At 63.4% G+C, this 48,193-nt stretch carries 52 protein-coding genes and 1 riboswitch (1 of these 53 cut by a window edge); of the genes, 23 read left to right on the top strand and 29 right to left on the bottom strand.

Annotation, left to right across the window (positions count from 1 at the left end):
• Window positions 1-463 carry the 3' portion of an amino acid ABC transporter ATP-binding protein gene (locus ABIE35_RS11915; protein WP_207594071.1) on the top strand. The gene continues 275 nt to the left of window position 1, outside the view, so 463 of the gene's 738 nt are visible here — the last part of the coding sequence; its start codon lies beyond the left edge, outside the window; it ends in the stop codon at window positions 461-463.
• Between the two features lie 66 nt (window positions 464-529).
• On the opposite strand, the gene ABIE35_RS11920 is transcribed toward ABIE35_RS11915, so the two are convergent.
• Window positions 530-1,600 (bottom strand): glycoside hydrolase family 3 N-terminal domain-containing protein, encoded by a 1,071-nt coding sequence (locus ABIE35_RS11920; RefSeq protein ID WP_354515125.1) that lies wholly within the window; start codon window positions 1,598-1,600, stop codon window positions 530-532.
• Here ABIE35_RS11920 and ABIE35_RS11925 point away from each other — a divergent pair.
• On the top strand, window positions 1,572-1,805 hold the full coding sequence (locus tag ABIE35_RS11925; protein ID WP_354515127.1) for a hypothetical protein: 234 nt from the start codon (window positions 1,572-1,574) through the stop codon (window positions 1,803-1,805). The two genes, ABIE35_RS11920 and ABIE35_RS11925, sit on opposite strands and share 29 nt — an antisense overlap.
• Window positions 1,806-1,903: 98 nt before the next feature.
• On the opposite strand, the gene hemL is transcribed toward ABIE35_RS11925, so the two are convergent.
• The 9 genes from hemL to hemE all read right to left on the bottom strand — a co-directional run bounded on the left by hemL (window position 1,904) and on the right by hemE (window position 11,794).
• Entirely contained in the window at window positions 1,904-3,223 is a 1,320-nt protein-coding gene (hemL, locus tag ABIE35_RS11930; protein ID WP_354515129.1) for a glutamate-1-semialdehyde 2,1-aminomutase, read from the bottom strand.
• Window positions 3,224-3,296: 73 nt separating this feature from the next.
• Window positions 3,297-4,373 (bottom strand): LLM class flavin-dependent oxidoreductase, encoded by a 1,077-nt coding sequence (locus ABIE35_RS11935; RefSeq protein ID WP_354515131.1) that lies wholly within the window; start codon window positions 4,371-4,373, stop codon window positions 3,297-3,299.
• Window positions 4,373-5,353 carry a porphobilinogen synthase gene (hemB, locus tag ABIE35_RS11940; RefSeq protein ID WP_354515132.1) on the bottom strand — a complete coding sequence of 327 codons (981 nt, stop codon included), beginning with the start codon at window positions 5,351-5,353 and terminating at the stop codon, window positions 4,373-4,375. The genes ABIE35_RS11935 and hemB overlap by 1 nt, the downstream gene beginning before the upstream one ends.
• On the bottom strand, window positions 5,350-6,228 hold the full coding sequence (locus tag ABIE35_RS11945) for a uroporphyrinogen-III synthase (protein WP_354515134.1): 879 nt from the start codon (window positions 6,226-6,228) through the stop codon (window positions 5,350-5,352). Before ABIE35_RS11945 ends, hemB begins: the two co-directional genes overlap by 4 nt.
• A complete protein-coding gene (gene hemC / locus ABIE35_RS11950) occupies window positions 6,215-7,213 on the bottom strand; it encodes a hydroxymethylbilane synthase (protein ID WP_354515136.1) in 999 nt (332 codons plus the stop codon). Before hemC ends, ABIE35_RS11945 begins: the two co-directional genes overlap by 14 nt.
• Window positions 7,210-8,433, bottom strand: coding sequence for a ferrochelatase (locus ABIE35_RS11955; RefSeq protein ID WP_354515138.1), 1,224 nt, complete (start codon window positions 8,431-8,433; stop codon window positions 7,210-7,212). Before ABIE35_RS11955 ends, hemC begins: the two co-directional genes overlap by 4 nt.
• Window positions 8,430-9,131 (bottom strand): hydrogen peroxide-dependent heme synthase, encoded by a 702-nt coding sequence (hemQ, locus tag ABIE35_RS11960; RefSeq protein ID WP_354515140.1) that lies wholly within the window; start codon window positions 9,129-9,131, stop codon window positions 8,430-8,432. The genes ABIE35_RS11955 and hemQ overlap by 4 nt, the downstream gene beginning before the upstream one ends.
• Before the next feature lie 72 nt (window positions 9,132-9,203).
• Window positions 9,204-10,673, bottom strand: coding sequence for a protoporphyrinogen oxidase (gene hemG, locus ABIE35_RS11965; protein WP_354515142.1), 1,470 nt, complete (start codon window positions 10,671-10,673; stop codon window positions 9,204-9,206).
• A 5-nt stretch (window positions 10,674-10,678) separates the two neighbouring features.
• Window positions 10,679-11,794, bottom strand: coding sequence for a uroporphyrinogen decarboxylase (hemE, locus tag ABIE35_RS11970; protein WP_354515144.1), 1,116 nt, complete (start codon window positions 11,792-11,794; stop codon window positions 10,679-10,681).
• A 158-nt stretch (window positions 11,795-11,952) separates the two neighbouring features.
• Between hemE and ABIE35_RS11975 the strand changes: the two genes are divergently transcribed.
• Entirely contained in the window at window positions 11,953-13,275 is a 1,323-nt protein-coding gene (locus tag ABIE35_RS11975; protein ID WP_354515145.1) for a glutamyl-tRNA reductase, read from the top strand.
• Window positions 13,276-13,353: 78 nt separating this feature from the next.
• Here the strand turns inward: ABIE35_RS11975 and moeB are convergent, their stop codons facing one another.
• Window positions 13,354-14,556: a molybdopterin-synthase adenylyltransferase MoeB gene (gene moeB / locus ABIE35_RS11980; RefSeq protein ID WP_354515147.1), complete on the bottom strand. Its 1,203-nt coding sequence runs from the start codon at window positions 14,554-14,556 to the stop codon at window positions 13,354-13,356.
• A gap of 6 nt (window positions 14,557-14,562) precedes the next feature.
• Between moeB and ABIE35_RS11985 the strand changes: the two genes are divergently transcribed.
• The 3 genes from ABIE35_RS11985 to ABIE35_RS11995 are packed head-to-tail and all read left to right on the top strand — an operon-like array spanning window position 14,563 to window position 15,910.
• Window positions 14,563-15,297 (top strand): TetR/AcrR family transcriptional regulator, encoded by a 735-nt coding sequence (locus tag ABIE35_RS11985; protein ID WP_089595665.1) that lies wholly within the window; start codon window positions 14,563-14,565, stop codon window positions 15,295-15,297.
• Between the two features lie 50 nt (window positions 15,298-15,347).
• The gene (locus ABIE35_RS11990; protein ID WP_026539987.1) at window positions 15,348-15,572 is read left to right on the top strand and encodes a DUF3107 domain-containing protein; all 225 of its coding nucleotides are present in this window, start codon (window positions 15,348-15,350) and stop codon (window positions 15,570-15,572) included.
• Window positions 15,573-15,607: 35 nt separating this feature from the next.
• Window positions 15,608-15,910, top strand: coding sequence for a hypothetical protein (locus ABIE35_RS11995; RefSeq protein WP_354515149.1), 303 nt, complete (start codon window positions 15,608-15,610; stop codon window positions 15,908-15,910).
• An 86-nt stretch (window positions 15,911-15,996) separates the two neighbouring features.
• On the opposite strand, the gene ABIE35_RS12000 is transcribed toward ABIE35_RS11995, so the two are convergent.
• The 4 genes from ABIE35_RS12000 to thiO all read right to left on the bottom strand — a co-directional run bounded on the left by ABIE35_RS12000 (window position 15,997) and on the right by thiO (window position 18,666).
• The gene (locus ABIE35_RS12000; protein WP_354515151.1) at window positions 15,997-16,332 is read right to left on the bottom strand and encodes a 4a-hydroxytetrahydrobiopterin dehydratase; all 336 of its coding nucleotides are present in this window, start codon (window positions 16,330-16,332) and stop codon (window positions 15,997-15,999) included.
• A gap of 33 nt (window positions 16,333-16,365) precedes the next feature.
• On the bottom strand, window positions 16,366-17,163 hold the full coding sequence (locus tag ABIE35_RS12005) for a thiazole synthase (RefSeq protein WP_354515152.1): 798 nt from the start codon (window positions 17,161-17,163) through the stop codon (window positions 16,366-16,368).
• A gap of 4 nt (window positions 17,164-17,167) precedes the next feature.
• Window positions 17,168-17,404 carry a sulfur carrier protein ThiS gene (thiS, locus tag ABIE35_RS12010; protein ID WP_089595669.1) on the bottom strand — a complete coding sequence of 79 codons (237 nt, stop codon included), beginning with the start codon at window positions 17,402-17,404 and terminating at the stop codon, window positions 17,168-17,170.
• Window positions 17,401-18,666: a glycine oxidase ThiO gene (thiO, locus tag ABIE35_RS12015; protein WP_354515154.1), complete on the bottom strand. Its 1,266-nt coding sequence runs from the start codon at window positions 18,664-18,666 to the stop codon at window positions 17,401-17,403. Before thiO ends, thiS begins: the two co-directional genes overlap by 4 nt.
• Window positions 18,662-18,780, bottom strand: a riboswitch (TPP riboswitch). (Overlaps the previous gene by 5 nt.)
• 27 nt (window positions 18,781-18,807) lie before the next feature.
• Here thiO and thiE point away from each other — a divergent pair.
• Window positions 18,808-19,491 carry a thiamine phosphate synthase gene (thiE, locus tag ABIE35_RS12020; RefSeq protein ID WP_354515156.1) on the top strand — a complete coding sequence of 228 codons (684 nt, stop codon included), beginning with the start codon at window positions 18,808-18,810 and terminating at the stop codon, window positions 19,489-19,491.
• Between the two features lie 43 nt (window positions 19,492-19,534).
• Here thiE and ABIE35_RS12025 read toward each other — a convergent pair whose 3' ends face one another.
• The gene (locus ABIE35_RS12025) at window positions 19,535-20,203 is read right to left on the bottom strand and encodes a ferritin-like fold-containing protein (protein ID WP_354515157.1); all 669 of its coding nucleotides are present in this window, start codon (window positions 20,201-20,203) and stop codon (window positions 19,535-19,537) included.
• Between the two features lie 156 nt (window positions 20,204-20,359).
• Between ABIE35_RS12025 and ABIE35_RS12030 the strand changes: the two genes are divergently transcribed.
• From ABIE35_RS12030 to ABIE35_RS12045, 4 genes are all read left to right on the top strand, one after another.
• Window positions 20,360-21,301 carry a TM2 domain-containing protein gene (locus tag ABIE35_RS12030; RefSeq protein ID WP_354515159.1) on the top strand — a complete coding sequence of 314 codons (942 nt, stop codon included), beginning with the start codon at window positions 20,360-20,362 and terminating at the stop codon, window positions 21,299-21,301.
• Window positions 21,302-21,412: 111 nt separating this feature from the next.
• The gene (locus ABIE35_RS12035) at window positions 21,413-22,909 is read left to right on the top strand and encodes an RNB domain-containing ribonuclease (protein ID WP_354515161.1); all 1,497 of its coding nucleotides are present in this window, start codon (window positions 21,413-21,415) and stop codon (window positions 22,907-22,909) included.
• A gap of 277 nt (window positions 22,910-23,186) precedes the next feature.
• Window positions 23,187-24,890, top strand: coding sequence for a DEAD/DEAH box helicase (locus tag ABIE35_RS12040; RefSeq protein ID WP_354515163.1), 1,704 nt, complete (start codon window positions 23,187-23,189; stop codon window positions 24,888-24,890).
• Between the two features lie 8 nt (window positions 24,891-24,898).
• Window positions 24,899-25,777 (top strand): DNA-methyltransferase, encoded by an 879-nt coding sequence (locus ABIE35_RS12045; RefSeq protein WP_354515165.1) that lies wholly within the window; start codon window positions 24,899-24,901, stop codon window positions 25,775-25,777.
• Window positions 25,778-25,796: 19 nt separating this feature from the next.
• On the opposite strand, the gene ABIE35_RS12050 is transcribed toward ABIE35_RS12045, so the two are convergent.
• Together ABIE35_RS12050 and ABIE35_RS12055 are read right to left on the bottom strand one after the other, a co-directional pair.
• On the bottom strand, window positions 25,797-26,405 hold the full coding sequence (locus ABIE35_RS12050) for a MarC family protein (protein ID WP_354515167.1): 609 nt from the start codon (window positions 26,403-26,405) through the stop codon (window positions 25,797-25,799).
• Window positions 26,406-26,418: 13 nt separating this feature from the next.
• Window positions 26,419-27,264 carry a PHP domain-containing protein gene (locus ABIE35_RS12055; RefSeq protein ID WP_354515169.1) on the bottom strand — a complete coding sequence of 282 codons (846 nt, stop codon included), beginning with the start codon at window positions 27,262-27,264 and terminating at the stop codon, window positions 26,419-26,421.
• Between the two features lie 80 nt (window positions 27,265-27,344).
• On the opposite strand from ABIE35_RS12055, the gene ABIE35_RS12060 reads away from it, so the two are divergent.
• Entirely contained in the window at window positions 27,345-28,919 is a 1,575-nt protein-coding gene (locus ABIE35_RS12060) for an aminopeptidase P family protein (protein WP_354515171.1), read from the top strand.
• A gap of 100 nt (window positions 28,920-29,019) precedes the next feature.
• On the opposite strand, the gene ABIE35_RS12065 is transcribed toward ABIE35_RS12060, so the two are convergent.
• Window positions 29,020-29,844, bottom strand: coding sequence for a YflT domain-containing protein (locus ABIE35_RS12065; protein WP_354515173.1), 825 nt, complete (start codon window positions 29,842-29,844; stop codon window positions 29,020-29,022).
• A gap of 76 nt (window positions 29,845-29,920) precedes the next feature.
• On the opposite strand from ABIE35_RS12065, the gene ABIE35_RS12070 reads away from it, so the two are divergent.
• From ABIE35_RS12070 to ABIE35_RS12080, 3 genes are read left to right on the top strand one after another with little or no spacing between them, the layout of a single operon-like run.
• Window positions 29,921-31,204: a magnesium transporter MgtE N-terminal domain-containing protein gene (locus ABIE35_RS12070; RefSeq protein ID WP_011775428.1), complete on the top strand. Its 1,284-nt coding sequence runs from the start codon at window positions 29,921-29,923 to the stop codon at window positions 31,202-31,204.
• On the top strand, window positions 31,185-31,916 hold the full coding sequence (locus ABIE35_RS12075) for a DUF1003 domain-containing protein (protein ID WP_354515175.1): 732 nt from the start codon (window positions 31,185-31,187) through the stop codon (window positions 31,914-31,916). The genes ABIE35_RS12070 and ABIE35_RS12075 overlap by 20 nt, the downstream gene beginning before the upstream one ends.
• 4 nt (window positions 31,917-31,920) lie before the next feature.
• The gene (locus tag ABIE35_RS12080; RefSeq protein WP_354515177.1) at window positions 31,921-33,048 is read left to right on the top strand and encodes an Mrp/NBP35 family ATP-binding protein; all 1,128 of its coding nucleotides are present in this window, start codon (window positions 31,921-31,923) and stop codon (window positions 33,046-33,048) included.
• A gap of 36 nt (window positions 33,049-33,084) precedes the next feature.
• On the opposite strand, the gene ABIE35_RS12085 is transcribed toward ABIE35_RS12080, so the two are convergent.
• From ABIE35_RS12085 to sigE, 3 genes are read right to left on the bottom strand one after another with little or no spacing between them, the layout of a single operon-like run.
• Window positions 33,085-33,489 carry a twin-arginine translocase TatA/TatE family subunit gene (locus ABIE35_RS12085; RefSeq protein WP_354515179.1) on the bottom strand — a complete coding sequence of 135 codons (405 nt, stop codon included), beginning with the start codon at window positions 33,487-33,489 and terminating at the stop codon, window positions 33,085-33,087.
• A 31-nt stretch (window positions 33,490-33,520) separates the two neighbouring features.
• The gene (locus ABIE35_RS12090; RefSeq protein ID WP_354515181.1) at window positions 33,521-34,435 is read right to left on the bottom strand and encodes a hypothetical protein; all 915 of its coding nucleotides are present in this window, start codon (window positions 34,433-34,435) and stop codon (window positions 33,521-33,523) included.
• Window positions 34,436-34,442: 7 nt separating this feature from the next.
• Window positions 34,443-35,066 (bottom strand): RNA polymerase sigma factor SigE, encoded by a 624-nt coding sequence (gene sigE, locus ABIE35_RS12095; RefSeq protein ID WP_207594103.1) that lies wholly within the window; start codon window positions 35,064-35,066, stop codon window positions 34,443-34,445.
• 238 nt (window positions 35,067-35,304) lie between these two features.
• On the opposite strand from sigE, the gene ABIE35_RS12100 reads away from it, so the two are divergent.
• Window positions 35,305-35,937 (top strand): O-methyltransferase, encoded by a 633-nt coding sequence (locus ABIE35_RS12100; RefSeq protein ID WP_026539968.1) that lies wholly within the window; start codon window positions 35,305-35,307, stop codon window positions 35,935-35,937.
• Between the two features lie 63 nt (window positions 35,938-36,000).
• On the opposite strand, the gene ABIE35_RS12105 is transcribed toward ABIE35_RS12100, so the two are convergent.
• From ABIE35_RS12105 to ABIE35_RS12120, 4 genes are all read right to left on the bottom strand, one after another.
• The gene (locus ABIE35_RS12105) at window positions 36,001-36,168 is read right to left on the bottom strand and encodes a DUF3117 domain-containing protein (protein WP_089595685.1); all 168 of its coding nucleotides are present in this window, start codon (window positions 36,166-36,168) and stop codon (window positions 36,001-36,003) included.
• A gap of 226 nt (window positions 36,169-36,394) precedes the next feature.
• Window positions 36,395-37,612, bottom strand: a complete 1,218-nt coding sequence (locus ABIE35_RS12110; protein WP_354515226.1) for a hypothetical protein — start codon at window positions 37,610-37,612, stop codon at window positions 36,395-36,397.
• 77 nt (window positions 37,613-37,689) lie between these two features.
• Window positions 37,690-38,022, bottom strand: coding sequence for a DivIVA domain-containing protein (locus ABIE35_RS12115; protein WP_354515184.1), 333 nt, complete (start codon window positions 38,020-38,022; stop codon window positions 37,690-37,692).
• A gap of 26 nt (window positions 38,023-38,048) precedes the next feature.
• Window positions 38,049-38,888 (bottom strand): LOG family protein, encoded by an 840-nt coding sequence (locus ABIE35_RS12120; RefSeq protein ID WP_354515186.1) that lies wholly within the window; start codon window positions 38,886-38,888, stop codon window positions 38,049-38,051.
• A gap of 163 nt (window positions 38,889-39,051) precedes the next feature.
• On the opposite strand from ABIE35_RS12120, the gene ABIE35_RS12125 reads away from it, so the two are divergent.
• From ABIE35_RS12125 to ABIE35_RS12140, 4 genes are all read left to right on the top strand, one after another.
• Window positions 39,052-39,807 carry an amino acid ABC transporter ATP-binding protein gene (locus ABIE35_RS12125; protein ID WP_026539964.1) on the top strand — a complete coding sequence of 252 codons (756 nt, stop codon included), beginning with the start codon at window positions 39,052-39,054 and terminating at the stop codon, window positions 39,805-39,807.
• Window positions 39,808-39,880: 73 nt separating this feature from the next.
• Complete coding sequence (locus ABIE35_RS12130; protein WP_354515188.1) at window positions 39,881-40,756, top strand: glutamate ABC transporter substrate-binding protein; 876 nt, start codon at window positions 39,881-39,883, stop codon at window positions 40,754-40,756.
• 92 nt (window positions 40,757-40,848) lie between these two features.
• Complete coding sequence (locus ABIE35_RS12135) at window positions 40,849-41,499, top strand: amino acid ABC transporter permease (RefSeq protein ID WP_354515190.1); 651 nt, start codon at window positions 40,849-40,851, stop codon at window positions 41,497-41,499.
• Window positions 41,496-42,386: an amino acid ABC transporter permease gene (locus tag ABIE35_RS12140; RefSeq protein ID WP_354515192.1), complete on the top strand. Its 891-nt coding sequence runs from the start codon at window positions 41,496-41,498 to the stop codon at window positions 42,384-42,386. Before ABIE35_RS12135 ends, ABIE35_RS12140 begins: the two co-directional genes overlap by 4 nt.
• 77 nt (window positions 42,387-42,463) lie before the next feature.
• Here ABIE35_RS12140 and dapE read toward each other — a convergent pair whose 3' ends face one another.
• A complete protein-coding gene (gene dapE / locus ABIE35_RS12145; RefSeq protein ID WP_354515194.1) occupies window positions 42,464-43,588 on the bottom strand; it encodes a succinyl-diaminopimelate desuccinylase in 1,125 nt (374 codons plus the stop codon).
• 85 nt (window positions 43,589-43,673) lie between these two features.
• Here dapE and dapD point away from each other — a divergent pair, with 85 nt between their 5' ends.
• Both dapD and ABIE35_RS12155 read left to right on the top strand, forming a co-directional pair.
• Window positions 43,674-44,699 carry a 2,3,4,5-tetrahydropyridine-2,6-dicarboxylate N-succinyltransferase gene (gene dapD, locus ABIE35_RS12150; protein ID WP_354515196.1) on the top strand — a complete coding sequence of 342 codons (1,026 nt, stop codon included), beginning with the start codon at window positions 43,674-43,676 and terminating at the stop codon, window positions 44,697-44,699.
• Between the two features lie 13 nt (window positions 44,700-44,712).
• Window positions 44,713-45,555 carry a transglycosylase SLT domain-containing protein gene (locus ABIE35_RS12155; protein ID WP_354515198.1) on the top strand — a complete coding sequence of 281 codons (843 nt, stop codon included), beginning with the start codon at window positions 44,713-44,715 and terminating at the stop codon, window positions 45,553-45,555.
• Window positions 45,556-45,618: 63 nt separating this feature from the next.
• Here ABIE35_RS12155 and ABIE35_RS12160 read toward each other — a convergent pair whose 3' ends face one another.
• Both ABIE35_RS12160 and ABIE35_RS12165 read right to left on the bottom strand, forming a co-directional pair.
• Window positions 45,619-46,230 (bottom strand): hypothetical protein, encoded by a 612-nt coding sequence (locus tag ABIE35_RS12160; protein WP_354515200.1) that lies wholly within the window; start codon window positions 46,228-46,230, stop codon window positions 45,619-45,621.
• A gap of 87 nt (window positions 46,231-46,317) precedes the next feature.
• Window positions 46,318-46,944 carry a TetR/AcrR family transcriptional regulator gene (locus ABIE35_RS12165; RefSeq protein ID WP_354515202.1) on the bottom strand — a complete coding sequence of 209 codons (627 nt, stop codon included), beginning with the start codon at window positions 46,942-46,944 and terminating at the stop codon, window positions 46,318-46,320.
• 80 nt (window positions 46,945-47,024) lie between these two features.
• On the opposite strand from ABIE35_RS12165, the gene galE reads away from it, so the two are divergent.
• Window positions 47,025-48,065: a UDP-glucose 4-epimerase GalE gene (gene galE / locus ABIE35_RS12170; protein WP_354515204.1), complete on the top strand. Its 1,041-nt coding sequence runs from the start codon at window positions 47,025-47,027 to the stop codon at window positions 48,063-48,065.
• Window positions 48,066-48,193 lie beyond the last annotated feature (128 nt).

Raw genomic sequence — 48,193 nt, forward strand, 5'->3', positions numbered from 1 at the left:
CCTTTTCCCACACAAGACGGTGGCGGAGAACATTTCGCTGGCCCTGCGCAAGCTCCGTGGCATGTCCAAGGAACAGGCCCGCGATGAAGCCCTGGCCCAGTTGGACCTGGTGGGATTGAAGCACAAGGCAGACGCGCGGCCAGCCAACCTCTCAGGTGGACAGCAGCAACGTGTAGCGATTGCCCGCGCGCTGGCCATGAAGCCCGAGGTCATGTTCTTCGATGAAGCCACCTCCGCACTGGACCCGGAGCTCGTCAAGGGCGTCCTTGCCCTGATGACGGATCTGGCCCAAGGCGGCATGACCATGGTGGTGGTAACCCACGAGATGGGCTTCTCCCGCAATGTCTCCGACGTCGTGACCTTTATGGACGCCGGTGTAGTGGTGGAGTCCGGCCCCCCGGAGCAGCTTTTCACCAATCCGCAAACGGAACGCCTGCAGGGCTTCCTGTCGGACGTCCTTTAACCAAGACAACCACCAGTCTTGAGAACCCCGCCTTCCTTTGGAAGGCGGGGTTCTTTGCTGTGATCATTACCCCGCTTTGACCCGCAGCACTGTCAGGACGGCAGCATCCACCTTGGCGCGGAAGGAGGCATCTGCCGTGGCCTTCTTCACCACGGCCTGGTGCATGGCAGGAATGCTCGCAGGATCTGCACAGACCAGCATGGTCCCACCGGCCCCAAAGAAGTTCAGGGCGCGGTCCGCATCGGACCAGGCGCCCAATTGCGCGGCACTGCAGAGGTCGTCGGATAGAACAATCCCCGTGAAGCCGGCGTCTGCACGCAGCATCGTGTCCATCACCGTAGCCGAGAAGGGTGCGATGTTCGCGGGGTCGATCTTGTCGTAGTAGGCATTCGATACCATGACCCACTGCGTACCTGATGTGATGGCAGCGTGGAACGGCTCCAGGGCGGGATCGTTCCGGGTGGTCGAGGTATCCCTGACATCGCTGGTGACATCCGTGTTGGGGACTACCCTGCCCAGACCGGGGAAGTGTTTCACTACAGGGGCGACGCCCGCGTCCTTCATGCCATCGGCAAAGGCATTGCCGAGGGCCGACACCGTGCCCGGCGCATACCCGTACTCGCGTTGGAAGTGGCCAATCGGAGCGTTGGACGGTGCGAACTCCGGGCTGGTGACTGTGTCCAGCACGGGCGCAAGATTGACGTTGACGCCGGCGCTTCGCAGCTCCTTGCCCCAGATTGCAGCATCGGCACGGAGCTTTGACTCCCCTGCCCCTGCCTGCACCAAAGCACTGGGAATTGTTGAGAACCCCGGACCCGAAAGAACCTGGACATACCCGCCCTCCTGGTCGGTAGCTACGAAGAGGGGCACACCGCCGGTGGTGGCGGTGGAAACCGTTCCCGTCAAGGACGACACGACGGCAGCGGTGGCAGCACTGCCTGCCTTGCTGCGCCCGCTCAGGTAGACGTTGCCCGCGTGATATTCCTTCAACGCCTGCATGGTTCCCGGCTCGGCGCCGGTGGCCTTGGCCGCCACCATGAACAGTTGGCCTACCCTTTGTTCAAGACTGAGCGCCGCCAACTGTTGCTCCGCGGCCGTAGGAGCGCTGGTGGCAGGCGCAGCGGAGGGCGAAGGCACCGTGGATGGCTTTGTTGGCGCCGCTGATGCGGTGGCTGGCGGCGGTGAAGAAGCAGAAGCCGACGGCGTCGCTTCCGTTGCGGGTGGGACGGTGCCTCCGCTGCCGCTTGAGCAGCCGGACGCCATGGCGAGCAAAGCTCCAGCCGTCGCGATGCTTACACCGAAGGATGCAATTGTCTGGGTCTTGCGCATGGTAAACCGTTAGTTCGTTGGGGGTGGGTTTCCACTTACGAGCCTACCCCTTGCGGACACAGCAATGCCCCGGCCCAGTGCCTTCCGCACCAGCCCGGGGCATCAGCAGGGTCAGGCCGTGGCGCCGGCAGCAGCCTGTGCAGCTGCGGGAAGAGCCTCGAAAATACGGTTCATTGCTGCGTCGTCGTGGGCAGCAGACAGGAACCACGCCTCGAAAACGGACGGCGGCAGGTAAACGCCCGAGTCCAGCATGGAGTGGAAGAACGGTGCGTAGCGGAAGCTCTCCTGAGCCTGCGCGTCATCGTAATTGTGCACGCCGTGGGCCGAGGTACCAAAGGCGACCGAGAACAGGTTCCCTGCCCGCTGGATGGAGTGGTCGACGCCTGCAGCATCCAGAGCTGACGAAAGTGCCGCGGAGAGTTCCAGCGAGCGGGCATCAACGTAGGCGTAGACCTCCGGTGTTGCATGGGTCAGCGTGGCTACGCCGGCCGCCATGGCCACGGGGTTTCCGGACAACGTGCCGGCCTGATAGACCGGGCCAATGGGAGCAAGGTAGTCCATGACGTCGGCACGGCCGCCGAGTGCCGCCGTCGGCATTCCGCCGCCGATGACTTTGCCGAAGGTGAGCAGGTCAGGCGCCCACCCTTCCTGGCGACCTGTCAGGCCCCAGTAACCGGAGTAACCAGTGCGGAAACCGGTCAGGACTTCGTCCACGATCAGGAGAGCCCCGTGCTCCTTGGTGATGCGGGACAGCCCTGCGTTGAACCCCTCTCCCGGGGTGACGACGCCCATGTTGGCGGGAGCTGCTTCCGTGATCACGGCGGCAATATTGCTGCCGTGCGTGGCGAAGGCGGCCTCAACTGCGGCGAGATCGTTATAGGGCAGGACCAGGGTTTCAGCCGCTGTTGCCTCGGTGACGCCGGCAGAGCCCGGAAGGGCCAGGGTGGCAACGCCGGAACCTGCGGCGGCCAGCAAACCGTCCAAGTGGCCGTGGTAGCAACCAGCGAACTTGATGATCAGGTTGCGGCCGGTGAAGCCACGGGCGAGGCGTACGGCGGTCATGGTCGCCTCGGTGCCGGTGGACACCATGCGCAGGCGCTCGACGGCGGACACCCGGTCCTTGACGATCTCGGCCAGGTTGGCCTCATCCGGAGTGGAGGCACCGAAGGACAGGCCGCGGTCCACGGCGGCGTGCACGGCGTCGAGGACGGCAGGGTGGGCATGACCCAGTAGCGCAGGCCCCCAGGAGCAGACGAGGTCAACGTACTCCTTGCCGTCGGCGTCCGTGAGGTAGGCTCCCTTGGCCGAAACCATGAACTTCGGGTTGCCACCGACGGATCCAAAGGCACGGACCGGGGAGTTCACGCCGCCAGGCATGAGGGACCGGGCGCGGTCGAAGAGCTGATCGGACACAGGGGTGTTGGAAGTCATGGTTCCTATTCTTTCAGTGTTTCAGGAGCAGCCGGTCAGTGTTTCAGGAGCAGCCGGTCTGCGTCGGGTGCGCCTATTCGGAAGCAAGCAGCCGGGCAACCCGCGGGGCCACCTCGGTGCCGTAGAGCTCGATGCAGCGCATCATGGATTGGTGGGGCAGGGTCCCGTTGCTGTACTTGAGGTCGAAGCGGTCCACACCCAGGGTGCGTTTGAGGAGAACGATCTTCTGCGCAACGGTTTCCGGTGAACCCACGTAGAGGGCGCCTTCGGGGCCGCACATGGCTTCGAATTCACCGCGGTTTCCCGGACCCCAGCCGCGCTCAGCGCCGATCCTGTTGCGCTGGTCCAGCCAGTGCGGGAACAGCTCCTCCCGGGCGGCCTCATCCGTCTCGGCGATGAAGCCCGGCGAATGCGTTGCGATCTGGCGCATCGGGTGGCCGTACTTCGCCATCGCTTCGCGGTACAGGTTCACCAGCGGGGCAAAGCGGCGGGGTTCTCCCCCAATGATGGCGAAAATGATCGGGTAGCCGTATTCGGCACAGCGCAGCACCGACTCGGGTGTTCCACCAACGCCAATCCAGGCAGGCAGCAAATGGTGCTGCAATTTCGGGTACACCTGCAGTCCATTGATATTGGGGCGGGTACGGCCCTCCCAGTGGACCGGCTTCTGGGCACGAACCTTGTCGAAGAGCTCCAGCTTCTCCTCGAAAAGTACTTCGTAGTCAGCCAGGTCAAGGCCGAAGAGCGGGAATGATTCAACGAACGAGCCCCTGCCCAGCATCACTTCAGCCCTGCCGTTGGACAGCGCATCCACAGTGGAGAAGCGCTGGAAAACACGAATGGGATCATCCGAGCTCAGCACCGTAACGGCCGAGCCCAGGCGAATGCGGGACGTCACTGCGGCGGCTGCTGCAAGGAAGACCTCGGGTGCGGAGACTGCGAAGTCCCGGCGATGGTGTTCGCCCACCCCGAAGGCATGGATCCCAACGGCGTCGGCCAGCTTCGCTTCTTCGAGCAACTCGCGGAGGACGCGGGCGTGTTCTTTGGGGTTCCCGTCGGCGTCGACGCCGGCATCGCCAAAAGTGTTCAGCCCCAGGAGGATGTGGTTGGCAGCTACCGGCGCGCCGGGGTCGGAGGGAACGGATGTCATCAGGACTCCTTCAGCCAGCCTGCCAGTTCGGAGGCCCAGTAGGTCAGCACGGTATCGGCTCCGGCACGCTTGATCCCCAGGACGGATTCGGTGATGGCACCGCGCCTGTCGATCCAGCCGTTGGCCGCAGCAGCTTCGATCATGGCGTACTCACCGGAAATTTGGTAGGCCGACACCGGCACCGGGCTCATGGCTGCGACGTCGGCCAGGATGTCCAGGTAGCTCATGGCCGGCTTGACCATCACCATGTCCGCGCCTTCTTCAAGGTCCAGTTCGACTTCCAGGATGGCCTCACGGCGATTGGCGGCGTCCATCTGGTAGGTCCGACGATCGCCCTTGAGCTGGGAATCGACCGCTTCACGGAACGGGCCGTAGAACGCTGACGCATATTTGGCTGCGTAGGCAAGGACCGCGGTGTTCTTGTGGCCGGATTCCTCCAACGCCTGACGGATAACAGCGATTTGGCCATCCATCATGCCTGAGGGTCCCAGTACGTGGGCCCCCGCGTCGGCCTGGGCTACAGCCATCTGTCCGTAGATCTCCAGGGTGGCGTCGTTGTCTACATAGCCATCGGCGTCGAGGACCCCGCAGTGGCCATGATCCGTGAACTCGTCCAAGCAAACGTCGCCCATGATGACCAAGTCATCCCCCACCTCGGCCTTGACGTCGCGGATGGCCTTGTTCAGGACGCCTTCCGGGTCGAGGGAAGCCGTGCCCTGCGCATCGCGCACGGAGGGGACGCCGAACAGCATGATGCCGCCCACTCCAAGCTCCACAGCCTCGGCTGCAGCGCGCTTCAGGGAATCAGTGGTGTGCTGGACCACGCCCGGCATGGAGCTGATGGGGCTCGGTTCAGTGAGGCCTTCCCGGATGAATGCCGGGAGGATCAGGTCTGCAGGTGCCAGCCGGTTCTCTGCGGTGAGCCTGCGCATGGCGGGAGTGGTGCGCAGACGGCGGGGACGATGATTTGGAAAGCTCATAGCGGGTTCCCTTCGTTGGCGAAAACAGATTCCAAGGCGGCCACGATGCCGTCCGGAGTTGGTTCTTTGGCTGTGGCAGCCACGGTGAGTCCAAGGCGCGAAGCCTCCGCCGCCGTCGGACGCCCGATAGCAATCAATTGGCATCTGCCCAGCGGCGGCAAGGTCTGGGCTATGCGGCGTGCGGCGCTGGGCGAGGCAGCCACCACGGCATCCACAGTGCCTGCTCCGAGGCCAGCCCGTGCCTCTTCCGGGCTGAACATTGGCAGCATGCTGTCGCCGGAAACCTTGAGGGCGGGCGGCAGTTCCGCCATGAGGCGACGTCCCGCCCCGGCCGGGTAGTCGACGGTGTGGTAGGCAACCACGGAGGTTACGTCAGCACCTTTTGACGCCAGGCCTTCCCGAAGGCCGGGTGCCGCGATATCGGCTTGGGGCAGGAGCACCCGCGCCGGTGCGGGCTCCCACAGTTCCACCAGGCCGTCAGCAGACTGTAGCTCCGTCGGCGCCAGGTGGACGGAGAGTCCAATGGATTCCAGGACCCGCAACGAGGACGGCCCAATGGTGGCCACGCGGGTGGCTGACGGAACCAAGCCTGCCGGGGTTGTGCCCCGCTCTGCAGCCTTCTCAAGAAGGACACGCGCAGTGGTGATGCTGCTGATCACCAACCAATCGAATTCCCCGGCGGCCAGGCGGTCGAGGACATCGTCCAGGATTGCTTGGTCTTTTGCCCGTTCAAAATCGATCAGGGGCAGCACCAAGGGTGCGGCGCCGAGGCTGGTCAGCAACGACGCCAGCGGCTTGGCACGGTCGGCGCTCCTGGTGATCAGGATGCGCCGACCGGATAGCAGTCGTGGATCATGCGGTTCAGGACGCGGCAAGGTCCGCGATCTCCGCGGCACCGGCAGCGAGTAACAACTCAGCCACCTCGATGCCGAGCAACGTGGCGCCGACTTCCGTGAGCCCATCGGTGGCTTTTTTCTCACGGACGGTCTTGGTGCCATCCACAGCGCAGACCACAGCTTCCAGGTGCAGCATGCTGCCCTTGCGGAAGGCATATGCACCCACCGGAGCAGCGCAGCCCGCTTCGAGCCTGGCCAACACTGCACGCTCGGCTGTAACCGCCAGCCGGGTGTCGTCGTCGTCTAATGCCGCCAATGCTTGGGCCAGCACAGCGTTTGAGCCCGCGGTCGCCCCTGACTGGCCCGGAGCATCCTCAGTTCGACATTCGATGGCCAACGCACCTTGCCCGGGTGCGGGCAACATGACGTTGGTTTCGAAGAACTCGCTGACGGTGTCCAGCCGGTCCATTCGTTCCAATCCAGCGGCGGCCAACACCACGGCGTCAAGGTCGCAGGACTTACCCGGCACAACCTCATCCGTGATGTTGCCCGGGAGGCCGGGAACCCGGCCGAGGCGGGTATCCACGTTGCCGCGGATGTCCAAAACCTCAATATCAGGCCGGGCTGCCCGGAGCTGGGCAGCGCGGCGTGGTGAACCGGTTCCTACCTTGGCGCCGCCCGGCAGCTCAGAAAGCGTCATACCGTCCCGTGCGCAGAGAACATCACGGACATCCACCCGCTTGGGTGTTGCAGCGATGCTCAGGCCAAGGGCTGCGCCGGTGGGCAGGTCCTTGAGGGAATGCACCGCGACATCGCACGTGTCAGCCAGCAACGCGTCACGCAATGCGGCGACGAACACGCCCGTTCCGCCCATCTGGGAAAGGGAACCTGTTTTGACGTCGCCCTCGGTCTTGATGTGGACCAGCTCTACCGGGAAGCCGCCAACCGCTGACAACTTGTCCGCTGTCTGCTGCGTCTGCGTCAGTGCCAGTTTGCTGGCCCTGGTGCCGATGCGAACGGTCACTTGGCAGCCTCCGCAGCCGGGTAGGCGTCGTGGCTGATGCCCACCGTGGTGCCAACTTCTGAAATAACGGGCTTAGCCCCACGGAAGTTCTCGCAGCAGTTGGGTCGGCAGACGTCATACCACGGTCCAAGGTCCGTAACGTGGGGGCGCTCGGCAATGTTGTTCTCCACCGTGCGTTCGCAGATCAGGTCCACCAGGCCGGACACGAAAGCCGCGTGCGTACCCGGGGTGGGAACACGGGTTGCTTCAATGCCCAGATTCTTGCAGGTTTCCAGGGCTTCGGTGTCGAGGTCCCAGGCAACTTCCATGTGATCGCTGACGAAGCCGAGGGGAACAATGACGACGCCACGGACGCCTTCAGGGGCGATTTCCTCGAGGTGGTCGTTGATGTCCGGCTCAAGCCACGGGATGTGCGGGGCGCCGGAGCGGGACTGGTACACCAAGTCCCAGGCGACGTTGGGAGCCACAACATCCATGATGGCCTTGGCGTTGGCCAAGTGCTGGGCAGCATAAGCCGAGCCTTCCGCGAATTCGCGCGGCTCGTCCTCGGACCGGCCAGCAGCCTCGGCATCCCGTGTAGGGATCGAGTGCGTAGCGAACAGGATCCGGATCTTCGAATCGGGATCAACCTCGCCGGCAGCGGCGAGCTTGCCACGGATCTCTTCCAAGCCCGCAGACGTACCCTCCAGGAAGGGCTGGACAACGCCGGGGTGGTCGAAGTACTGGCGGATCTTGTCCACCTGGAGCTTGCCGTCCAACCCTGTTTCCGTCAGTGCAACGCCGATGTCTTCGCGGTACTGGCGGCAGCTGGAGTAACAGGAGTAGATGCTGGTGGTGAGCATCAGGAGCCGGCGGTGCCCGGCGTCGTAGGCGTCCTGGAGTACGGGGGCGATGTAAGGATCCCAATTGCGGTTACCCCAAAGGACCGGCAGTTCGATGCCGCGGCGGGCCAGTTCGGCCTCAATGGCGGCCTTCAGTTCCCGGTTCTGTTGGTTGATGGGGCTGATGCCGCCGAAGGCGCGGTAGTGGTGCGAGACCTCTTCGAGCCGCTCATCGGGGATGCCGCGGCCACGGGTGACGTTCCGCAAGAACGGAATGACGTCGTCCTGGCCTTCGGGACCGCCGAAGGACGCCAGGAGCACGGCGTCGTAACGCGCTGCGTCCTGTCGACCACGCTCTGTGACGGCGTTCAGTGCAGTGGAGACAACGGGGCCGGTCATGCGAGAACCTCGGCAATCTCGGCAGCCGTGACACGGCGGCCGGTGTAGAAGGGGATTTCTTCGCGAACGTGGTGGCGTGCTTCGGTGGCCCGCAGGTGGCGCATCAGGTCTACCAGGTCCACCAGTTCAGGTGCTTCGAGGCCTAGGATCCATTCCCAGTCCCCCAGCGCGAAGGAGGAAACAGTATTGGAGATGACCTGAGGGAATTCGCGGCCCAGCAGGCCGTGGTCGCGGAGCATCTTGCCGCGCTCGTCCGTCGGAAGCAGGTACCACTCGTAGGAGCGGACAAACGGGTAAACGCAGAGCCAGGTGCTCGGCTCGACTCCGCGGGCGTATGCCGGCACGTGGCTCTTGGAGAACTCTGCTTCACGGTGCACGCCCATGGCGGACCAAACGATCTCCGTGCCGGCGAAAAGCTTGCTGCGGCGGATGGACCGGACGGCGGCCTGCAGGTCCTCCGGTTTGGGCCCGTGGAGCCACACCATGATGTCCGCATCCGAGCGCATCGCCGAGACGTCATAGCTGCCGCGGAGGATGACTCCACCCTCAGCGAGCTTCTCCGCAAGGGCTTCGAATTCCTGGGCAGCATCGCCGCTGCGCAGGACGTCGGCCGAGCGCTTGAAGACCGTCCACAGCGTGTAGAACTGTTCGTCGGTTTCAGCAGTTTTAGTGACAGATTCGGCAGAAGTGTGGCTCATGGTTCAAGTTTGCCCCGTGCCAGCCTCTAAGTCGAAACGGATCAGTTCTACAACACGTAGAAGTGATGCAAATCACGGTATTGAGGGATCCTCGGATACGGCCGCGGCGAGCTGTGACCGGGTGTCGGCCACCACTGCGGCCAGGCCATTCCCGGCCAGCCACCCCCCAACCACCGTCAAGCCTGGGGTCGCAGCACACACAGCCCGTACTTGCCCGACACGCTGTTTATGACCGACGGCGGCGAACGGCAAGGCTCCAGCCCACCGCACCACATCCCAATCAACGATGTCCGCCCGTGAAACCGGAACCGTCAATAATGAGGATGCGTCCGCCAATGCAGCGGCCAGGAGTGACTCATCGTCAAGGACGATGTCCGCTCCCCCGGCAGCTTCTTCACGCCGGCCATAGGACAGGCGCAGGACATGCGTCCCTGGGCCGGCCTCGCCAGCCAACCAGTCCCATTTGGCCGTTGCGTGGGTCAACGCCTTTGCCTTGATTCCAGGAGTTTGCGGCGCCACCAGGATCCCAGTCCCGCGGGGCCTGCGGTCGAGTTCGGGAAGGTCCACCACCATGGTCACCAGGCTCACCAGCGGCCCGGGGGCCGGACGCAAGCCTGACAATTCCGGCAAGGACGGCTCAAGAAGCCCTACGGCGGCCGGGCCATCGAGCGCTACCACCAGCCGGCCGGCGTCGAACGTGGACCCCCCGGCGGTGACCCTCCAGCCGTCCGGAGTCTTGGCCACCGCGTCGGCGCGTTTTCCGGCCATCAGCACGACGCCGCGTCCGCGCAGGTCCGCCACGAGCGCAGTCACCAGCGAATGCATGCCACCTTCCAAGCCGGCGACGGCGGACCCGGCCTTGGCCGGGCCGGAAGCGGAACCGGTGGCGCCCCTGCGCTGGGCCGCCACAGCGGCAGCCAGTGAACCATGCTGACGAATACCCGCCCGCAAGCCGGGCGCAACCATGTCGACATCCAGAAGATCGGGGTCGGCCGAATGGACACCGCCCACCACCGGGGAAACCAGCCGATCAAGGACCTTCTTGCCCATTCGGCTCCGTACCAGCGCGGAAACACTGGTGACATCCGAGGACGTGCCAAAGGACGCGGGAAGCCAGGTGTCCAACGAGGCACGGATGGCCCCGGCGAGTCCCAAGGAGCGGCGGACTTCCGGATCCCATGGATTGGCGGGGATGCCCAGGACTCCCGTTTTGGGTAGTTCCTGCGGCCCGTCGGGTAATTGCACCCAGGCACCTCCGGGGCGTGGGGCAACAATTTTGTCCGCCAGGCCCAGCTCCCGGGCGAGGTTGGCAACGGCCGGCGACCGGGTGGCGAACGATTCCGCCCCGCTGTCAAGCTGCAGCCCGGCAACAACATGGCTTCCCACGCAGCCGCCCCAGGCGTCGCCCGCTTCCAGGATGGTCACGGCAAAGCCGGCCATGGCAAGTTCACGGGCAGCAATCAGGCCTGAGACGCCACCGCCCACCACAACGGCGGATGGCCTGCCGTCCGGTGTCTTGGGCGTTGGGTGTCCCCCGCGCATCGGCACTACTCCGAAGGGATGGAGTGGATGAGTTCCACGACGCGGGTCAGGACAGTGGGATCCGTTTCCGGAGGCACTCCGTGGCCTAGGTTCAGCACATGGCCCGGTGCGTGGGCTCCGGCCGCAATTACCTCACGGACGTGGGCTTCAAGGACCTCCCACGGAGCGGAGAGAAGTGCGGGATCAATGTTTCCCTGCAGCGGAACGGTGCCACCCAAGCGGCGGTTGGCCTCATCCAATGGGAGTCGGTAGTCCACGCCCACCACGTCCACCCCTACATCGCGCATGGCAACCAGGAGCTCGGACGTACCCGTGCCGAAGTGAATCAACGGAGCACCCAGGCCACGGACATGGTCCAGCGCCCGTGCGGACGCCGGCGCGACGTACTTGGTGTAGTCAGCCAGGCCCAGGGAGCCTGCCCACGAATCGAAGAGCTGCGCAGCCGACGCACCCGCTTCGAGCTGGGCTTGGAGGAACATGCCGGAGGTATCGGCGGCCCAGTTGGCCAGTGCCGCCCAGGTTTCAGGATCGGCGTGCATCATGGTCCGGGGTCCAAGGTGGTCCCGGGACGGCTTGCCTTCAACCATGTAGGCCGCCAAGGTGAACGGCGCTCCGGCGAACCCGATGAGCGGGGTTTTCCCGAGTTCCGCAACAGTCAAGCGGACGGCTTCGCGGATGGGTTCCAGCGCCTCCCACGTCAGTGTGGGAAGGGCTGCCACATCAGCGGCCGTGCGGACGGGCTTGTCCAGGACGGGTCCAACGCCGGGAACGATGTCCACCCCGACTCCGGCAAGCTTCAGCGGAATGACGATGTCGGAAAAGAAGATGGCCGCATCAACATCGTGGCGGCGCACCGGCTGGAGAGTGATCTCCGCGGCAAGTTCCGGGCGGAGGCAGGAATCGAGCATGGCGACACCCTCCCGGACCTTGAGGTATTCAGGCAGGGAACGCCCCGCCTGGCGCATGAACCACACAGGCCTGCGGGATGGTGTGCCACCACGGTAGGCCGTGATCAGCGGAGAGTCCGAGGTGCGGCCGTCCTTCAGCGGGTGGTTGGCGCCGAGGGTTCCCGCCGGGGCGGTGGAGGCCGTACTGTTGGATGCTGCCGCGCTAGAAGTCATGCCTTCGATTGTGCCGAAAATCCGGGGCAAAAGATAACGACAAGCTGTCACGTTGAGCGCCTCCCGGGCCTTTGTGGCGGCGATCACTCCCCTGCGTGTGGATCGCCACGGTGGCATATTGTTCTACCGGGCTACGAAAAAGCTATGATTGGGGTGCTGTGGTTCTTTTCTCATTGGTGGCTACACACGCCGACATCGACCTCGAAACTGTTGCTCAGTTGAGCAACGGTTCCTCTGTGCTTGCCTCGACAACCCTGACGGATTCCCCTGTGGTGTCCGGCGCCGTGGTCCTGGCAACCTGCAACCGCTACGAGGTTTACGGCGAAACGGCCCATGGCGCAGACCTCGAGGCGGCACGATCCGCCCTTGTGTCCCAAATCAGCGAACTGAGCGGACTCAACGAGCACCTGGTTTCCCGTTCCTTCGCCACATACACCGGCCCGGAGGTCACCCGCCACCTCTTTGCCGTGAGCGCCGGACTGGACTCCGCGGTGGTGGGTGAGCGGGAGATCGCCGGCCAGGTCCGTCGGGCACTGATCACTGCCCAGCAGGAAGGCACAGCGAGCTCCGGGCTGGTCCGCTTGTTCCAGGCAGCTTCCAAGACCGCCAAGGACGTTGGTGCACAAACCGCCCTCGGCTCGCGGGGGCTCTCCATCGTTTCCGTCGCCCTGGACCTCGCAACAGACCTCGCCGAGAACGACGATTGGTCCACCAAGAAAGTCGTGGTGTTCGGCACCGGCGCCTATGCAGGCGCCACCATGTCATTGCTGCGTGAACGGGGCTGCACCGAGGTTTCGGTCTACTCTTCGTCCGGCCGCGCCGAAGGTTTCGTCGCCACCCGCGGTGGAACAGCGCTCGACGCCGACACTCTCCCCGCTGCTGTTGCCGCAGCTGACGTCATGATCGGCTGCAGCGGGTCCGACAACCGTGTGGAAGCCGCAGACCTCGCCCGTGTCCGGGCGCAATCGGGCAAGCCGTTGATCGCCATCGACCTCGCCCTCACCCATGATTTTGACCCCGCAGTAGGCGAACTCGACGGCGTCGAGCTCTTGACGCTTGAGTCCGTCAGGCTCGCTGCACCCCAGGAACAAGCAGAGTCGCTGTCCCAGGCAAGTGCAATCGTCACCGGCGCGGCCGCGTCCTTCGAATCCGAGCGCGAAGCGCGCTCGGTGGACACGGCCATCGTGGCGCTTCGCCGCCACACTATGAACGTCCTGGACGCCGAAATGGAAAAGGTCCGCGCCCGTCACGGTTGCACGGCTGCAGCCGAAGAGGTGGAGTTCGCACTCCGCCGCATGGTCAAGCAGCTCCTCCACATCCCCACGGTCCGTGCACGCGAACTTGCCGCCAACGGACAGCAGGACGACTACGTCGCAGCCCTCGAGGCACTTTACGGAATCCAGGTGGAACAGCCCCAGGCTGCAGCCCCGGCCGCTGAATGCCCAGTGGACCACCAGCAGCTCCGCTCAGAGAGCGCCTGAGCAGACGGGGCCACGTCTTCCAACCCCAGGCATCCGCTCATGGGGGGCTTGCCAGGACTGACGGTGACGGGAAACGACCTAGTACACGGGCTTCGCCGGCTCGACGTCGCGCACCCAGGCGAGGATACCGCCGTCGAGATGGCTGACCCGCGTGTAACCCGCTTTCCGCGCAGCGTCCAACACAGCAGCCGAGCGCGTGCCGGCCTTGCAGTGGAAAACGATGTCCTTGTCCTGGGGCAACTCCACCCACGCTTCGCCAGAGAGAATACGGCCCTGCGGAATGAGGACTGAACCGTCAATACTGACGATGCTGTGCTCCCCGGATTCCCGGACATCGACCAAGTCGAAGTCCCGCTCCCCCGCCTCACGCTCTGCGAGCATCGCGGCAAGGTCCTTGGCGGACACAGTGTGTTCTTGGTCGGTTGCTGCCGGGGGCGTCACACCGCAGAAAGCCTCGTAGTCCGTCAGCTCCGTGATGGGTTCGGCTTCCGGATCCTTGGATACCCTGATCTCGCGCCAGCTGCCGCCCAGTGCGTCAAAGAGCGCTACCCGGCCCAGCAGTGAACGCCCGACGCCGGTAATTAGCTTCACGGCTTCGGTCACCATGAGCGAACCAACTGCTGCGCACAACATGCCGAACACTCCGCCCTCGCCGCAGGATGGTACCGAACCGGCAGGAGGGGCTTCAGGATAGAGGTCCCGGTAAGTGGGGCCGTGCCCGGCCCAAAACACGCTGACCTGGCCGTCGAAGCGGAAGATGGAACCCCAGACGTAGGGCTTGCCGAGGATGGCGGCGGCGTCGTTGACCAGGTAACGCGTGGCGAAGTTGTCGGCGCCATCGAGGATGAGGTCGTACTGCGCAAACAGCTCCAACGCGTTGGATGAGTCCAGCCGGATGTCATGCAGGACCACGTTGACCAGCGGATTGAGTTCGTTGATGGCGTTGCGGGCAGACTCGATCTTGGGGACGCCCACGTCCTTCACGCCATGGATGACCTGGCGCTGCAGGTTGCTGAGGTCCACCACGTCATCGTCCACGATTCCGAGTGTGCCAACGCCGGCCGCCGCCAAGTACAACAGGGCCGGAGAACCAAGTCCGCCGGCGCCTATGACGAGCACTTTGGCATTCTTAAGCCTGCGTTGGCCCAGGGCACCGATTTCGGGAATGATGAGATGCCGGGAGTATCGCTCCACCTCGGCCGGCGTGAGTTCGGCGGCTGGTTCAACAAGGGGCGGCAGGACAGTGGGCGCAGCAGGGCGGGCAGCAACAATTGAGGCCATACCCCAATGTATGCCTGCCGATGCCGCCCGGTCATATTACCCACCGGTAGAGTGGTCATAACTGCAAAGGAAAGGCGGCAGACTGTGGCTGACGGCACAAGGGCACACGATGGGGCACCGGCCAAGCAGGAACGGGCTGTTTCAACGCGTTCACCAAGGTTGCCGCGCGACGAGCGCCGGGCGCAGTTGTTGAATGCGGCGTTGGAAGTCTTTGTCTCCAACGGTTTCCATGGCGCGGCCATGGACGAAATCGCAGAGGCTGCCCATGTGAGCAAACCGGTGCTGTACCAGCATTTCCCGTCCAAGCGCGAGCTTTATATGGCCCTCTTGGACAGCCACCTGGCCACGCTGACCGAACTGATGCTTAGCGCTTTGAACTCCACCTCGGACAACAAGGAACGCGTGAAGGCCGTAATGCGGGCCTACTACCGGTTCATCGCTGATGACGACCAAGCCCACCGGCTGGTCTTCGAATCGGACCTCATCAACGATCCCGATGTCAGTTCCCGTTTGGAGACGTTCAACAAAACGTTCGCTGATGCGGTGGCCCATGTCATTGCCGAGGACACCAAGCTGCCTCCCTTGGAGGCGCAACTCCTGGGCCGTGGCCTGGCCGGAATGGCGCAGGTCAGCGCACGCTACTGGCTTGAAACGGACGGAAACCTTGACCTCGATGTGGCCAGTGATCTGATCTATCGTTTAGCTTGGCGCGGAATCAGTCGATTCCCCAAAGAGTCCTAGGCTACAAATAGAGGACTGACTTAATACTTGATTGGCTTGGAGGCCTTGCTGTGGAAGTAAAGATCGGCATTCAGAACGTTGGCCGTGAAATCGTGCTCGAGTCCGCTTTGGATGCAGACGCGGTGGCCAAGATCGTGGCAGAGGCCGTGTCCAAGGGCTCGGAATTGCGCCTGACCGATGAAAAGGGACGCCAGATCATTGTTCCCGGCAGCGTCCTGGGTTACGTGGAGATCGGCGCAGAGGAAGTCCGCCGCGTCGGTTTCGGCGCCCTCTAGGCCCTCCCCTTAACGCAGTCCGCAAAGGAGTCTTCATGCTTTCACTCGTCGTGGTGGTTCTGGCCACTGTAGCCACCGGTTTCATCGTGTGGGCCAACGACAAGAGGCACGGCAAGTACGGCATCGCTTTGCCGGCCGGTGTTTCGGTGGCTGTGGGCACCCTGAGCTGGATTGCGTTCATCAGTGCCGGCCTGGGCTACCAGCCCGGGGCAACCTGGATTCCCTGGGTTTTGCCGATCGTCCTGGGAACTGCCGCCGCCGCAGTGGTGGCGGTCTTCCTGGGCCGGACCCGCACCCGGCACGATACTGCGGCGCTCACCAAGGCGCTCAGGCTCTAGCAGGAACAAGAACAAAGGACAGTGACCGTCGCCCTCGGGCGACGGTCACTGTCCTTTAACGCCTTGTCACAAGGGTTCAGGCCTTTTCAGGCTTCCGGATACCGCTCCGGCTGGGCGGTTGCACCCAGCCCGGCCGCGGTTTCGCTCACGGAGACCGCAGCGGCGATATCGAGTGGGGTGACCTTCCCGCCGGCATCGTGGGACACATACCGCAGGTGAACCCTGTTGTAGCGCCATTCCAGATCGGGGTGGTGGTTTTGCTGTTCGGCGATCTGTCCGATCGCTGCAATAAGCGCCAGCGCTTCGGCCGCCGTCGGGGTTTTATAGACGGTTACCAGGCCGTCCTGGTACTTCCAGTCGGGAAGCTCCCGGAGGGCATCGTCGACATCCGCCTGGGTCAGGTGGTCATGGTTCCCCGCCACTGCTGCTCCTTCTGCCGAAGACACTGCGGACAACTAGAGGAACTCTGCCCGGCCCTCCATGGCCGACGACGCCAAAGCGTGCTCACGCCGCGGAATTCGTCCTGCCTGCTTGGCCAGCCTACCGGCGATCACAGCGTGTTTGAAGGCCTCACCCATCTGCATCGGGTTCTGCGCCCGGGTGACAGCGGTGGCCAGAAGCACTGCGTCGCAGCCCAGTTCCATGGCCAGGGCGGCATCGGAGGCGGTTCCTATGCCTGCGTCGAGCACCACGGGGACTGAGGCCCGGGACACGATGAGTTCAATGTTGTGCGGGTTCAGGATGCCCAGACCGGTCCCGATCGGCGAGCCCAGGGGCATCACAGCGGTGGCCCCGAGGTTTTCGAGGCGCAGTGCCAGGACGGGATCATCGTTGGTGTAGGCGAAGACCTTGAATCCACGGTTCACCAGCTGCTCCGTTGCCTCGACGAGTTCCACGGCGTCTGGAAGGAGTGTGTGTTCGTCGGCGATGACTTCCAGCTTCACCCAGTCGGTTTCCAGTGCCTCGCGCGCCAGTTCAGCGGTCATCACGGCGTCTTTGGCAGTAAAGCAACCGGCTGTGTTTGGCAACACGCGGATGCCGTGGTCCACCAGGAGTTGGAAGAGTGATCCTGTTTCAGCGGGTGAGTAGCGCCTCATGGCTACTGTGGTGAGCTCTGTCCCGGACGCCAGGAGCGCAGCGCCCAGGCCGTCCAGGCTCGGGGCACCTCCCGTCCCCATGATCAGGCGGGATCCGAAGTGGACGCCGTCGATCACCAGGGCGTCAGTAATGACCTCTGTGTTTGCTGTCGTCATGATGTCAGCCTCCTTGGACTGCGGTAACAAGTTCGAGTTCATCTCCGTCGGCGAGCGCCGTTGCGGACCATTGGCTGCGCGGCACCACCTCGGAATTGCGGGCGACGGCGACGCCCAACTTGCCGCCGTCGGCTGCCTGTCCGCGGTGGTCCAGGACGCGGCCGGTGACGGCCGTGACCAGGGTGCTGACTGAAGCGTCCTCCGGCACGGCGTGATCGGATCCGTTGAGTTTGATGTTCATGCTGTTTCCTTGCTGGGAGCGTGTGCCGGCGTAAGCGCCCGCGCTGTGGATGAAGTGTCCGCGAAGCGGTCCGGGCGCAATGGTGCCCACCGGGGTTCCGACGAGCCGTTGATCAGCCCGCCCACGATCCGTGCGGCCGCGGGCGTCAAGAGCACACCATGCCGGAAGAATCCTGTAGCGATCACCAGCCCATCAACATCCCCCTTGGGGCCAGCGACCCGCCCAAGCAACGGGGCGTTGTCCGGAGTGCCGGGGCGGGCCCGGGCCGTTGCTTCGAGGAGCTCAAGTTCCGCCACTGCTGGGACCAGGGCCTGGGCGTCCCGCAACAACTGGTAGACGCCCCCGGCTGAGACCGCGTTGGAGGATGCCGACAGTCCGTCCTCGCGTTGGGTGGCTCCGATGACCACCGTGCCGTCGTCCCGGGGCACGATGTAGACGGGCACTCCGCGGACCATCCCACGGACGGTGGAGGTGAGCAGGGGCCGGAGGTGTTCAGGCACCCGAAGCCTGAGGATGTCGCCATATACCGGCCGCAGGGGAAGGCTGAGCCCGTCGGGGAGCCCCTCCAGGTCTGCCGCACCCAGTCCGTTGGCGACCACCGTTTCGGTGGAGTGGACAGCGGCACCGGACTCGAGTTCCACTCCTGAGACCCGCCCTCCGTCCCAGAGCAATCTGCACGCCGTGGAAGTCACGGCAAACCCATCGTCGGCGCCCGAAACCCAAGTGGAGTCGCTGGCCGCGTGGCGTGCCAATCCCGAGAGGAGGCCTGCCGCCAGCTTGCGGGGATCAACCTGATGGTCGGCGGGAACGTCGAAGGCACTGGAAATTTGGGGGCTGAGGAGGGGTTCGCGATCCCGGGCGTCGCGCAAGGACAGCGGCTCAACCCCCAGGCCTGCAGCAAGCTGCACCGCACGAAGGTCTGCCAGCGCCCTGCGGTCCGCGGCATCGGCACCCACGGCGAGTGTCGGCGTCGTCCGGTAACCGATGTCTTCCCCTCCGCGGGTCAGGCTTTCTGCAAAGGACGGCCACAGCCGGGACGATTCAAGCATCACGTCCAGGAGATCTTCCTCCTGGTAGTGCAATTCGCTCACGGGGGCAAGCATTCCGGCGGCAGCGAACGTAGCTCCCGAAGCCGGTGCGGGGTCGATCACCACCACGGAGCGGCCAAGTCGCCGTGCTTCGTGGGCAATACCGAGGCCGATGACGCCACCGCCAATGACGGCCACGTCGGCCTGGAGCGGGGTTTGGCGGGGATCTGCCATAGCGCGTTTCCTTCCCTACGCCGGTACTAGCCGGATCAGGTCAAGCGGTCGGCGCTGAAGCCCTCTCAGCCGGACAGTCATAAAGCGAACGTCGCGGCTCCCGCAGTACGTGCCCAGTTTAGAGGAACTACTCTGGTTTCCATGACCCCGACTGATGCCCTCGCCACCGCCCGCCTGTATCTGTGCACTGATGCCCGGAAACGGCAGGGCGATTTTGAAGACTTTGTGGACGCCGCTTTTGAGGGAGGCGTAGACATCATCCAGTTGCGCGACAAGACCCTGGAAGCTGCCGAGGAATTGGAGTTGCTGGCGGTCCTGCGGGCAGTTGCGCAGCGTCACGGACGGCTCTGGGCTGTCAACGATCGCGCCGATGTTGCCAATGTTTCCGGGGCTCCAGTGTTCCACATCGGGCAAAAGGACCTCCCGTTGACGGTGGCCCGGACATTGCTTCCGGAGCCCGTCACGATCGGCCTCTCCACCCACTCCCCCGAACAGGTGAATGCCGCCATCGCGGCATCACCAGGCCGGGGCGGCCTTGACTATTTCTGTGTGGGCCCCGTCTGGGCAACCCCTACCAAACCCGGCCGCGAAGCCGTGGGCCTGGACCTGGTCACATATGCCGCAGAAGCGAGCAAGCGTGCAGACGAGACCACCGGCGGTGCCGTGAACCTGCCTTGGTTCGCCATCGGTGGGATCGATCTCAGCAACGTGGAGCAGGTACGGGCCGCGGGAGCCACCCGGATCGTCGTTGTGCGCGCCATCACCGAAGCTACGGATCCGACGACGGCTGCCAAGTCGCTGCTGGAGGCGCTGGACGCCGCCTGAGCCCGGCCGTGAAGGCCTTTCAGGCACAAGCCCGGTCAAGCCGTCATGCGGTGAGACCCAAGGCCGTCATCCGGCGTGAATGCCGCTCGGCGAGCTCGCCTGTCAGTCTCTTAACTGCGGCGCGGGCATCGCCACCACTTTTTAGGGTTGGCCCCAACTGTGGGTGCTCCATGCCCACCCTCTGCGCCTGCGTCAGCGCTTCCCCCACCAGCCGGCGGCCCCACAACGCCAGGCGTGAGGCCAGTCTTGGGTCATCGGCCAAGGCCCGCCGCAGCAGGACACGAAGTACCTCGGTTGCTTGGTCGGGAGAGGCTACCCGGTCAACGAACTGCTGCGTTGTTGCATCGAGGAAAGTGGCGACAGCCCGGTAGAAGTCCGAGGAGACGGTGTCGATGACGTACGCCTTCATCACGGATTCGAACCAGTCCCCGGGCCTGGTACGTTCATGGAAGTGGTCAAAGGAACGCTGGAACGGCAGCATGGTTTCCTCAGGATCGAGGCCCATTTCCGCGAGCCGATCGCTCAGCAGCGCGAAGTTTCCGTACGCGCCGACGGCAATTTTTGCCAGCATTGACCGGTCATGGAGCGTGGGTGCGTATCGGGAATCGGACGAAAGCCGGCCGAAAGCCGACAACTCGCCGTAGGCCATGGCGCCCAGGAGCTCCGCGGCGAGTTGTCCGGCAGAAGTTAAGACGTCCCGGGAAGTGCCCATGATCCAAGACTATCCCCGGCCATCCACGCCCCGTCCGGCTAGATTTGCTGCGAGCCGACGTGGTCCTACTAGGCTGGCTGGGAGTGAGCCGACTGTCAGGCCTGCCCGCAGGCCGCGTGTCCTCCTCCTCGCACCCACTCCCCTGAAGGATGTTCCATGAGTAACCCGAGCTATCCGCCCGCGCCCCACAACGGGGACGGCGCTCCACCAGTACCCCCTGCACCCGGTGCTTTCGGCAACCAGTACCAAAGCGGACCGCAGACGTACCAACCGGCCCCGGGTTCCGGCCCTTATGACGCTCCCGGCATGGGCACTCCCGCCAAGTCCTTCATGGTCACCTGGATCCTGTCGTTGCTTCTGGGTGGCCTCGGCGTCGACCGTTTTTACCTGGGAAAGATCGGCACCGGTATTGCCAAGCTGCTCACAGCGGGCGGACTCGGCATCTGGTCCATCGTGGACCTCATCATCACGCTGACCGGCAATGCGCGGGATAAGGAAGGCCGCCCGCTGCTGGGTTATCCGGAAAACAAGAAGAAGGCCTGGATCATCACGCTCGTCGTATGGTTCGCCGGCCTGGTTGTTGGAATCGTGTCCACGGTGTTGTCTTTGACGCTGGTGGCTGCTGCGGTCCAAGGACAGGCCACGCCCGTCCCCGCCGCCCCCTCGGCCTCACAAGAGGCACCTGCCCCCTCCCAGGGCACTGCCACTGATGGCAATTCCTTCGAGGTCACGGTGTCCGAGGGCAACACCGTTAAGGTCACCGTCCTTAACTCCGGATACACCACCGAGATCCCGGAAATGGCTTACATGAAGCCGCTCAATGGCGGGTTCCTCCTGCTGGAGGTTTCCTGGGAGACCACCGCCGGATCCAGCTTCGCCGCGCCCAGCAACTTCGATGCCTTCGATGCTGACGGCAAAGAGGGCGACCGGATCTTCCTGGACAACGGTCTGGGCGGTCTAAGCTCCGGCGATGTCGCCGCCGGAGACGTACAGCAGGGCGTCATTGCCTTCGACATCAAGAACGGTCCCACCACGGTGGTCATCAACAATGACTTCGGGGACAAGGCAGCCACCTTCACTTTGACCCCGGCCAGCTGACTGCCGGATTGGCCATGCCAGCTGTGCTGAAAGCCCGTTGCCCCCTGGGGCAGCGGGCTTTCGCGTGCGGAAGCCAAGACTATCCGCAGGTTTCGGGCTACGCTGATTTTCGTGTCACATCACCGGATAGCGCCCAACGTCGACGATTCGTCGGACCAGCTCGCTGCAGCCCTTGCGGCCTTGAGATCGGAGCTGGAACTCCCCACTTCGTACCCGGCCGAGGCAGTCCAAGAGGCACAGCGGGCCGTGGAAAACCTCAAGCTTCCGGACCAGGACTTGCGGGAGATCCCCTTTGTCACCATTGACCCCGCTACGTCGACTGACCTTGACCAGGCCTTGTTCATTGATCGTGCCGGAGACGGCTACAAGGTTCTCTATGCCATCGCCGACGTGCCGTCCTTCGTGGCTCCCGGAGGGGCCTTGGATGCCGAGACCCGACAACGCGGGCAGACGTTCTACGCTCCTGACGGGCGCATCCCCCTGCATCCGGAGGTCATCAGCGAAAACGCCGGCAGCCTCCTGGCCGAGCAGGACTGCAGTGCTTTTGTATGGACCTTCGACCTCGACGCCACTGCAGAAGTCCTCAGCGTGAGCGTTGCCCGGGCCACCGTCCGCAGCCGGGCCAAGCTGAGCTACAAGGGTGCCCAACAGCAGATCGACGACGGCACTGCCCCGTCCGTTCTTCAGCTCCTCAAGGAAGTCGGGCTGAAACGGGTGGAACTGGAGAGGCTGCGTGGGGGCGCCAGCCTGAATATGCCGGAACAGGAAATCGTCCAGGCGACCGACGGCGGCGGGTACAGGATCGTTGCAGCCCCGTCTTTGCCGGTGGAAGACTGGAACGCGCAGATCTCTCTGATGACCGGGATGGCGGCCGCGCAATTGATGCTGGAAGGGAAAGTGGGCATCCTCCGCACCATGCCGGCCCCGGACGAACGCTCACTGCAGCATTTCAAGCGGCAAACCACCGCGCTGGGCAAACCGTGGGACGGCCAGGTCAGCTATGGCGAGTACTTGCGCACCTTGGATGCGTCCGACCCCAAGCAGCTGGCCATCCTGCACTCGGCCGGGACGCTGTTCAGGGGCGCCGGTTACACGCCCTTCGACGGCGAGGTGCCTGACACAGTGATCCAAGCGGCCATCGGGGCTCCCTATGCCCACACCACAGCACCGCTGCGACGCCTCATTGACAGATTTGTCCTGGTCATCTGCGAGGCCCTCAGTAACAATAAGGACATTCCCCGCTGGGCCCGTGATGCCCTCCCCTCGTTGCCGGAGATCATGGCAGCCTCTGACCAAGTGGCTGGACGGCTTGAGCGTGCGGCACTGGACACCGTGGAAGCGGCACTGGTAGCCAACCACGTGGGCCAGGAGTTCGACGCCGTGGTGATTTCAGGGTCCAAGCCTTCCAATGGAAACAGCAGTGGCAATAGAGCCAATGGCAATAAAGCCAACGGAAACGGGAGCGGTCCATACGGCGTCGTCCAGATCGCAGAACCGGCCGTCACCGCACGTTGCGACGGCGAGTTGGAGTCCGGGACCAAGGTGCGGGTACGCCTTGTCACGGCGGATATTGCCAGCCGGGAGATCAGGTTCGTGCTGCAGCGCTGACCCTGTTGAACCCATGATCCGGGCTTTATGGCTCCCAGAGGATAGACTGGGCGAGTAGTAATGGATGCCCGGTCGTTGATTCAGTTAATTTTTGAAGTCAACAAGCCCGCCCCTACGCGATCTTGAGATGTACCAACTGGTCACCAGTGCCAGTACTTAGATAGCCCGCGATCGGCTTCCACTGGATATGCTTGCGCGCCAGTTCGTGCTCCGGTACGGCTTCGCAGCCCCCGTTGAGCACGCAGCGCCAATGCCTAAATGAATAAGGAAACTCCCTGTGAGTGAATTGCACACCCATGAAGTCCTGACCGACCCAACCGGAACCGAAATTCTCGAACCCGAGGAAACGATCGTCTCGGATGAAAAGCCCCACGAGATCGAAGAAAAGTCGTTCGCCGACTACAACGTCCGCGCTGACATCGTTGAGTCCTTGGCCGATGCCGGGATCACCCACCCCTTCCCCATCCAGGCGATGACCCTGCCGGTGGCCCTGAGCGGCCACGACATCATCGGCCAGGCCAAGACGGGCACTGGCAAGACGTTGGGCTTCGGCATTCCCGCGCTCCAGCGGGTAGCCGGCCGCGACGACGCCGGCTACGAGAAACTTGCCGTCCCGGGTGCACCTCAGGCCTTGGTGATTGTTCCCACGCGTGAACTCGCGGTGCAGGTTGCCAACGACCTCCAGACCGCTTCACGCAAGCGCAATGCCCGCATCGCCACCATCTATGGTGGCCGCGCCTACGAGCCCCAGGTCGATGCCCTGCAGAAGGGCGTCGAAATCGTGGTCGGTACCCCGGGCCGTTTGATCGACCTTTACAAGCAGAAGCACCTGAGCCTGAAGAACGTCAAGATGGTGATTCTTGATGAGGCTGACGAAATGCTGGACCTCGGCTTCCTTCCGGACGTTGAGACCCTGATCGCCGGCACCCCCGCCGTTCGGCAGACGCTGCTCTTCTCGGCGACGATGCCCGGCCCGGTGATTGCGATGGCACGCCGTTACATGACGCAGCCCACCCACATCCGGGCTGCAGATCCGGACGACGAAGGCCTGACCAAGCGCGACATCCGTCAGCTGATCTACCGTGCGCACAGCATGGACAAGTCTGAAGTAGTAGCCCGCATCCTCCAGGCACGCGGCCGCGGACGGACCATCATCTTTACCAAGACCAAGCGCACTGCTGCCAAGGTTGCCGAGGAACTCGTCGACCGCGGTTTTGCCGCTGCCGCCATCCACGGCGACCTCGGCCAGGGCGCCCGCGAGCAAGCCCTCCGTGCTTTCCGCAACAACAAGGTCGATGTCCTGGTGGCCACTGACGTTGCCGCCCGCGGCATCGATGTGGACGACGTCACGCACGTCATCAACTACCAGTGCGTGGAAGACGAAAAGATCTATCTGCACCGTGTTGGGCGTACCGGCCGCGCGGGCAATAAGGGCACCGCTGTCACGTTCGTCGACTGGGACGACATGCCGCGCTGGGGCCTGATCAACAAGGCACTCGGACTGAGCGTTCCGGAACCGGTGGAGACGTACTCATCCTCGCCGCACCTGTACGCAGACCTGGACATCCCCGAGGGCACCAAGGGCAGGTTGCCCCGCAACAAGCGTGTCCTCGCCGGCGTCGACGCGGAGGTCCTTGAGGACCTGGGCGAGACCGGCAAGAAGAACGCACGCTCAGGCTCAAGCCGCGACGGCGGTCGCGATGGCGGCCGTGGACGCGATGGCGGCCGCGGACGTCAAGCCAAGTCCAATGACTCGGACTCCAGCGAATCCAAGGGCGAGGGCGGCCGCAACCGTACGCGCCGCCGTCGTACCTCCGATGCCGAAGCAGCCCCCGCTGCCGGTGCGTCGGAGTCCCGCGCCGCCACGGCCGACGCCGCAGACAAGCCTGCCAGGACGCGTCGTACCCGCACGCGCCGCCGCAACGGCGAAGTGGTTTCCGGTGAGACCGCAGCTGCCCAGTCCGGCAGCGCCGAGGGCTAAAACCCTCAATGACTGAAACCGTTTGGGCGCCGGACGGCGGCAATGTGGTGGTGCACGCGGACAACGCGGAGTTCCTCCCTACGCTGCCGGACGGCGCCTTCACACTCATTTACGTCGACCCGCCCTTCAACACCGGCCGGGTGCAGCGCCGCCAGGAAACCCGCATGGTCCGCAACGCGGACGGCGACGGCGATCGCGTCGGTTTCAAGGGCCGTTCCTACGACACCATCAAGGGTGCCCTTCACAGCTACGACGACGCCTTCAGCGATTATTGGTCCTTCTTGGAACCCAAACTCGTCGAGGCGTGGCGGCTCTTGTCAGACGACGGCACCCTGTACCTGCACCTCGATTACCGGGAGGTGCACTACGCCAAGGTGATGCTGGACGCCATCTTCGGCAGGGAATGCTTCCTTAACGAGATCATCTGGGCCTACGACTACGGTGCACGCGCCAAGAACCGCTGGCCCACCAAGCACGACAACATTCTGGTGTATGTAAAGAACCCCACCAAGTACCACTTCGACAACGCAGAAGTGGACCGGGAACCGTACATGGCTCCCGGCCTGGTGACTCCTGCCAAGCGCGAGCTCGGCAAGCTGCCCACTGATGTTTGGTGGCACACCATCGTTTCCCCCACCGGCCGTGAGAAGACCGGCTACCCTACCCAGAAACCCGAAGGCCTGATCCGGAGGATCGTTTCTGCATCCAGCCGCGAAGGTGACTGGTGCCTCGATTTCTTCGCCGGATCAGGGACCCTCGGTGCCGTTGCAGCGAAGCTCGGCCGCAACTTTGTGTGTGTCGACCAGAACGAACAGGCCATCGACGTCATGCGCAAACGGCTGGGCAGCAAGGCCGTGTTCCACGAGATCCAGCCAACCAGCCTCTAGCCCGCCAGGCCGGGCGTGCTCAGGCGACGCCCTTCACGAAGGCCGTCACGGAGTCCGCGATCATTTGCACGGCAATGGCCGACAGAAGCAGACCGGCAATCCGGGTGACAAGCTCCACGCCGTTTTCGCCCAGCACGCGCTGCACCACGCCCGCGAAGCGCATCGCCAGGTACAACGAGCCCAGAACCACGGCAATCCCCAGCCCCACGGCTAGGTACTCGGACAGCTGGCTGGACTGCTGAACGAAGACCATCACGGCAACGATCGCACCGGGTCCAGCCATAAGTGGCGTCCCCAACGGAACGAACGCCACATTTTTGTACTTGGCCGCATTTTCCTCGCCGCTGGTGGAACCGGTCAGTAGCTGAAGGGCAATGAGCACCAGCAGCAGGCCGCCAGCGCCCTGCAAGGCCGCCAGCGAGATATGCATGTAATTGAGGATTGATTGGCCGAAGATCGCGAACACCACAATGACGCCGGTGGCCACCAGCAGTGCCTGGAAAGCGGAGCGGTTCCGGTCCTTGGCCGACATCTGGGCCGTTAAGGACATGAAGATCGGGACGGTACCCGGTGGGTCCATGATCACGAACAAAGTGACAATCACCGAGGCGAGCAGCTGCAAATCCACTAAAGGACCCCTCTCAACGAACCACCGTGCTGCCTGTTGCCATCTCCTCAATCCGGGCCAGAACCGCGGGCGAGGTGGTGTTCTCGCCCAACAGGTTCGGTTTCCCCGCTCCGTGATAATCGGAGGATCCAGTGATGAGCAGGCCATGCTCTGCAGCCAACATGCGCAGGAAGTCGCGTCCCTCCTCGGGGTTGTCACGATGTTCAACCTCGAGCCCCAGCAGGCCGGCATCAATCATCTCCCGGTAGGTCCGCTCCCCCACGATGCGTCCTCTCGAAGACGCCACAGGATGGGCGAAGACGGGAACGCCGCCTGCGGCACGGACAAGCTCGACGGCGACCGCAGGGTTGGGTGCGTAGTGCTGAACGAAGTATCGCGAGTGTGAGGTGAGGATGGAGGTGAATGCCTCCGAGCGGTCGGCAACGACGCCGGCAGCGACCAAGGCATCCGCAATATGGGGGCGCCCCACGGTGGCACCCGGAGCCACGTGATGGATGACGTCGTCCCAGGTCAACGGGTAGTCCTCGGACAACAGGGTGACCATGTGCTCCGCACGGGTAAGGCGGGCATCCTTGGATTTGGTGATTTCCTCCAGCAGACCCGCATGGGCGGGGTCATGCAGGTAGCTCAGCAAGTGGACACTGATGCCCTGTTCCGTCCGGCAGGAGATCTCCATTCCCGGAACAAAGGCGATGCCATGTTCGCGGGCGGCCGCAGCGGCCGGATCCCAGCCATCCGTGGAGTCATGGTCGGTCAGCGCCACCGCGTCCAAGCCTGCCGTGACAGCAGAAATGATCACCCCGGCGGGTGTCTCGGTTCCATCGGAAACGTTGGAGTGCGCATGCAGGTCTATCCTCACTTTCCCAGCCTAGGGGATGCGGGCGAGCTTGGCGGGTTGCGCCGTTGGCCTCCTCAACGAACTGGTGGGACGATGTAACGGTGAACGATGCCGAAAACACCCAAAACTCGTCCTCCCAGCCGCTGCAGGAGCGTGTCAACAACCGCTCGCAACGGCCCACATCAGATGCCTTCAAGGCGTTCATGGCCAGCAACTGGGCGCCTGCCCCGCAGGTGACCCCTGCGCGTGACGCCGTTGCAGACCACGCTGCCCGCCGCCGTCGTACTATTTCAGAACAGTTCAAAGGCGAACGTCTGGTCATCCCGGCTGGTCCGCTGAAGGTCCGATCCAACGACTGCGACTACCGTTTCCGCCCGCACTCCGGATTTGCCCACCTCACCGGTTTGGGTTTGGACCACGAGCCTGACGCCGTCCTCATCCTGGAGCCGGTGGCTGAAGGAAAGGGCGACGACGGCGGTCACCATACCGCCACGCTGTACTTCCGTCCGCTGGCCGGCCGCGATACCGAACAGTTCTATGCGGACTCCCGCGCAGGCGAGTTCTGGATCGGCGCCCGTCCCACCCTGGCCGAGTTCGAAGCCAGGCTCGGCCTGCCCACCGCACACATCTCCGAACTGGAAATGGCCATCACCAAGAACGTGGGAGCACCCGAAATCGGTGGCATCTCCATTCGTTTGGCCCGCAAGGTGGATGAGAACATCGATGCCCTGGTGGACACCGCCCGGTACAACACTGCCAAGGATCCCGAAACGCTGGACCTCGGTGAACTGGATGCCTTGGACGAAAAGCTCAGTGAAGCACTTTCCGAACTGCGCCTGATCAAGGACGAGTGGGAAATCGAGCAGATGAAGATCGCCGTCGCGGCAACCGTGGAGGGCTTCGCCGACGTCGTCCGCGCCCTTCCCCGCGCCCTGACACACAACCGTGGTGAGCGTGTTGTTGAAGGCGCCTTCTTTGCCCGCGCCCGTGAGGAAGGCAACGAGCTCGGCTACGACACCATTGCAGCGTCCGGCAACAACGCCACGGTCCTCCACTGGAACCGCAACTCGGGTACCGTCAACGCCGGCGAACTCCTGCTTCTGGATGCCGGGGTGGAAGCCGATTCCCTGTACACCGCGGATGTCACCCGTACCCTGCCCGTCACCGGCACGTTCACCGATGTCCAGCGCAAGATCTATGAAGCCGTACTGGACGCCGCCGACGCCGGATTCGCAGCTGCCCAGCCGGGCGTGAAGTTCCGCGACATCCACACGGCCGCCACCACGGTCCTGGCCGAGCGCCTCGCTGAGTGGGGCCTGTTGCCCGTTTCAGTGGATGAAGCCATCAGCCCCGAAGGCCAGCAGCACCGCCGTTGGATGCCGCACGGTACCAGCCACCACCTTGGCCTTGACGTCCACGACTGCGCCCAGGCCAAGCGCGAGCTCTACCTCGATGGGATCCTCACCGAGGGCATGGTGTTCACCATCGAGCCAGGCCTCTACTTCAAGAACGAGGACCTTGCCATTCCGGAGGAATACCGCGGGATCGGCGTCCGGATAGAAGACGACATCCTCATGACCGCGGACGGCCCCGTGAACCTTAGCGCCGCATTGCCGCGCAAGGCCGACGACGTCGAGTCATGGATGGCAGGTATCTACCAGGACGCGCAGGGCTAAGCGGCTCCGCTTTCAACACGACTACAGCGCAAAGGGAAGGCCACCGGATCCCCGGTGGCCTTCCCTTTGCGCTGGTCAGCTGAAATAAGTGGCAGAGAGTCTACTGCTTGGAAGAACCCTCGGAGCCGGGCTGTTGTCCGTCCTCCTGCGGCGCGTTCTGCGGTGCGTTCTGGGCGTCGGTGACTCGGACGCCGTACTGCGGACGGCCGTCAGGGAGGTCCGGGTAGCGAACGGCTGCCGGTGCCGGCTGGGGTACGGGCGCCTGGTTCCCGGCAGGTACGTTCTGGCCCTCAGGAACGCCCGCGGTTGATTCGGGTCCGCGCTGGCCATAGGGGTCGTTCCAGGTGGAAGGCCGCTCAGGCGCCTGGCCGGGCTGCTGAAGCGGGGCGTTCTGCGGGTTGTAGTTGGCGGGCTGCGCCGTGGCCGCCTGCGACGGGTTCATAGGCAGTTGCTGGAGCAGCCGGCGGGCTTCGTGGGCTGCTTCGACGGCAACGATAACGTCATAGTTGGTGGCCACCACCTGGCTGGTGGAGGTGAAGTCACGCTTTCCGCGTTGGGTGGCGTACGTGACGATCCCGAACAGCATGAAGAACGCAGCACCCATCAGCACTGAAGTGATGATGGAGAATGGCCCACCTGCCGGTGTGAAGAAGGAGAGCATCACGCCAACAAAGAGGCCAAACCACATGCCGCTCAAAGCACCGGACAATGCCACCCTCGGATAACTCAGCCGGCCAGTCACCCGCTCTACCATTTTGAGGTCGTTGCCCACGATCGACACAAGCTGCACAGGGAACTGCTGGTCCGCGAGGTAATCCACCGCCTTTTGGGCATCCAAATACGAGGTGTATGAGCCCACCGTGTCACCTTGCGGGACGCTGCGGGCTTCCTCAACGGCTTTGGGGGCACCAAAAATGTTTGACATAGCCCCATTGTGTCTCATGGACATGTGAACAGGCTGGAATTCAGCTAAAAGAGAGCAGACTCGGTAGCCTGTAAACATGAGCACACATCCTTCACGCGTCTTTGTCGCGCGCCTGCTCGGCCTGGACGTCTTCGACCCCTTGGGCGATCGTCTGGGCCGGTTGCGCGACGTCGTGGTGCTCTCCCGCGGCACCCGAGGGGCGCCTCATGTGGTGGGCATAGTGGTGGAGGTGCCGGGGAAAAAGCGTGTCTTTGTCCCCATGACCCGCATTACGTCCATTGACCAGACGCAGATCATTTGCACCGGCCTGGTCAATTTACGCCGCTTCGAGCAGCGGGGCGCCGAAACGCTGGTGGTTGCCGAGATGTTCGACCGCCGCGTGACCCTTGCCGACGGCAGCGGAGATGCCACCATCGAGGACATCGCCATGGACCAACACCGGTCCAAGGACTGGTTTGTCAGCAAGTTGTTCGTCCGCCGCGGACACTCACTGTCACCGTTTGGCAGGCTCCGCCGCAACGAGACGCTGATCATCGATTGGGCCGACGCCCAGACCGGCGCCCACAACGAGCCTCAGGCTGCCACGCAGTTCGTGGCCACGCACGAAGACCTGAAACCTGCCGACTTTGCCGAAGCCCTTCAGGAGATGAGCGATAAGCGGCGATTTGAAGTGGCCAGCGAGCTTCAGGATGAGCGTTTGGCGGACGTCCTGCAGGAACTGCCGGAGGACGACCAGGTGGAGATTCTCTCCGCCCTCGACGTGGAGCGGGCCGCAGACGTCCTCGAAGAGATGGACCCTGACGACGCCGCCGACCTCCTCGCCGAGCTTCCCTCGGCCCAGGCGGAAGAGCTGCTGCAACTCATGGAACCCCAGGAAGCCGAAGACGTCCGACGCCTCCTGGAGTACGACGAAGACACCGCCGGTGGCCTGATGACTCCCGTCCCGGTCATCCTGCCGCCGGAAGCAACTGTGGCCGAAGCTTTGGCCCACGTCCGCCGCGAGGAGCTCTCCCCCGCTCTGGCATCGTCAATCTTCATCGCGCGGCCTCCCCTGGAGACCCCCACGGGGCGTTTCCTGGGAGTTGTCCATATCCAGCAGCTCCTGCGTTTCCCGCCCCCCGAACCGCTGGGCAACCTCGTTGACAAGAATCTTGAACCCCTGTCGGACCAAGCCCACATCAGCGAAGTCGCCCGTACCCTTGCCACGTACAACCTCAATTCCCTACCAGTCGTAGACGACGACGGCCGCCTTGTGGGGGCGGTGACTGTTGATGACGTGCTGGATCACCTGTTGCCGGATGACTGGCGCGCCCACGAGGACGACGCCCCTATAAGGAAACTTGGAGGCCGCATTGGCTGATAACAACGCCGCACGATCCCCCAAGGCGGCAGGACGCGCAAGCAGCAGCCTCGACACCCCACTGAGTGGCCGGCAACGGATCCTGCCGAAGTTCTCTCCCAACCCGGATGCTTTCGGCAACGCAACCGAAGGCTTCGCCCGGTTTATGGGCACGCCGACGTTCCTCGTCTATATGACGGTGTTCTGTGTGTTCTGGCTTGCGTGGAACTCTTTCGCCCCCACGGACTGGCAATTCGACCGCATGGAGCTGGGCTTCACCCTGCTGACGCTGATGTTGTCACTCCAGGCCTCGTACGCTGCGCCGTTGCTCCTTCTGGCCCAAAACCGGCAGGATGACCGGGACCGTGTTTCACTCCAGCAGGACCGCCAGCGTGCCGAACGCAATCTCTCCGACACCGAGTACCTAACGCGGGAGCTGGCGTCTCTCCGCATCGCCCTGCGTGAAGTAGCCACCCGTGATTATGTCCGTACCGAACTCCGGAGCCTCCTGGAAGACATCATCGATGCCCAGGAGGAGCTTCGCGAGAGCGAATCCGCCGCGGACGGCACAGAGTCTCCTGGCGAGAAGGTCAAGGAGAAGCTGAAGGAGAAACGCGACAAGTCCCGTGGCCCCCGCACACAGCAGATACCCAAGGTCCGCCAGCCGCGAGCCACAGGACCGCAGCACTCTACTGCAAAACCGTCGCCTGAAACTCCTGAAAGCCGAGCCTGACTCTATGAGCACCGCATCTGCCGAGGCGCTGCATGCTGCCTTGGCTACAGTCATCGATCCCGAACTACGCCGGCCCATCACGGAGCTTGGAATGGTGGAATCGGTGTCTTGCGACGACGCCGGCACAGTCCATGTCGCCGTCCTGTTGACTATTGCCGGCTGCCCCCTTCGGGAGACCATCACGCAGGACGCCACTGCGGCTTTGTCGCGGGTGGAGGGCGTCAAGTCCGTGGACGTGGAGCTGAAAGTCATGAACCAGGCACAGCGTGAAGCGCTCAAGGAACAGCTCCGCGGTCCAGGCGGCCAGCGCGGCATACCGTTCACCAAGCCGGGCTCCCTCACCAAGGTGTACGCCGTAGCCAGCGGAAAAGGCGGTGTGGGGAAGTCCTCGGTCACCGTTAATTTGGCCTGCGCCTTGGCTGCACAGGGTCTTCGGGTAGGCATCGTTGATGCCGACGTCCACGGCTTCTCAGTACCCGCTTTGATGGGCATCACCCAAAAGCCCACCCAGGTGGATGACATGATTCTGCCGCCGGTGGCCTACGGCGTTAAGGTCATCTCCATTGGCATGTTCGTGGCCGGCAACCAGCCGGTAGCCTGGCGCGGTCCCATGCTGCACAGGGCCTTGGAACAATTCCTCACGGACGTCTATTTTGGCGACCTCGACGCTCTCTTCCTCGACCTGCCTCCCGGCACGGGCGACATTGCCATTTCCGTGGCCCAGCTGCTGCCCAATGCCGAGATTCTGGTGGTGACCACGCCGCAAGCCGCTGCCGCGGACGTCGCCGAACGCGCTGGAACGATCGCCACCCAGACGGGCCAGAAAGTGGCCGGCGTCATCGAGAACATGTCATTCCTGGAAATGCCCGACGGCGGCAGGATGGAATTGTTCGGAAGTGGCGGTGGCGCCATCCTGGCTGGGCGGCTGAGCGCTGCCGTCGGCAGCGAGGTTCCCTTGTTGGGCCAGATTCCCTTGGATATCCGGCTGCGGGAAGGCGGTGACGCCGGAAAACCCGTGGTCTTGGCAGCGCCCGAAACTGCGGCCGCGAAGGCTATGCAGGACGTGGCCTCGGCCTTGGCCTCACGGCCCCGCGGACTGTCAGGTCTGTCACTGGGGATCGAACCCCGCTGATGCTTGCCGCTTGCTGGTGCGGCAGTATCAATCGGGTCAGGTTGCTTCGGAATCGAAGGGTGCAGCTTCGCCTTCAGCCAGCCGTTCGATGACCCGGGTGGGGGCCTTTGGCTTGGTCTCCACGGATGCAGCCGCGGCAGCAGCCGTTGCGGCAACGGCAGGCGCTCCAGCGCTCACGGGCTTGGTGTCGTCATCCAGCAGTGCATCCTTGATGATGCGCCGGGGGTCGTATTGCCGGGGGTCATACTTCTTCCAGTCGACGTCATCGATATCGATGCCGACTTCTTCCTTGATCTGCTCACGAGCACCCGACGCCATCCGACGGACTTCCTTGACCAGGTTGGCAAGCTTTTGAGTGTATTCGGGCAAACGGCTGGGACCGATGACGAGTACGCCGATAATCAGAAGGAGTATGAACTCCGGGCCGTTGATTCCAAGCACGCTACGAAGATTACCTTGTCTGTGGTGTCGCTCATAAACCGGCGGGTCGAAGAAGGGTCTGGAGCCCACGCAGCAGCCTCGCGTACCAGGCTTCGCCCTCTTCGCCGGGCTGATCAACTGCCATGGATTCGCCTGCGCGGACGATTTCAGGGACCGCGTCATCCGCAGTGTCAGCAGGAAGGTCCGAGGCATAACTGATCACTGCAGCGGGCATGGTGTATACGGCCTTCCACGGGCTCCCCTGCGTGACAGAAAGCCGTGCCGACGTCGTTGGTCCCTGAGCTGGCTGATCAGCCGGTAGATGCTCCTCCACAATGATGGCGTAGTGGCCGTTGCTTTCCAGCCTCATTTCCACCGCCGGATGCCCGTTGTGCATAGTGCCGTGGGCCGAGACCACCGTGAAGCCCATTCCTGCAAGCTCAGGGCACGCCCACCCTTCTTCCCGCAGAGCGTCCAGTTGGGGAGGGCTCAAGCTGACAATGCTGCCGGCACGGAATACAGGTCCCGCCATGCTTTCCACCGGGTTTCCTGTCCACGCTCCGGCAAAAGCACCGACGTTGCTGGTTCCGGCGCGGACCTGTGGAACGTCGTCACCGGCCACCACGTACGCGGACACCCCCAAGGCACCGGCGCTGACAGCCAAGGTGCCGGCTGCGACGCCCGCGAGGCGAAGTCCCCGGCGGATGCCGCTGGACGTAGCCTGGGCGGCAAGGTCCTGGCCAGTCTCATTAGCAAGGCGCTCAGTGTGCTGGATCAGCCGCGCGGCAAGGTCCTGGCTGGCCTCGGGCACCGAAGCACCCCGAAGACGTTCAAGGTACTGCCGTTCCCGGTGAAGGGCGCTGCTGCATTCGGCGCATTCCTGAACATGGGCCGGGTTGCGGGTATGGCGCAGGGCAGCCAGTTTGCGCCGGGACAAAAGTCCCGGACGACGAGGATGTCGAGGCATCGACGTCCTACAGGATGCTTGCGATGCGCGGCATCTTCAGGCGCGGCTTGCGGGCCTCGGCCGGACGGGGATCGCGGTGGGCGAGTTTCTCCCGCAGCATGGTCCTGCCACGGTGGATGCGGGACCTGACGGTTCCCAGCTTGACGCCCAGCGCTTCTGCAACCTCGTCGTAGGAAAGGCCTTCGAGATCGCACAGCACGACGGCGGCGCGGAAGTCCGGCGGCAGCTCTTCCAACGCGCGCTGGACATCCAGGTCAAGGTTGTTGTGTTCGAAGCTCTGCTCCGGACCGGGTTCGCGGCCGGGCAGGCGGGACTCGGCGTCCTCAGCGAGGGCATCGAAACGAATCCGGCTCTTGCGCCGGGCCTGGTCAAGGAACAGGTTGGTGGTAATGCGGTGCAACCAACCATCCAAAGTTCCCGGCTTGAAATTCTCCAGCGACCGGAACACCCGGACAAAGACCTCCTGGGTGAGGTCCTCGGCGTCGAACTTGTTGCCCGTCAGGCGATAGGCGAGGCGATATACCTTGGCGGAGTGGTTGGCCACCACTTCCTCCCAGCTGGGCATGACCCAGTCAGCAACGCCGTCAATGCTTTCCGATGTTTGGACTGGCGCAGCATGCAATGCCGGCATCGTCCACTCCCCTCAAACTGTGGTTCACCGAATCCTTCGGCGCCGGCCACCTCATGGATGATCGGAGCATTATCATCCCAAGGTTGTCTGGGAATTTCCTGACTGGCGAAAGTTTTTTCCGCAGGGCTGAAGACGAGGCTGGACACAGCTGCAGGACGGTTGCCCAACAGCGGGTTTACGTGTGCTTACACAGTAGTCTTGGTACAAACACCCCTACCCGCGGAAAGCGAAACCCTTCATGAGTGCCGACAAGTCAAGCAGCTGGTCCTATGCAGAAGATCTGCCTGCTGAGGATGACGTCTTGTTGCGCGCCAGGGAGCGGTCTTTCGAGCTGGGAGTCACACCCATCAGCCCCGGCGTGGGCGCGGTGCTCACGGTCCTCGCTGCCGCATCCAAGGCACAGACAGTGGTTGAAGTCGGTTCGGGAGCCGGAGTGTCCGGCGTTTGCCTGCTCCGCGGATTGAGCCCCCAGGCAGTCCTGACCACCATCGACGTTGACGTTGAACACCTCAAAGCGGCCAGGGAAGCGTTCCTGGAATCCGGCAGCCCGGCCAACCGCACCCGCACCATTTCGGGCCGCGCGGCCGACGTCTTGCCGCGCTTGACGGATTCGGCCTATGACCTCGTCTTCATCGACGCCGACAAGCCCAACTTCCCGAAGTACGTTGAACAGGCCATCCGCCTCCTCAAGTCCGGCGGCACGCTGGTGATCAACGACGCCCTGGACAAAGACCGCGTAGCCAACCCGGCGGCTCGTGATTCCACCACCGTGGTGTTGCGGCAGATTGGAAAGGCCATCCGCGACGACGATCGGCTGGCTTCGGCAATGCTGCCCACCGGCGATGGACTGCTGGTGGCCGTCAAGAGGTAGGGCGCCGGCCTTCCTTAAACCAAAAAGCAGGGCCCCGGCTCAGCCGGGCCCTGCTTGGTGTATCTATCCAGTCACGCCTACGAGGCATTCCTTGAGGTTCTCCGCCTCAGCGGCGTTGAGCTCGACCACAAGCCGTCCCCCGCCTTCGAGCGGCACACGCATGATCAGGCTGCGTCCCTCTTTGGTAACTTCCATCGGGCCGTCGCCAGTACGTGGTTTCATCGCCGCCATTAGGAAAATCCCCTCCATTTGTCCCAAGTCACGCCCAACCCGGCCGGGCTGGATCCGCGTCGCAATTGCAGCCGGCGGCAACGCTTGGGAGGCCGCCTTGGCCGGGCACTTTAAGGTGCTTGTCCTTGCTCTTAGACCATTATCCCGTACTTAACCGTCCGTAGCGAATCAGCACGCCATTTGTCCGGTCTTTGTACATATTGCTGTTCCCCGGCAAAGCTGCACGTCAGGGCGGATAGTCGCCTCCCCCGGGCAACTGGGCCCACGCCCACAGCCAGACCACCCAGACAATCTGGAGCAGGATGAACATGGCCACCACGGTTCCCCGGTATGCCTTGGATTTGGATAGCAGGGCTGCCCCGAGCGCCAGCGGGAACAGCGGCAGGAGCATACGGAACGTGCTGGTTTGGGGGTGCAGGAAAACCAACAGGTAGCCCATGTAACAGGCGCACCAAAGCCGCAGCTCCGTTCCGATGGCCCGTACCGGCCTGGACATCATCACCAGCACAAAGAGTCCGGCGAAAACGAAGGGAGCCAGTACTCCCAGCACCGGCCCGAACAACATCCGGCCGGTGTCAAACCAAGGTTTAAAGGGCACCAGGTCATGACCACGCCACGCTGTTTCAGTTCGGGTATAAGCCGCCGGATCCCCTGTGACGGCCCAGGCGATGGCGGGCCATGCCAGAGCCGCAAGACCCGTGGCGAACACGAGGACGGCCAGGGATACCAGGCCACGTGTCGACGTCGGGTCTGTGGCCTTACCGGCATTTCCTGCAGTGCCATCCGCCGGCAGCGCCGTTGGTGACTGCCGGATACGTTGCCATAACCGCCCCAGGAACAGCAGCCCCAGCATGGCGGCAAAAGGCACCCCGGTGGGCCTGGACAGGCACATCAGGAGCACCACGGGAATGGCCGCAAAGTAACGGCGTCTGACCACGAGCAACAGCGACGACGCCAGGAGCAGCAGGTTCAGCGACTCGGCATACGGGACCTGCAGGATGGCAGACACCGGGAAGGTGGAAACGAAAATGACGCCCCACATGGCGGTGCGCCGCCCCGCGAACTCCCGGAACAGCAGGTAAATGACCAAGGCAGCGCCAAGGCCCGCCAGCATTGCGATGGCCGTCAGCGCGGGCAAAGTCCCCATCCCGGTGATGGCGGACAAGCCTCGGCCCAGGAAGGGAAACAGTGCGTAGAATGCCCAGGCGTTTTCCTTGACTACGCCGTTGGCGTCCACTGGAAGATCTGCGGGATAGCCCTTGTCTGCCGCCTCCTGGTACCAGCGCCCGTCCCAGATGGTGATGAAGTTCCAATAGTCCGGTGCCGGTGGAAACCACGGGTTGGGGCCTTGATGAATGGCTGCGGCCATGAAAATACACGCACTGACGAGTCTTGCACCCACGAAGACCAAGGAAACCTGGAGCCACCATGGCCACGCCGACATCCTTGCGGCCACAGCTGCGGCAGAGCGCGAAATCCGTTCCGCGGGCCCCTGCCCGGCCTTGCTCCGGGTCTGTGGGCTCACGGCTTGATCCGGCCGGGCTCGCCGTCCCCAAGCCGCGGCTGCGCCTGCGCGCTGAGTCGTTCGATCTCCTGGTCTTTGGCCTGCAACTGGTCCCGCAGGTCATCGAGGACCTGGTCAACCTGGTCCATGCGATATCCCCTCAGCCCCAGGGCGAAACGCAGCGAATCGACGTCGGACGGCTTGGCCTTGGACGGCAGCACCACGGGAGGAAGGTTGGGTACGGGGTCGTCAAGGCCTGCGCCAATCGAGCGTCCCCGGACAATCCCGGCTCCGAGGTACAGCACAGCGCCGATGAGGACAATCGCGAGAAACACCAGGAAAAAGCTCACAGGACCATCGTGCCAGAAACGGCCGGCTATTCCGGGCGCTGATTTCCATTGGGAGCAGGAGGCAGCGGTGCTCCGTGCAAAACGCGGTGCACGGCGTCCGCGGGGTCATCCACCAGTTGGATCAGGTCAAGGTCCTTTTCAGACACCATGCCCTCCGCCACGAGGGTCTCCCGTATCCACTCGATCATAGGTCCCCAGAACCTGACCCCCAGGAGCACGATGGGGAACGAGGTCACCTTGCGGGTCTGCACCAGCACCATGGCCTCGAAAAGTTCATCCAAGGTGCCGAGGCCGCCAGGCAGGACCACGAAGCCCTGCGCGTACTTGACGAACATGGTTTTGCGGGCGAAGAAATACCGGAAGTTAATGCCCAGGTCCACCCACTGGTTGAGTCCTTGCTCGAACGGCAGTTCGATGCCCAGGCCTACGGAGACCCCATTGCCTTCCACAGCACCCTTGTTGGCCGCTTCCATGGAACCCGGCCCTCCACCGGTAATCACGGCGACGCCGGCTTCGGCGAGCTTGCGTCCGACGTCGACGGCCATGTCGTAGTACTCGGTTCCTGGCTTGGTCCGTGCGGAACCGAACACGCTGACGGCCGGGCCGAGGTCAGCAAGCGCTCCGAAGCCCTCCACGAATTCGCTCTGAATCCTCAGGACGCGCCATGGATCGGTGTGGATGAACTGTCCAGCGCCACTCGTGTCCAGCAAATGTTGGTCCGACATCCCCGTATCCGCTTGTTTGCGGCGAAGCTCCAAGGAGCCCTTGTGCTTGGCCGGGGCGATGTCCGAGGGCAGGGGCACTTGGCTGGCCCTGACCTGGCCGTTGGCATCCGGGTGGGGTACTGGGTGCTGGCTGATGCTCATTGCCCAAGGCTAGCGCTTACAGCTGCCTGCTCCGTTGCTGCGACCCGGTTCTTGCATTGCAGTCTGGTATATCGCTGTGGGGCAGGTTTCTGTTCAGTCACGATCTTGAGGAAGTTGCCGTGACCGTGGTCATATTTGCTTCTTTGTTCGCTAGATTCGTCGTATGACTACTCAAGCGTCCGGCGATGCCCTCGTCTCCCTGAATGGCGTCAACAAGCATTACGGTCAACTGCACGTCCTCAAGGACATCAACCTTCAGGTCAAGAAGGGTGAAGTGGTAGTGGTAATCGGACCCTCAGGATCCGGTAAGTCCACACTGTGCCGTGCCATCAACCGTTTGGAAACCATCGACGACGGTGACATCGCCATCGACGGGAAGAAGCTTCCCGAAGAAGGCAAGGACCTCGCTCACCTGCGTGCCGACGTCGGAATGGTCTTCCAGTCCTTCAACCTGTTCGCCCACAAGACGATTCTTGAGAACGTCACGTTGGGTCCCATCAAAGTTAAGGGTGTGGCCAAGGGCACGGCCGACAAGGAGGCCATGGCCCTCCTTGAGCGCGTTGGTGTTGGGCACCAGGCTCCCAAGCTTCCTGCCCAGCTCTCCGGTGGCCAGCAACAGCGCGTGGCCATCGCACGTGCTCTTGCCATGAAGCCGAAGGTCATGTTGTTCGACGAGCCCACGTCCGCGTTGGACCCCGAAATGATCAACGAAGTCCTTGACGTCATGATCCAGTTGGCCAAAGAAGGCATGACCATGATCGTGGTCACCCACGAGATGGGCTTTGCCCGCAAGGCTGCCGATCGCGTGGTGTTCATGGCTGACGGCCAGATTGTGGAAGACGCTACTCCCGAGGAATTCTTCACCAACCCGAAGAGCACCCGGGCCAAGGACTTCCTGTCCAAGCTTTTGACCCACTAGCTCTTTACCGCCGCACCCAGGCCGTAAAGACCGCACCCAGGCCGTAAGACGGCCAATCTATGAAAGGAATGTCATGAAGGCTTTCATTACCCGGAGGAAATCACTCCTGGTGGCCGCTTCCGCAGCCCTCGCCCTGTCGCTGAGCGCATGTGGCGGCGGCACCACCACCACTCCCCCGGTTGCTTCGGCCAGCTTCGAGGCCGGCACTACCATGGAGAAGCTGAACAAGGCCCAGAAGATCACCATCGGCACCAAGTTTGACCAGCCGCTGTTCGGCCAGAAGGGCCTGGACGGCAAGCCTGTCGGTTTCGACGTCGAAATGGGCAAAGCAATCGCTGCCAAGCTGGGTATTCCCGCTGACAAGATCGAATGGGTAGAGACTGTCTCCCAGAACCGCGAATCGTTCATCGAGCAGGGCCGCGTTGACCTGGTCATCGCCACCTACACCATCAACGATGCCCGGAAGGAAAAGGTAGCCTTCGCCGGACCATACTACGAAGCCGGCCAGGCACTCCTGGTGAACAAGGACGACACCTCCATTACCAAGCCTGAGGATGTCGCCGGCAAGAAGGTCTGCTCCGTCACGGGCTCCACCCCGGCAAAGACCATCGCCGAGAAGTACAACGCCGAGGTAGTTCCAGCTGCCACGTACACCGCTTGCTTGGAGCCGCTGCGCAACAAGCAGGTAGTTGCAGTAACCACGGACAACGTGATCCTCGCCGGCTACGTGGACAAGGAACCGGATGCCTTCAAGCTCGCTTCGGATGAAACCTTCACCAAGGAGCCTTACGGCATTGGCCTGAAGAAGGACGACACCGTCTTCCGCAACTGGATCAACGACCAGCTCGAGGCATTCCAGAAGGACGGCGACTACAAGAAGGCTTGGGAAGCCACAGCAGGCAAGGTCATCAAGACCACTCCTGAACTTCCTGCGATCAACCGCTACTAGTCGGGATCCGTTGACTGCCGCCGCCCACCCGGACGGCGGCAGTTGACGACTCCAGGACCCTGTTCCCTGATTAGCTGCAGCCAAAGGAAGCCATGGACGCCGTCATAGCAAGCCTCCCCGAATACTGGGACGGATTTCTCCGAACCCTTTATCTCTCCGTAATTTCAGGAATCATTGCCCTCCTTGTCGGCACACTCCTGGCGGCCATGAGGGTTTCCCCCGTGGCTGCACTCCGCGGTTTCAGCATGTTTTATGTTGAAGTCGCGCGTAACACCCCGTTGACCATCATTTTCTTCTTCGCAGCCATCGTTCTCCCCCGGTTGGGCGTCAAGTTCGAGCAATTCGAAGTGGCCGCCATCATCGCGCTGAGCAGCTACACGGCAGCCTTCATCGCCGAAGCAGTCCGTTCGGGTGTCAACAGCGTGCCGGTGGGCCAAGCAGAAGCTGCCCGCAGTATCGGCATGACCTTTACCCAGGTCCTGGGCTTCATTGTCCTTCCCCAGGCCGTCCGTACCGTCGTCCCCCCGTTGATCAACATCCTGATCGCCTTGGTCAAAAACTCTTCGGTGGCCGGCGCGTTCTTCGTCCTCGAGCTCTTCGGTTACGGCCGCCAGCTCTCCAACGACTACGGTGACCAAGTCCTGTGGATCCTGCTCGGGGTGGCCTTCTTCTACCTCCTGATCACGGTGCCCTTGGGCCTTCTGGCGCACTTTGTTGAACGAAAGGTGGCGATTGCCCGATGACCTCGGTCCTGTACGACGTCCCCGGGCCCAAGGCCCGCCTTTACTCGCTCCTGGGATCCGCAGCCGGAATCCTGATCATCCTGGGTGTCCTTGCCATCGCCGTCACTACGCTGGCACAGCAGGGCATTTTCGATGCAGACCGCTGGGAAATCTTCTACGGTCCCATGGCCCCGGATGTCTGGAGCCTGATCGGCCAAGGCATCCTCTCGACGTTGGCTGCAGCCGCGGTCGCGGCAATCATCGCCTTCCCTCTGGGCATTGCTCTCTGCCTGCTGAGGATCTCCCTGATCGCCTGGATCCGCATTCCCACCCAGGTGGTCCTCGAGTTCCTCCGCGGCATGCCCGTGGTCCTCATGATGTTGTTTGTCCTGCTGGTCTTCGCAACCGGACAGTTCCAGGCCGTTGTTGTTGGCTTGGTTCTTTACAACGCGGCCATCTTCGCTGAAATCCTTCGTGCCGGCATCCAGTCCCTTCCCAAGGGACAACGCGAAGCTGGTTTGGCGATCGGTCTCCGAAGCTTCCAGTCACGGATGTCCATCGAGTTCCCTCAGGCCGTCCGCCGGATGCTTCCCTCCTTGGTCGCCCAGTTGGTGGTTTTGCTCAAGGACACCTCGCTCGGCTACATCGTGGGCTACGAGGAACTGCTGCGGAAGATCCAGATCATGGCCGACTTCCTCGGTCCGGACTTCCTGTTCCCGGCCTTCTTCGTCGGTGCCGCGATCTACATCCTGATCAACCTGACGGTTTCACGGATCGCCATCATGATTGAACGCCGCGGTTCCAAGAAGGCCGCCGGTGGCGTGGCTCCGCCCAGTCTCCGGACCGGACTCGTGGTGGGCGGTAACGACCCCATGGCCAAGGACTCCATCGAAGGTCCCAAGCCATAGTCCTGCACCAACACCAAGAAGGTCCGCAGCCATCAGGCTGCGGACCTTCTTTTTTCTGCTGCGGCGAAGCTCCCGGGCTACGGCGCCAGCCACGTCCTCAGTGCCCGGAGGCACTCACGGATGGCATCGGCGTCGACGTGTTCGTTGTCCTTGTGCGCCAGCAGTGGGTCACCGGGTCCAAAGTTCACCGCAGGGATTCCCAGTTCACTGAAACGCGCGACGTCGGTCCAGCCGTATTTGGGCTTGGGCTCGGCACCGACTGCGGCCACGAAGGACGCGGCAGCGGGATGGTTCAGACCGGGCCGCGCGCCGGCAGCGGCGTCGGTACGGACGACGTCGAATCCTTCCAGCAGGTCCCGGACGTGGGCCTCGGCCTGGTCCGGTGACTTGTCCGGAGCGAAGCGGTAGTTGATCTCCACCACGCAGCGGTCCGGGATGACGTTGCCCGCAGTTCCACCGTTGATCTTTACTGCGTTCAGGCTCTCGCGGTAATCGAGGCCGTCCACGTTGATGGTCTGCGGCTCGTAGGCAGCGAGCCGCGCCAGGATGGGGGCAGCGCCGTGGATGGCATTGATGCCCATCCACGCGCGGGCTGAGTGCGCCGTTTCACCGATGGTAGTGGCCTCAAAACGGCTGGTCCCGTTGCATCCACCTTCCACTGTGCCGTGGGTCGGCTCAAGCAGGATGGCGAAATCGCCCTGCAGCAGGTCACCGTGGTTGCGGACCAACCTTCCAAGGCCGCTCTTGACCGCTTCCACTTCTTCATGGTCATAGAAGACGAAGGTAACGTCCTTGTCCGGCTCCCGACCGTCGTCGAACAGTGTTGCCGCCAACGCAAGCTGCACCGCAACGCCGCCCTTCATGTCCGTCGTCCCGCGGCCGTACAGCACACCTTCGCCCGGAACGCCGGATTCCCACGTGGCTGGAACGGTGCCCAGCGAACCCTCCACGGTGGGCAACGGCACGGTGTCCAGATGTCCGGCCAGGATGACGCGCTCCGGGCGGCCAAGTTCGGTGCGGGCAATGATGGCGTCGCCGTCGCGGACCACCGTGTAGGCGGGCATGGCCCGCAAGGCGGACTCGACGGCGTCGGCGAGCTCGGTTTCATTGCCGGAAACGCTGTTGAAGTCAATGATGGCGGCCGTCAGCAAGGCAACGTCCTGGCGCAGGTCAAGGAGGGCGGGAGCAGGGTTCAAGGTCACCCGTCCAGCCTAATGCCCGCAAATGCGACCTCCATGGCATGAGACGGGTTTTAACCGACCTCCGGGTGCTGGATACACTTGCCCCATGACTGAAACTGCTTCCTCTGCTGTGCCCACAGACGCTCCCGCCAACCTCCGATCAGCCTACGGATTCGGCCTCGCCACTATCGCTACCTCGGCCTCCGGGGAAGCAACCGTGCTGGATGTCTGGTACCCGGCTCCCGCCTTGGGCGTTGCGGCCGAAACCCTGCGCGATGTTGAGAGCGCCGATCCCACGCTCACTGCGCTGGCCAACGACGGCAAGGATGCCGACCGCGGTACGGAACAGAAAGTGGTTTTCGCCCAGATCGACCTCGACGCCGCCCCGGCAGACACCGCCGACGCGTACCTGCGCCTGCACCTCCTCTCGCACCGTCTGGTCAAGCCGAACAGCATCAACTTGGACGGCGTCTTCGGCAAGCTTCCCAACGTGGTGTGGACCAACTTCGGTCCGGCAGCCGTGGACGGTTTCGAGCTGACGCGCGCCCGCCTGCGCAAGCGCGGCAACGTAGTGGTGTACGGCGTGGACAAGTTCCCGCGGATGGTTGACTACGTTGTTCCCACTGGCGTGCGCATTGCCGACGCCGACCGCGTCCGCCTGGGTGCCCACCTGGCCGAAGGCACCACCGTGATGCACGAAGGCTTCGTGAACTTCAACGCCGGCACCCTGGGCACTTCCATGGTGGAAGGGCGCATCTCTGCCGGCGTCGTGGCAGGCGACGGAACTGACGTGGGCGGCGGAGCGTCCATCATGGGCACGCTCTCCGGTGGCGGCAAGGAAAAGATTGCCCTGGGCGAGCGGGTCCTGCTCGGCGCCAACTCCGGCGTGGGCATCAGCATCGGTGACGACTCCGTTGTGGAGGCCGGCCTGTACGTCACCGCCGGTACCCGCGTCCGCGTTCCGGGTCCCAAGGACGAGAACGGCGAGGACACCAGCAAGATCATCAAGGCCGTGGAACTCTCCGGGGTCCCCAACCTGCTGTTCCGCCGCAACTCCACCACGGGCGGCGTGGAAGTCCTTCCGCGCAAGGGCCAGACGGTGGAGCTCAACGAGGCCCTTCACGCCAACTAGCAGGAGGACACCCGTGCGCCGGTTCCGCCGCGCCATCGTTGCGGTGCTGGCTTTGGCCCTCGTAGCAGGTGCCATCTACGCGATCGTTACTGTGCTGCAGCGCTCCGAGACTTTGGTCGCGGAGCGCTGCGTCGCCGTCGTCGGCTCTGAAAGCCACGAACTCGCCACGGACCAGGCAGCGAACGCTTCCCTTATTACCGCCATTTCCGTCCAGCGTGGGCTGCCTCCCCGGGCTGCGAGCATTGCCCTAGCCACAGCCATGCAGGAATCCCGGATGCGCAACATCAACTATGGTGACGACGCCGGTCCCGACTCCCGCGGGCTTTTCCAGCAGCGGCCGTCGCAAGGCTGGGGCACTGAAGCCCAGGTCATGGACCCCATCTACGCCGCCAATGCGTTCTTTGACGGCTTGGTCAAAGTCCCCGGCTACGAGTCCATGGAGATCACCCAGGCCGCCCAAGCGGTCCAACGATCAGCTTTCCCCCGTGCCTACGCCCAGCACGAAGGCATGGGCAGGGCCTTCGCTTCTGCGCTCACTGGGCACTCGGAGGCTGCGCTGAACTGTGAACTGCGCATGCCCGAAGCGGCCGGTGACCCTGCCGTCGTCGTCGATGAACTTACGGCGGCGTTCGGCACGCAAGCGGCTACCATTCAGGGGCGCTCGGTGCAGCTGGACCTCACAGGGACGCAGGCATGGGCCGTTGCCCATTGGGCCGTGGCCAACGCCAAGACGCTGTCCATCACGCAGGTGGACGTTGGAGGCCGCGCCTGGAACCGGGAGAAGCGTGACGGCTGGCAGGCATCGCCGGCTCCCTCCGGAGCGGTCACCATCACCGTCTCAGCCCCCGCCACCTGAGTTTTTGTACAGCTCCTGCCCGGAAAAGCGGATCTTAAGGGCCGTATCTGTCCAAAAGCTCCCTCAGGCGAGAATTTCAACGACCGGCTGGACGTAGCTGCGGAAGACGTCGGGCTCGGCCAACAGCCTGTGGCTCATGATCATTGTGCTGGGCTCCAGATACCAGGCACGTGGTTCGTTCAAAGGCAGCTCAATGATGGTCAGTTCGAAATTGCGGGAACTGCGCCCGACTTCCAGCAGCCGGTCCTCCACCATCTCGTTGAGGACCTGGGTCACACCGTTGGCTTCACGGGCAGCTTCGAGGTCGGCGTACTCGTCGATCCTGTCGGTGGCCCATCCCAGGGCCGAACCGAAGTGGGCCTGTAGGACACGTTGGAGTGCCGGTGAGTTACCGAAGGCCTTAAAGCTGGGTGGTGCCAGTTCCGAGGCGGGCTTGGGATAAGACTTAACCAGGCTTTCCCACCAGGCTTCCCACTCGGTCTTGAGGGCGTGGATACCCCCGACGTCGGAGGTCAGGTGGCTGTGGTCGGCATGCCGGACTTTGGGGGCTGCGTGGGACAGGCTCGGTCTACCGGCGCCATCCAATCCGGCGACGTCCCGCAAGTACAAGGCGATGAGCATCGGCCCGGACGTGTCCATGGTGATGCGCCATCCCGGGCCGCCTGACTCGTGCATCCGAATTCCTCCCTTGGCAGGTTCCCGACATCTCCCAGTCTATTCCCGTTGGGTCAGGACGGTAGGGGCGTGGCTCACTGCATCTCCCTATTGGGCCGCGGGCATGCCGGCAAGGGACCGCAGATGGGCGGTGAGGACATCGCTGCACATCTCGGCAGTCATCCACTCGGGCTGCAACAGCGCGTGCATGCACAAGCCGTCCATGGTCGCCAGGAGCCGCTCCGCCTCTGCCACGAGGGTTTGTTGGGCATCGGCTCCCCCAGGGCTCAGGTGCATGATCAGACGTCCGACGACGGCCGCTACAGCGCGGTGGCTTCGCTCGGCTTCGGCTGCGAGGACAGGTTTGATACGGGCGGCATGCCTGAAGGCCATCCATACGCAAGCATCCACGGCGAGTTCCTCATCCAGCGGCAGGAATTGGCCCAGAAGGTTCAATACTGCAGCTTGCTGTTCCGGGCTGTCCGGCGCCTCCTGTTCGACAGCTGCCATTGAGGACTCAAGCCTCCCGGCAATCCGGTCAATCACAGCGCCAAAGGAAAACACCAGGAGGTCGTCGCTGCTGGCAAAGTAGTGCCGGACGGAGCCCACTGCCAGTCCGGCCTCATCGGCCACTTCCCGGAGGGATGCCCGTTCCAGGCCATCGCTGGCAATGATCCGGAACACGGCTTGGACAACTTCCTGGCGCCGGGCTTCGGCATCAACAATTTTGGGCACCAGTAGTTTTTAGCACGAACGTGCTTCAACACCGCTCAACACAGAGCGGCGTGGCTCCAATTTCCGCTAGCGTAGACATCATGAAAATTCTTGTCACGGGTGGCACCGGCTACATCGGTTCCCACACCGTTTTGTCCCTTCAGGAAGCCGGCCACGACGTCGTCGTGCTGGATAACCTCGTGAACTCCAGCGAGGAATCCCTTCGCCGGGTCTCGGAGCTCACCGGCAAGACCGCCGCGTTCCACAAGGTGGACCTGGTGGATGAGCCCGCCGTTGAGGCAGTGTTCGACCAGCACCAGATCGACGCCGTGATCCACTTCGCTGGCTTAAAGGCCGTAGGAGAGTCCGTCCAGGAGCCCCTCGCCTACTACTACAACAACATCGTGGGCACCCTGAACCTGCTCCGCGCCATGGACAAGCACAACGTGCGCTCCATCGTCTTCAGCTCTTCGGCCACGGTGTACGGCGAGCACAACCCCATCCCGTACATCGAGAAGATGGAAATCGGCGCCAACAACCCATACGGCCGGACCAAGGAACAGATCGAGGACATCCTCTCGGACCTGGGCAACGCGGACGACCGCTGGCATATCGCACTGCTGCGCTATTTCAACCCGGTGGGCGCACACCCGTCAGGCCGCATCGGCGAGGACCCCCAAGGCATCCCCAACAACCTGGTTCCGTTCATCGCACAGGTGGCTGTGGGACGCCGCGAGAAGCTCATGGTCTTCGGCGGGGACTACGACACCCCTGATGGCACAGCACAGCGCGACTACATCCATGTGGTGGATCTGGCCGACGGCCACGTAGCAGCCCTGAACTATATCGCTGGGCGCCCAGGCGTTCGGCGCTGGAACCTTGGCTCCGGCCGCGGCTCCTCAGTGCTGGAAGTGCTGCGCTCCTTTGAGAAGGCCGTCGGCCGGCCGATTCCGTACGAGATCACTGGCCGCCGTGCGGGAGACCTCCCCGCCTTCTGGGCCGACGCGTCTTCCGCACTCGCGGACCTCGGTTGGTCCACCACCAAGAACGTGGACCAGATGTGCGAGGACCACTGGCGCTGGCAGAAGAACAACCCCTACGGGTACAACGCTGCCGAGCCGGCCGCGGCGACCAGCGCTTAGGCGACCAGCGCCTCAGTAACCAACGACGGCGGGCGCCCCCCCCGGGGGGGGGGGGGGGGGGGGGGGGGGGGTTTGTGTTAATTAGGTATATAATTTGGGGGGGGGTTTGGGGGGGGGCGCCGGCGTGT

Origin of the sequence: Paenarthrobacter sp. 4246 (assembly GCF_040546855.1) — a bacterium.
Classification (GTDB): domain Bacteria; phylum Actinomycetota; class Actinomycetes; order Actinomycetales; family Micrococcaceae; genus Arthrobacter.

Coding starts and splice junctions, on each gene's coding strand:
- ABIE35_RS11935 (WP_354515131.1), bottom strand. CDS start 4,373: ATGACATCCGTTCCCTCCGACCCCGGCGCGCCGGTAGCTGCCAACCAC.
- ABIE35_RS11955 (WP_354515138.1), bottom strand. CDS start 8,433: ATGACCGGCCCCGTTGTCTCCACTGCACTGAACGCCGTCACAGAGCGT.
- sigE (WP_207594103.1), bottom strand. CDS start 35,066: ATGCCGGCATTGCATGCTGCGCCAGTCCAAACATCGGAAAGCATTGAC.
- ABIE35_RS12030 (WP_354515159.1), top strand. CDS start 20,360: ATGAGTAACCCGAGCTATCCGCCCGCGCCCCACAACGGGGACGGCGCT.
- ABIE35_RS12135 (WP_354515190.1), top strand. CDS start 40,849: ATGGACGCCGTCATAGCAAGCCTCCCCGAATACTGGGACGGATTTCTC.
- thiO (WP_354515154.1), bottom strand. CDS start 18,666: ATGGCAGATCCCCGCCAAACCCCGCTCCAGGCCGACGTGGCCGTCATT.
- ABIE35_RS12045 (WP_354515165.1), top strand. CDS start 24,899: ATGACTGAAACCGTTTGGGCGCCGGACGGCGGCAATGTGGTGGTGCAC.
- ABIE35_RS12110 (WP_354515226.1), bottom strand. CDS start 37,612: ATGTCGGCGTGGCCATGGTGGCTCCAGGTTTCCTTGGTCTTCGTGGGT.
- ABIE35_RS11985 (WP_089595665.1), top strand. CDS start 14,563: ATGTATGCCTGCCGATGCCGCCCGGTCATATTACCCACCGGTAGAGTG.
- thiE (WP_354515156.1), top strand. CDS start 18,808: ATGACCCCGACTGATGCCCTCGCCACCGCCCGCCTGTATCTGTGCACT.
- ABIE35_RS12130 (WP_354515188.1), top strand. CDS start 39,881: ATGAAGGCTTTCATTACCCGGAGGAAATCACTCCTGGTGGCCGCTTCC.
- ABIE35_RS12090 (WP_354515181.1), bottom strand. CDS start 34,435: ATGCCTCGACATCCTCGTCGTCCGGGACTTTTGTCCCGGCGCAAACTG.
- ABIE35_RS12105 (WP_089595685.1), bottom strand. CDS start 36,168: ATGGCGGCGATGAAACCACGTACTGGCGACGGCCCGATGGAAGTTACC.
- ABIE35_RS12005 (WP_354515152.1), bottom strand. CDS start 17,163: ATGACGACAGCAAACACAGAGGTCATTACTGACGCCCTGGTGATCGAC.
- hemL (WP_354515129.1), bottom strand. CDS start 3,223: ATGACTTCCAACACCCCTGTGTCCGATCAGCTCTTCGACCGCGCCCGG.
- ABIE35_RS12080 (WP_354515177.1), top strand. CDS start 31,921: ATGAGCACCGCATCTGCCGAGGCGCTGCATGCTGCCTTGGCTACAGTC.
- ABIE35_RS12140 (WP_354515192.1), top strand. CDS start 41,496: ATGACCTCGGTCCTGTACGACGTCCCCGGGCCCAAGGCCCGCCTTTAC.
- galE (WP_354515204.1), top strand. CDS start 47,025: ATGAAAATTCTTGTCACGGGTGGCACCGGCTACATCGGTTCCCACACC.
- thiS (WP_089595669.1), bottom strand. CDS start 17,404: ATGAACATCAAACTCAACGGATCCGATCACGCCGTGCCGGAGGACGCT.
- moeB (WP_354515147.1), bottom strand. CDS start 14,556: ATGGCCTCAATTGTTGCTGCCCGCCCTGCTGCGCCCACTGTCCTGCCG.
- dapD (WP_354515196.1), top strand. CDS start 43,674: ATGACTGAAACTGCTTCCTCTGCTGTGCCCACAGACGCTCCCGCCAAC.
- ABIE35_RS12065 (WP_354515173.1), bottom strand. CDS start 29,844: ATGTCAAACATTTTTGGTGCCCCCAAAGCCGTTGAGGAAGCCCGCAGC.
- ABIE35_RS12025 (WP_354515157.1), bottom strand. CDS start 20,203: ATGGGCACTTCCCGGGACGTCTTAACTTCTGCCGGACAACTCGCCGCG.
- ABIE35_RS12100 (WP_026539968.1), top strand. CDS start 35,305: ATGAGTGCCGACAAGTCAAGCAGCTGGTCCTATGCAGAAGATCTGCCT.
- ABIE35_RS12070 (WP_011775428.1), top strand. CDS start 29,921: ATGAGCACACATCCTTCACGCGTCTTTGTCGCGCGCCTGCTCGGCCTG.
- ABIE35_RS12160 (WP_354515200.1), bottom strand. CDS start 46,230: ATGCACGAGTCAGGCGGCCCGGGATGGCGCATCACCATGGACACGTCC.
- hemE (WP_354515144.1), bottom strand. CDS start 11,794: ATGACTTCTAGCGCGGCAGCATCCAACAGTACGGCCTCCACCGCCCCG.
- hemB (WP_354515132.1), bottom strand. CDS start 5,353: ATGAGCTTTCCAAATCATCGTCCCCGCCGTCTGCGCACCACTCCCGCC.
- hemQ (WP_354515140.1), bottom strand. CDS start 9,131: ATGAGCCACACTTCTGCCGAATCTGTCACTAAAACTGCTGAAACCGAC.
- ABIE35_RS12120 (WP_354515186.1), bottom strand. CDS start 38,888: ATGAGCATCAGCCAGCACCCAGTACCCCACCCGGATGCCAACGGCCAG.
- ABIE35_RS11995 (WP_354515149.1), top strand. CDS start 15,608: ATGCTTTCACTCGTCGTGGTGGTTCTGGCCACTGTAGCCACCGGTTTC.
- ABIE35_RS12125 (WP_026539964.1), top strand. CDS start 39,052: ATGACTACTCAAGCGTCCGGCGATGCCCTCGTCTCCCTGAATGGCGTC.
- hemG (WP_354515142.1), bottom strand. CDS start 10,673: ATGCGCGGGGGACACCCAACGCCCAAGACACCGGACGGCAGGCCATCC.